This window comes from Streptomyces sp. NPDC005648 (assembly GCF_040605395.1).
Classification (GTDB): Bacteria; Actinomycetota; Actinomycetes; order Streptomycetales; family Streptomycetaceae; genus Streptomyces.
In genome coordinates this window covers 1-55,672 of record NZ_JBEXCS010000031.1, presented here as the reverse complement: position 1 = coordinate 55,672, position 55,672 = coordinate 1, and the positions used below count along the sequence as shown (strand labels likewise).

Genomic DNA, 55,672 nt, shown 5'->3' with positions numbered 1-55,672 from the left:
AGGTGGCGTACGCGCGGGTGGCGGTCGCCGACGGGGATGCCGAGCCGGTCGACGAGGGGCTGGTGCTGCGGGCGGTGGCCACTCCCGGGCACACCCCGCACCACACCTCGTACGTGCTGGAGGAGGACGGGCGGGCGGTGGCCGCCTTCACCGGGGGCTCACTGCTGATCGGCAGCGTCGGACGGCCCGATCTGGTGGAGCCCCGGCTGACCGAGCCGCTCGCCCGAGCGCAGCACGCCTCGGTCCACCGGCTCGCCGCCGAGCTGTCCGACGAGGTGACGGTCCTGCCCACGCACGGTTTCGGCAGCTTCTGCGCCTTGGCCGGGGCGGGTGGCGCGCACAGCACGATCGGCACCGAGAAGGCCTCGAATCCGGCGCTGCTGCGGGACGTGGACACGTTCGTGAAGGAACTGCTGGCCGGGCTCGACGACGTTCCCGCGTACTACGCGCACATGGGCCCCGCCAACGCAGGCGGCCCCGCCCCGGTGGACCTGAGCCCGCCCCGGCGTGCCGACGCGGACGAGATCCGGCGGCGGCTCGCGGCCGGTGAGTGGGTCGTGGATCTGCGCGGCCGGGTGGCGTTCGCCGCCGGGCATGTGGCGGGGGCGGTCAACTTCGAGGCCGACGGGCAGCCGGCCACTTATCTGGCGTGGCTGATCCCGTGGGGCAAGCCGGTGACGCTGCTCGCGGAGAGTACCGAGCAATTGGCCTATGCCCAGCGGGAGTTGACGCGGGTGGGCATCGACCGGCCGGCCGCGGCGGCCGTCGGCTCGCCGGCCGACTGGGTCACGGACGGGGCCCGGCCCGCTTCCTTCCCGCGTGCCACGTTCGCCGAGCTGGCCGCGGCGCGACGGCGGGGAGAGGAGTTCACGGTGCTCGATGTGCGCCGGGACACCGAGCGTGCGGGCGGCTGGATCGAGGGCAGTGTGCACATCCCGGTGCACCAGATCCACCGGCGTCTGTCCGAGGTACCCGGCGGCCCGCTGTGGGTGCACTGCGCGGGCGGGATGCGCGCGGCCATCGCCGCGTCCCTGCTCGACGCGGCCGGGCGGGACGTGGTCGCCGTCGACGACGGGTTCGCCGCGGCGGCCGAGGCCGGTCTCCCGCTCGTGTCCGCCATATGACCGCGTTCGTCCTGGCCCTCGCCGCCGGGGCCGTCGTCGGTCTCGCCCTGGGCGCGCTGGGGGCGGGCGGCAGCATCCTGACCGTCCCCGCGCTGATCTATCTGCTCGGCTTCGGTCCGGCCGCGGCGACCACCGCGGGGCTCGTCATCGTGATCGTCACGTCGCTCACCGCGCTTGTGGCGCATGCGCGCGCGGGCGCCGTGCGCTGGCGGGCCGGCGGGCTCTTCGCGGCGGCCGGGCTGCTGCCCGCGGCCGGGGCGGGGGCGCTGTCCGCGCAGATCCCCGAGGCCGTGCTCACTCTCGCGTTCGCGCTGCTGGCCGCGCTCGCCGCGGCGAAAATGCTGCTCCGCCGGATGCCGCACGCGAGCGGGAGGGTGTCCGGGGTCCGTGCCGCCACGGCAGGCGCCGGACTGGGCGCGGTGACCGGGTTCCTCGGGGTCGGCGGCGGTTTCCTCGCCGTACCGGCGCTGGTGACCGTGCTGGCCGTGCCGATGGGCGCGGCGGTGGGCACCAGCCTGCTGGTCATCGTCGCCAACGCGCTGGTGGCCCTCACGGCCCGCGCCTTCACCGCCGTGACCCTGGACTGGACGCTGATGACGCCGTTCCTGGCGACCGCCGTGCTCGGGGCGTGGGACGGCAAGCGGCTGGCCGCGAAGGTCTCGCCCGCGGTGCTGCAGCGGGTCTTCGGTGCCGTGCTGCTGGCGGTGGCCGTCGCCATGGGTGCGACAGCCCTGCTGTGAACCCGCCGCCCCTCAGGCCAGCGACAGGAACAGCTTCTCCAGCCGCGCCCGCATCTGGGTCGAGTCCCGGACCTCCGGGTCGTCGCTGGTCATGCACTGTTCGAGCCCGGTCGCGATGATCGAGAACCCGGCCCGGTCCAGCGCCCGCGACACGGCGGCGAGCTGGGTGACGACGTCCTCGCAGTCCCGGCCCTCCTCGATCATCCGGATCACGCCCGCCAGCTGACCCTGGGCGCGCCGCAGCCGGTTGAGCGCCGACTTGAGCTCCTCGGCCGACATGTCGAGTTGCACGCTTCCTCCTCCTACATACCCCCACGGGTATCGTACCCGCTGGGTGAACACCCCACCGAAAGGTTCTGTTCCGTGCCCACCCCCATCACCCTGACCACCGCCCAGGCCTTCGCCCGCCTCGGCGAACTCACCCTCGTCGACGTCCGGACCCCCGGCGAGTACGCGGGCGGCCATCTCCCCGGCGCCCACAACATCCCCCTGGACCGGCTCGACGAGGCCGCCGAGGTCCTCAGGGCGGTCCCGGGCCCGCTGCTGATCGTATGCCGGTCCGGGGCCCGCTCGGCCAAGGGCTGCGAGCGGCTGGCCGCGCTCGGCATCGAGGCGGCCACGCTGGACGGAGGCACCGGCGCCTGGGCGGCGGCCGGGCATCCGCTGGAACACCCGGCCGGGGCCCGCGCGCCCTGGCCGATGGACCGCCAGGTCCGTCTCGTCGCCGGTGCGCTGGTCCTGGCCGGTTTCACGGCGGGCCTCGCCCGGCCGCGGGCGCACTGGCTGTCGGGGCTGATCGGGGCGGGCCTGGCCTTCTCCGGCGCGACGAACACCTGCGGCATGGCGACCGTGCTGGGCAGGCTGCCGCACAACCGGCCGCCGAAGGACACGGCGTCCCTGGAGGAGACCCTGCTGCGGCTGACGGCCTGAACGGACGGCGGCCCCCGCACCCGGCGGGGGCCGCTCACGCCCGCTCAGCCGATCTCGACCAGCAGGTCACCGCCCTCCACCTGCTGGATGCGGTTGATGGCCAGCCGGCTGACGCGCCCGGCCTTGGCCGCGGTGATCGCGGCCTCCATCTTCATCGCCTCGATGGTGGCCACCGTCGCCCCCGCGTCCACCTCGTCGCCCTCGGCCACCGCGAGGGTCACCACACCGGCGAACGGCGCCGCGACATGACCGGAGTTGGAGCGGTCGGCCTTCTCCGTCACCGGGATGTCGGAGGCGGCGGCGGTGTCGCGGACCTGGATCGGCCGGAGCTGGCCGTTCAGGGTGGACATCACGGTCCGCATACCGCGCTCGTCGGCCTCACCGACCGCCTCCAGCTCGATCAGCAGCCGCACGCCGGGCTCCAGGTCGACGGCGTACTCCTTGCCCGGGCGCAGACCGTAGAAGAAGTCCTTGCTGTCCAGGACGCTGGTGTCGCCGTAGGCCGCGCGGTGGGTGTCGTACTCGCGCGTCGGGCCGGGGAAGAGCAGGCGGTTGAGGGTGGCGCGGGGCTCCTTGGCGAGGCCCTCGCGGTCCTCCGCCGTCAGCTCCTGCACCGGCCTGGGCTCCGCGCGGCCCTCCAGGGCCTTGCTGCGGAAGGGCTCCGGCCAGCCGCCGGGCGGGGTGCCGAGCTCGCCGCGCAGGAAGCCGATCACCGAGTCGGGGATGTCGAACCTGTTCGGCGCCGCCTCGAAGTCCTCCGGCGGTACACCGGCGCCGACGAGATGCAGGGCCAGGTCGCCGACCACCTTCGAGGACGGGGTGACCTTGACCAGCCGGCCGAGCATACGGTCGGCGGCCGCGTACAGGTCCTCGATCTCCTCGAAGCGGTCGCCGAGACCGAGGGCCACGGCCTGGGTGCGCAGGTTGGAGAGCTGGCCGCCGGGGATCTCGTGGTGGTAGACCCGCCCCGTGGGCGAGGCGAGGCCCGCCTCGAAGGGGGCGTAGATCTTGCGGACGCTCTCCCAGTACGGCTCCAGGTCGCCGACGGCCTGGAGATCCAGGCCGGTCGGCCGGTCCGAGTGGTCGGTCGCGGCGACGATCGCCGAGAGGGAGGGCTGGGAGGTCGTACCGGCCATCGACGCGACCGCGCCGTCCACCGCGTCCGCGCCCGCCTGGATCGCGGCCAGGTAGGTGGCCAGCTGACCGCCCGCCGTGTCGTGCGTGTGCAGGTGCACCGGCAGGTCGAACTCGCGGCGCAGCGCCGACACCAGCTTCGCGGCGGCCGGGGCGCGCAGCAGTCCCGCCATGTCCTTGACGGCCAGGACATGGGCGCCCGCGTCGACGATCTGCTCGGCGAGCCGCAGGTAGTAGTCGAGCGTGTACAGCCGCTCGTTCGGGTCGGACAGGTCCGAGGTGTAGCAGAGCGCCACCTCGGCGATCGCCGTGCCCGTCTCGCGTACGGCGTCGATGGCGGGCCGCATCTGGCCGACGTCGTTGAGGGCGTCGAAGATCCGGAAGATGTCGATGCCGGTGGCGGCGGCCTCCTGCACGAAGGCGTCGGTCACCTCGGTCGGGTACGGGGTGTAGCCAACGGTGTTGCGGCCGCGCAGCAGCATCTGGAGGCAGATGTTGGGGACCGCCTCGCGCAGTGCGGCCAGCCGCTCCCACGGGTCCTCGGCGAGGAAGCGCAGGGCGACGTCGTAGGTGGCGCCGCCCCAGCACTCCAGGGACAGCAGCTCGGGGAGCGTACGGGCGACCACCGGCGCGACGGCCAGCAGGTCCTTCGTCCGTACCCGGGTGGCCAGCAGTGACTGGTGGGCGTCGCGGAAGGTGGTGTCGGTGATGCCGATGGTCGGCGACTCGCGCAGCCGGCGGGCGAAGCCCTCGGGGCCGAGTTCGACCAGGCGCTGGCGAGAGCCGGGGGCGGGTTCGCCGGCGGGCAGCGGGGGCAGTTTGGTGGTGGGCTCGATCAGGTCGGGGCGCTCGCCGTGCGGCTTGTTGACCGTGACGTCGGCGAGGTAGGTCAGCAGCTTGGTGCCGCGGTCCGCCGAGGAGCGGGCGGTCAGCAGGTGCGGGCGCTCCTCGATGAACGAGGTCGTCACCCGCCCGGCCTGGAAGTCCGGATCGTCCAACACGGCTTGCAGGAACGGGATGTTGGTGGCCACACCACGGATGCGGAACTCGGCGACGGCACGCCGGGCCCGTCCGATCGCGGCCTTGAAGTCCCGTCCCCGGCAGGTCAGTTTGACCAGCATCGAGTCGAAGTGCGCGCTGATCTCCGTACCGGCGTGGGTGGTTCCGCCGTCGAGCCGGATGCCCGAACCGCCCGGCGAGCGGTAGGCGCTGATCCGGCCGGTGTCCGGGCGGAAGCCGTTGGCGGGGTCCTCGGTGGTGATACGGCACTGGAGGGCCGCGCCGTGCAGCTTCACGGTCTCCTGGGAGAGCCCGAGGTCGGCGAGGGTCTGGCCGGAGGCGATGCGCAACTGGGCCTGGACGAGGTCGACGTCGGTGACCTCCTCGGTGACCGTGTGCTCGACCTGGATGCGCGGGTTCATCTCGATGAAGACATGGTTGCCGTCGCGGTCGAGGAGGAACTCGACGGTGCCGGCGTTGCGGTAGCCGATCTCGCGGGCGAAGCGGACGGCGTCGGCGCAGATACGGTCGCGCAGGGCCGGGTCGAGGTTGGGCGCGGGCGCCATCTCGATGACCTTCTGGTGGCGGCGCTGGAGGGAACAGTCGCGCTCGAAGAGGTGGATGACGTTGCCCTCGCCGTCGGCGAGGATCTGCACCTCGATATGGCGGGGGTCCACGACGGCCTTCTCCAGGAAGACGGTCGAGTCGCCGAAGGCGGAGGCGGCCTCGCGGGAGGCGGCCTCGATCGACTCGCGCAGCGCGGCCGGGTTCTCGACGCGGCGCATTCCGCGCCCGCCGCCGCCGGCCACCGCCTTCACGAACACCGGGAAGCCGATCTCCTCGGCGGCGCGCACGAGTTCGTCGACATCGGTGGAGGGCTGGGAGGAGCCGAGCACCGGGACGCCGGCCGCGCGGGCGGCGGCCACGGCGCGCGCCTTGTTGCCGGTCAGCTCCAGAGTCTGCGCGCTGGGCCCGACGAAGGTGATGCCGGCTTCCTCGCAGGCCTTGGCCAGCTCGGGGTTCTCGGAGAGGAAGCCGTAGCCGGGGTAGACGGCGTCCGCGCCGGCCTGGCGTGCGGCGCGCACGATCTCCTCGACCGACAGATAGGCCCGCACCGGATGTCCGGGCTGGCCGATCTCATAGGCCTCGTCGGCCTTGAGCCGGTGCAGCGAGTTGCGGTCCTCGTGCGGGAAGACGGCGACCGTCCTCGCGCCCAGCTCGTAGCCGGCGCGAAATGCCCTGATCGCGATCTCACCACGGTTGGCGACCAGCACCTTGCGGAACATCGCCGCTCCCTTCAGCCTGCCGATGGACGTCCCCCATGGTGTCGGTGGCATGGGGTTCTGGCCATGTGAGCCGGGCCACTCAAGGAGTGATTTTCGCCGCTGCTTTGTTGATCGCCTCACGGATACGGGTGTACGTGCCGCACCGGCAGACGTTCTCGATGCGGTCGATGTCCGCGTCGCTCGGGTGGGGCGTCCTCTTCAGCAGGGCCGCCGCCGCCATGATCTGTCCGGGCTGGCAGAAGCCGCACTGGGCGACGTCGCAGTCCAGCCAGGCCTCCTGCACGGGGTGCAGGGTGTCGCCGTCGGCGAGTCCCTCGATGGTGGTGACCGTGCGGCCCGCGCAGTCCCTCACCTTTACGGTGCAGGGCTGGATCTCCTCCCCGTCGAGATGGCTGGTGCAGGCCCGGCAGACGCCGATACCGCAGCCGTACTTGGGGCCGGTGACATGCAGCAGGTCCCGCAGCACCCACAACAGCGGCATGTCGGTCGGGGCCTCGACGGTGACCTTCTCGCCGTTGAGGTCGAAGGAGTAGGACGGCATCGGCACCTTCTCGAAGAGGGTCGGACGGGGCAAGGGGGTCAGAAGTTGATCGGGAAGCGGCGGGGCCGGGTGCCGGTGGCCCGCGCGTAGGCGTTGGCCACGGCCCCGGACGCGGCGGGGACACCGAGCTCGCCCGCGCCTCCGGGCTCCCCCGTCGACGGCATGATGTGCGCCTCGAAGTGCAGCGGGGCATGCCGCTGCCTGGCCCAGTGGAAGTCGGAGAAGCTGCCCTCGCGCACGGCACCCCGGTCGATGTGCAGTCCGGCGCTCAGGATGGTGGAGATCCCGTCGACGGTCGCTCCCATCAGCTGGGCCTCCAGACCGCGCGGGTTGACGGCCGTGCCGACGTCGGCGGCCATCACCACCTTGGTGACCCGGGGGTTCTTCGGGTCCTCGGCGTCGATCTCGACGAGACAGGCCACGCAGGACCCGTACTCCTGGTGCACGGCGACCCCCTGCCCGTGCCCGGCGGGCAGCGTCCGCCCCCACTCCCCCGCCTCGGCGGCCTTGTCCAGTACGGCCCTCACCGCCTTGTCGCGCAGTGTCGTACGACGGAAGGCGACCGGGTCCTTTCCCAGGCCGCGGGCGACCTCGTCGACGACGATCTCCTCCGCGGCCCGCATCGTCCCGGAGTTCACGGACCGCCAGGCACCGAGCGGGATCGGCAGTTCGATGCCGCCCGAATCGCCGGAGATCCGGCCGAAGTCGTAGAGGCCGGAGTCGCTGGGCAGAGGAGCGGAGGCGGGCCGTACGGAGGCGGGCCGTACGAAGGAGGCCCGGGTGACGCTCGCTCCCTCGGACTCGCCGACCGAGGCCATCATGTGGCTGAAGGCCACCACCCGGCCGTCCTTGTGGCTGGCGCGGACGCGGTGATGGCTGGCCGGGCGCATCCGGCCGTGCCGGGTGTCGTCGTTGCGGCTCCACATCAGCTTGACCGGCCGTTTCGCCGCCTTGGAGACCAGGGCCGCCTCGATGGCGGCGTCGTAGTGGAGCCGCCGTCCGAAGGAGCCGCCGCCGCGCAGGACATGGACGGTGACCTCGGATGCGGGGAGTCCGAGCGCGGAGGCGATGGTGCCCCGGGCGTCCATCGGCGTCTGGGAGGAGAACCAGATCTCCGCCCGGTGGGCGCGGACGTCGGCGATCGCGGTGAGCACCTCCATCGGGGCGTGGCTGACGAAGGCGAACTCGAACTCGCCCTCGACCTGCGTCGATCCCCGCGGCGGGCTGCCCTGCGCCGGCACCGCGGCCCGCAGCCGGGAGCGGATCCCGGCGTCGGACAGGGACGCCATCGGCCCCGGTGCCCACTTGATCCTCAGGGCGTCCCGGGCGGTGAACGCGTGGTGGAAGGTCTCGGCCACGACGGCGACCCCGCCGGGGACCCGCACCACGGCATGCACACCCGGCAGGGCCCGGGCCGCGCGGTCGTCGACCGAGACGAGCTTTCCGCCGAGGGTGGGCGGTCTGGCCACCACGGTGGGCTTGGCGCCCGCCACGTTCAGGTCGCCGGTGTACCTGGCCTTGCCGGTGACGAGGTCCCGGGCGTCGATCCGGTTCGTGGGCTTCCCGATCAGCCGGTGCGCGGCGGCCGGTTTGGGTTCGGCGGACACGGCCGTACGACGGATCCTGGCGGCGCTCGCGCTGAGCGAGCCGAAGGTGGCGGTGCGGCCGTCCGGGGCGACGACCAGGGTGTCGCGGGTGCGCAGGCTCCGAGCGGGCAGGTGCCAGCGGCGCGCGGCGGCGGTGACGAGTCTGGCGCGCGCGGTGGCGGCGAGCTGCCGTGCGGGGCCGTAGAGGGAACTGACCGAGTTGGAGCCGCCGGTGGACTGGTTGCCCTTGGTGCGGGCGTCCGCGAGGGGGATGTCGACGTCGGCGAGACGGGCGTCCAGCTCCTCGGCGATCATGACGGCGACGGCGGTGGTGACGCCCTGGCCCAGCTCGACCCGGGGCAGTCGTACGACGACCCTGTTGGCCGGGGTGACCTCCAGGACCAGCATCTCCTCGTCCGTGCCGGTCACCACGGTGTCGGACGGGCCGCGGACCGGCTCCGAACCCTCGGCCGTCGAGGTGTCGCAGCCGAGCGGGGCGGCGACGGTGAGCGTCGCGGCCGACAGGGAGTAGACCATGAACTTCCGGCGGGACACCCCGGAGGTTTCGCTGTCGTCCACCACTCGCTCCTCGGGTCCGGGCACCATGCGTCAACCGGTATGAGGCACCGGGGGCCTTGTGGGTTCCCTGCGGCATGCCGGCGCGCCGACCGCTTCGGGTCCGGCCCGGACGGGTTGCCCCCATCTGCCCCGCGCCGTCCGTAGGCTCTGCGTGCGCAGGGGAACCGCGCGGTGGACGATCCGACCCCACCACCCGTTCCACCACCCGTTCCCACCACCCGCTCCCACCTCCTGTCCCCACCACACAACCTACGGAGAACCATGGCCGACGCCAGCCCCGAGGCCCGTGCCGTCACTCTGCTGGGCCGCCCCAGACTGTGGCTCGTGCCCACCGTCCTGACCGGACTGCTCGCGCTGTTGCTGGCCCTGCTGTACATGGGCGGCATCGTCAACCCCCAGCGCGATCTGCACCATCTCCCCATCGCCCTCGTCAACGGCGACACCGGCCGGCCGCCGGCCGGGCAGCAGGCGAACGCGGGCACCCAGATCGCCGCCGCGATCACCTCGGACAAGTCGAACGACAAGGCCTCCTGGCGCAGGCTGACCCTCGCCCAGGCCCAGGACCAGCTCGACTCCGGGAAGGTCTACGGCGCCCTCGTCATCCCCGCGGACTTCACCGACTCGATCACCGCGCTCACCACGACCGGCGCCACGCGGCGGCCGACGATGACCGTGCTCACCAACCCCGGCAAGGGCAGCCTCGGTTCGTCCCTCGCCAGTCAGATCACCACGGCTGCCGCGCACCAGTCCTCGCAGACCCTCGGCACACAGCTCACGGCGGCGGTCGGCGACCGCGCGAACTCCACCACCAAGCTGCTGCTGGCCGACCCGGTGAACGTCGTCACCCAGGTCGGCCACCCCATCGGCAGCCACAGCGGCCTCGGTCTCAGCGCCTTCTACTACACCCTGCTGCTGGTGCTGGCCGGCTTCATGGGCGGCAACGTCATCAGCAACGGCGTGGACACGGCCCTCGGTTACGCCGACAACGAGATCGGCCCCTGGCACACCCGCCGCCCCACGGTCCCCATCACCCGCACCCAGACCCTGCTGCTCAAGATGGCCATGACGGCGGGCATCACGGTCCTCAGCGTCTCCCTCGTCATGCTCGCCACCATCGCGATCCTGGGCATGGACGCGACCCACATCCCGCTGCTGTGGATCTACTCGTACTGCGCCGCGCTCGCCGTCGGCCTGGGCGTGCAGGCCATCAACGCGGCCTTCGGCGGGATCGGCCAGCTGGTGTCCATGTTCGTGTTCATCGTGCTCGGCCTGCCGTCGTCCGGCGCCACGGTCCCCCTCCAGGCGGTCCCCGGCTTCTACCGCTTCCTCTCCCACTTCGAGCCCATGCGCCAGCTCAGCGACGGCGTCCGCGCCATCCTCTACTTCGACGCCCGCGGCGACGCCGGCCTCACCCGGTCGTGGATCATGATTGCCATCGGCGCGGCCGCCGGCCTGCTCTTCGGCTTCGCCATGACCAGGTACTACGACCGCAGGGGCCACAAGCGCCTGACGCCGCAGCCCGCTTGAGGCAACGTCAGAGAAGGGGTACGACGTGTCCGTCCACGTTCGCCGACGAGCCGAAGGCGATCTCGGCATCTGTGTGGAGATCCTGGCCGAGGTGCACCGGCACAGCGGCTATCCCGTCAACTGGCCGGAGCGCCCCGGCGATTGGCTGACTCCCGAGTCACTGCTCGCGACCTGGGTGGCCGAACTGGACGGACACGTGGTCGGCCACATCGCCCTCTCGCGGGCCGACGGGGGCGATCTGGCGGCCGGCCTCTGGGCCGCCCGCACGGGCACCGGCATCGAACGGACCGCCGTCGTCGGCCGCCTGTTCGTCTCACCCACCGCCCACGGGCTCGGCCTGGGCGCCGCGCTGATGGAACAGGCCGTCGAGGAGGCGCGGACCCGCGGGCTGCACCCGGTCCTCGACGTCGTCACCGCCAACACCGCCGCGACGGCCCTGTACGAACGCCTGGGCTGGGAGCTGCTGGACGTCGTGCGGGAGCGCTGGCGACCCGACCAGGTGGTGACGCTCGGCTGTTACGCGGCACCGGCCGGCACCAGGTGCGGCGCAACCCTCTCGCAACCTTGCGCGTGCTGCCCTGGGACACATGTATGAGGAGACCCCGCGTGTCGAACTCACCCCCGCGGCCGCCGAGCTGCTGCGCACCCTGCGTGCCGCGCACGGGCCGCTGATGTTCCACCAGTCCGGCGGCTGCTGCGACGGCAGCGCGCCCATGTGCTACCCGGAGGGCGAGTTCCGCACCGGTGGCTCGGACGTGCTGCTCGCGGAGCTGGCGGTGGAGGGGGTGCCGGAGCCGGTGACGTTCTGGATGTCGCGCAGTCAGTACGAGGTGTGGAGCCACACACGGCTGATCGTGGACGTGGTGGCGGGACGCGGCAGCGGTTTCTCGCTGGAAGCACCCGAGGGGGTGCGTTTTCTCACCCGTTCTCGTGTAGTCGACGCCTAGACGCCGCGTCGGCCATCGCCGTCTGGTGCACTTCCCCTGAGTCCTGGGACAGTTGACGAGACCTCGGGGGGTTCTGTGACGCGCCGTCAGAAGCGTTCAGCGGCAAGGAGATCCGGGAGAACAGCACTCGCGTTCGTGACGACACTCGGCGCGCTGGCCGGTGGGGCCCTGGCGGGGGCGGCACCGGCCAGTGGTTCGCCCGCCGCCACCCCGGTCGCGCCGGGTGTCACCTACCGTCAGTTCGACATCCAGGGGAGCAAGGGGCCGACCCACGCCCATCTGCTCACCGTCGACCTGCGCGACACCCACGTGCGGCTGGACCTTCTCCACCCGGGGGCGGTGGCCGCCCGGGCTCCCGTGTCCGAGCTCGCCGACGCCCAGGGCGCGGTGGCGGGCATCAACGGCGACTTCTTCAACATCAGCGAGACCCAGCACCCGGGCGTCGAGGCCACCGGCTCGACCGACGGGCCGGCCATCGCCGACCGGCACGTCCTGAAGGCGGCGGTGCCCGACGGCCAGCGCTTCGGCCCGGCGCTGCCTCCCGGCACGACCACGAGGGACGTGCTGGGCGTGGGCGTCGACCGCAGGGCCCGGCTGGACGATCTGACGCTGCGGGGGTCGGTCGGGACGCCCTTCGGGCGGCTGTCGCTCGCCGGGCTCAACCAGTTCGCGCTGCCCGAGAACTCGATCGGCGCCTTCACCTCGGACTGGGGCAGTGTCTCCCGGCTCCGCGCCGTCTGCGGCACGGACACCGACCGGGCCGCCGCCTGCAGTTCGGACACCTACGAGGTGGTGGTCCGTCAGGGCCGGGTGGTCTCGGTGGCCAGGACCCCCGGCAGGGGCGCCATCCCCGCGGGCACCACGGTGCTGGTCGGCCGGGAGGCGGGCGCGCACTGGCTGCGGAGGCTGGTCCCGGGCGAGCGGGTGCGGGTGACGCACCGGCTGGTGGCCGCCCGCTCACAGGTGCCGTTCCGCTTCGCGCTCGGCGGCTATCCGGTGCTGCGGGGCGGTCAGCCGCTGGCCGGCCTGGACAACGGCACCGCGGCCACCCGCACCGCCGTCGGCATCGCGGACGGCGGGAAGCGGCTGCTGCTGTTCGCGCTGGACGGCGCGAAGCCGTACCGCACCGGTCTGACGATCGCCGAGGTGGCCGCCGAGATGCGGTCGTTGGGCTCGGTCGACGCGTTCAGTCTGGACGGCGGCGGCTCGACCACGCTGGTGGCCCGTGAGCCGGGCGCGTCCGCGGTCACCGTACGCAACCATCCGTCCGGTGACGCGGAGCGCCCGGTGCCCGACGGCATCGGCGTGTTCACGTCCTGACCGGGAGCGGCCTCATGGATGCAGGCTGCTGACGATGTCGGCGGTCGCGGTGAGGCCGCTGTGGATCGTCGGCGCCATGCTGGTGCCGGCGAGGAAGAACCCGAGCAGCGCGCAGACCAGGGCGTGGGAGACCTTCAGCCCGCCGTTGCGCATGAAGATCACCGCCAGGATCAGGAACAACAGCACCACAGAGATGGAAATCGCCATCGTCAACCTCCTCCGCCACGCCCGTTTCGCGGCGTTCGGCCGCAAGTGTGGCGTAGCGGAGGGCCGATCGGGGCAGCTGACCTGTCCGCCGAACGTGTGGTTCTACGCCGCCCGGTGGGCATCCAGGAAGCGTTCGAGCCCGGCGAGGTCGTCGGTGTTGAAGTAGTCGACGCCGGCGTCGAGGAGTTCGGTCCACAGCGCGTCCCGGGCGGGACCGGCCAGATCCGGCGTGTTCCAGAAGCGCACCTTCTGTCCGGCGGCGTGGGCCTGTCCGATGATGCTCCGCAGCCTCTGCCGCTCGGCGTCCGGGAAGGCGCCCTCGCCCAGCCAGGTGAAGTTCAGCTGCCAGTTGTCGCTGATGAGCGGGATGAAGGAGGCGGGCGCCGGGGTGCCGAGGTCGGTGAGCCGCCCGTCGTAGAAGGCGCGGCGCACGGACTGCGCCTCCATGGGCGTACGGGCGGCGCGGTCGCCGGAGATGACGTTGGTGACCGCGCCGGGCAGGACGCGGCCGTGGGCGTACGTCGTGAACAGGTGCGGGTAGCGCCGGAGATGGCGGTCGAGTTCGAGGTACGTCGAGGAGCCCTCGGTCTTGATGTCGATCAGCAGCTGCAGCGGCCGGCGCCAACCCCGGTACACGGAGCCGTGGTTGGCCCTGACGATCGCGGCGAGCGGGTCGAGGTAGAGGGACTCCAGCGTGCGGGTCGGGTCGAGGTCGTCCACGGTGTGGCCGATGAGGAGCTGGTCGCCGACGAGGAAGATGTCGGCCTCGACGCTGCCGAAGCGGTGGTCGAGGGCGTCGTGGAGGGGGCGGGGGTGTTCGTAGTCGTTGTGGGCGTGGGCGCGCCACAACGGCGGGCGGCGGTGCGCCCGTTCGTCGGCGAACGCACTGCCGGCGGGTGGGGCGAGCACGGCCGCGAGTGTGGCGCCGAACGCGGTGAGGGCTCTGCGGCGGGTGACGAGGGCCATCTTCTGCCTCCCTGTGGGGCGGGTCCGAACCACAGGGAGTATGGGGCGGATCGATGGCCGATGAACCTGTACATGCCAGGAGTTGGCCGGACCGCCGCTGCTTGTTCACTCCTTCGGCGAGGGCGCACGAAAAAGCCCGCCCCAGGTGGGGCGGGCTTCACCGGGTGACGCTCAGGGGGCCGGCAGGTCGATGAGTTCGGCCACCGCGGCACGGTGGCCGCCCGCCGTGCCGTAGGCGATCGAGTCGGCCTTGGCCCGCTTGAGGTAGAGGTGGACCGGGTGCTCCCAGGTCATGCCGATACCGGCGTGCAACTGCAGCGCCTCCTCGGCGGCGTGGACCGCGACGGGCGCCGCGTACGCCTGGGCGACGGCCACGGCGAGTTCGACGTCCTCGCCGGTCGTCAGGGCGTCGGCCGCGTTGCGGGCGGCGGCGCGCAGGCCCGCGACCTCCAGCCACAGCTGGGCGAGCCGGTGCTTGAGCGCCTGGAAGCCGCCGACGGGACGGTTGAACTGCTTGCGCTCCTTGAGGTAGCGCACGGTCTCGGTCAACGTCCAGTCGGCCACGCCGAGTTGCTCGGAGGCGAGGAGTCCGGCGGCGCTGCGCAGGGCCCGGCGGACGGCGGGTTCCGCGTCGCCGAGCAGCCGGCCGGGTGCGCCGTCCAGCCGGACGGTCGCCAGCGGGCGGGTCAGGTCCAGTGAGGGCTGCGCGGTGACGGTGACCGCCTCCGCCTCCACCGCGTACAGCCCGCCGTCGTCGGCCGGAACCAGCAGCACATCGGCCACCGACGCGTCCGCGACCCCGGTCAACTCCCCGTGCAGGGCGCCGCCTTCATGGCGTACGACCTTGTAGGCGCCGCCCGCGGCCACGCTCAGGGAGACGGCGAGGGCACCGATTTTCCGGCCGGACGCCAGCTCGGCGAGGAGGTCGTCGGCGTCCGAGGCGAGCAGCGCCTCGGTGGCGACGACGGCGCTGGTGAGGTACGGCACGGGCGCCACCGCGCGCCCCAGCTCCTCCAGGACCACGGCCACTTCGCGGTGGGTGGCGCCCTGGCCGCCCTTGTCCTCGGGCACCAGCAGACCCGCGAGGCCCATGCCGTCGGCGAGGGCCTTCCAGGCCGCGAGGTCGTGCGGGGTGCCGGACTCGATGCGGGCGATGACGCCGGGGGCGTCGCAGTGGTCGGCGAGCAGGTCCCGTACGGCGGACCGAAGCGCCTCTTGCTCCTCGGAGTACAGCAGGTCGGGCTGTGTGCGCCGCATTGTCATCGGGTCAGGTCCTTCCATGCGACGTCCTTGTCGGTGCGCGGCTCGGACGGCAGCCCGAGGACCCGCTCGGCGACGATGTTCAGCAGGACCTCGCTGGTCCCGCCCTCGATGCTGTTCCCCTTGGAGCGCAGGTAGCGGTAGCCGGCGTCCCGGCCGACGAAGTCCACCAGCTCGGGTCGGCGCATGGTCCAGTCGTCGTACAACAGGCCTTCCTCGCCCCGGAGTTCGACCTCCAGGCCGCTGATCTCCTGGTTGAGGCGGGCGAAGGCGAGCTTCATGCCGGCGCCCTCGGGGCCGGGCTGACCGGCGACGAGCTGCTGGCGGAGGCGTTCGGCGGTGAGCCGGGCGACCTCGGACTCCACCCAGAGCTTCAGCAACCGCTGGTGAAGGTCGTGGGTGCGCAGTTCGGGGCGCTCGCGCCAGGTCCTGGCGGCCGGGGCGATCATGCCGCCCTCGCGGGGCAGCCGCATACCGCCGATGGCGACGCGCTCGTTGTTGAGCGTGGTCTGCGCCACGCGCCAGCCGTCGCCGATCTCGCCGAGGCGGCGGGAGTCGGGGATACGGACACCGGTGAGGAAGACCTCGTTGAACTCGGCCTCGCCGGTTATCTGGCGCAGCGGCCGGACCTCGACGCCCGGGTCGGTCATGTCGCACAGGAAGTAGGTGATGCCCGCGTGCTTGGGCACGTCCGGGTCGGTGCGGGCGATGAGGATGGCCCAGCGGGCGACATGGGCGCTGGAGGTCCACACCTTCTGCCCGTCGACCACCCACTCTCCCCCACTGTCACGGACGGCACGGGTGCCGAGCGCGGCCAGGTCGGACCCGGCGCCGGGTTCGCTGAAGAGCTGGCACCAGACCTCCTCGCCGGTCCACAGGGGCCGCAGATAGCGCTGCTTCTGCTCCTCGGTGCCGTACTTGAGGATGGTCGGCGCGGCCATGCCGAGGCCGATGCCGATGCGGCGGGGGTCGTTGTCGGGGGCGCCGGCGGCCTCCAGCTCGGCGTCCACAACGACCTGGAGGGAGCGCGGCGCGCCCAGGCCGCCGAGGCCCTCGGGGTAGTGCACCCAGGCCAGTCCCGCGTCGAAGCGGGCCCGCAGGAAGTCCAGGCGGTCGGTGGTGGTGGGCGGGTGCTCGGCCAGCAACCGAGCGGCGCGGCGCTTGAGTTCGGCTGCGTCGGTCATACGGCGGCTCCGTTGTCCAGCGAGGGAAGGACCGTGACCCGGCCGGTGGTGACGCCGTCGGCGACGCGCTGCACGGCGGCGGCCGCCTCACCGAGCGGGACGCGCTCGCTCACCAGCGGCCTGACGGCGCCCCGGGCGGCGAGTTCGGTGAGCTGCTCGTGGCAGTGCAGGACCAGCTTCGGGTTCTTGGTGTTGTACAGGCCCCAGTGCAGACCGAGGATCGTGTAGTTCTTGACCAGGGCGTGGTTCAGCCCGGGGCTGGGGATGGTCCCGCTCGCGAAGCCGACGACCACGATCCGCCCCTCGAAGGCGACGACCTTCGTCGACTGGGTGTAGGCGTCACCGCCGACCGGGTCGTAGATCACGTCGGCGCCCCGGCCGCCGGTGGCCTCCTTGACGGCCGCGACGACGTCCTCACGCGTACGGTCGACGACGACGTCGCAGCCCGCCTCCCGGGCGACAACGGCCTTCTCGGCGCCGCCGACGACACCGATGACGGTCGCGCCGGCCGCCTTGCCGAGCTGCACGGCCGCGGTGCCGACCCCTCCCGCGGCGGCGTGCACGAGCAGCGTCTCGCCGGCCTCCAGCCGGGCTCGGCGGTGCAGGCCGAACCAGCCCGTCTGGTAGCCGATGTGCAGCGCGGCCGCCTCGGCGTCGTCCAGCGAGTCCGGGGCGGGCAGCAGAGCGGCGGCGTCCGCGAGGGCGTACTCGGCGAATCCGCCGTACGGCAGCGCGGGGTTGGCGATGACCCGGCGGCCGTCCTCGGTCTCGCCGCAGATCTCCACCCCGGGCGTGAACGGCAGCGGGGGGCGCACCTGGTAGTGGCCGCGGACCATCAGCACGTCCGGGAAGTTGATGTTGGCGGCACGCACTTTCAGCAGGACCTGGCCGTCGCCCGGGGTGGGAGTCGCCACCTCCGTCTGCCGCATCACCTCGCTCGGCTCGCCGAGCTCGTGCACTTGCCATGCCTGCATGCGGTGCCTCCACGGGACTGCGTCGTCGGTCCACCGCATACTAAGCGGTCGCTTGCCTCCGAGGGAACAGCCCTGCCGGGAACGTCACACCCGGACCACCGGAAGGGCCCTAGGCGCAGGGCGGGATGCCCTTCCCGCTCTCCTGCACCCTGGCCACGGCCGCCGCCAGCTGCTGCCGTACCGCCTCGGGCAGCGGGCCCCCGTCGACGGTGCCCACCAGCTCCCGGGCGAGGTGGTGCAACTTGGTGTTGGTGTTCTGGGAGGCCGAGACGAGCACGGTCCACGCATCCTCGGGGCTCAGCCCGAAGGAGGCCATCAGAATGCCGCGGGCCACGTCGATGGCCGGCCGGGTCCGCATCGCCCGGCGCAGCTGGTCGACCTCCGTGCGCAGCTCCCGGTCGACGTTGCCACGCGGGGCCCGTCCGTCCAGAACCCCTCCTTCGAGGACGTCGGCGGGTCCGGAGTCCGGGTCGCCGGGGTCGGGCGACACGAACAGCTCATGGGTGCCGGTCAGATCCAGCAGCCGTCCGACCCCCGGGCTGCAGTCCAGGACGGCGACGGTCTTGCTCTCGGCGAGGGCCCGCTTGCGCAGCTCGAGCAGGACGTTCAGACCGCCGCAGTCGCAGAATCCGACCCCGGCGAGATCCAGGTCGACTCCGGTGGCCGAGCGGTCGAGGGCGTCGTTGAGCGCGGACCGGAGATGCCCGGCACCGATGTCGAGCTCGCCGCGCACCGCGACGACCACGCGGTCGCCGTCGGCCGCCGAGCGGATCGTGGCCAGACAGGGCACGCCCACGTCCGACATGACCCCTCTCCCCTCGCATGCTCGTCTGCGTCCTGCCAACAGATTCACCCGATCCACCCACACACGTCAACCAATACATGAAATCTAGTTCGTGTTTTTGAATGCGCGAATGTCCGGTCGCTAGAATCGGGCCATGGATGGAGTACCCGAGCCTCACACCGGATGGACGTTTCTCACCAACCACGCCCGCGTACTGGCCGTGATCGCCGACAACCCCAGCGCGCGGATCCGCGACATCGCCGCCCACTGCAGACTGACCGAACGCGCCGTCCAGAAGATCATCTCCGACCTGGAACAGGACGGCTACCTCTCCCACGTCCGGGAAGGGCGCACGAACACCTACCGCATCGAGCCCGGCAAGGTGCTGCGCCATCCCGCCGAGGCCGGACTCAGCGTGGCCTCGCTCCTCTCCCTGCTGGCCCGGGCCGAGGCCGACCGCTCACGGCCCGACAACCGTCCGCACGCCCCGGCCTGATCCGGTCTCCGCCTCGGCGGCTCACGCCTGCTTCGGCCGCGCCCGTACGTGCATCCGCTCGCCCTGCGGCCCGAACAGACTGAGGAACTCGACCGGCCCGTCCCCCGCGGACCCGAACCAGTGCGGCACCCGGGTGTCGAACTCGGCGGCCTCGCCCGGCCCGAGCACCACGTCGTGCTCGCCCAGCACGACCCGCAGCCGCCCGGACAGCACGTACATCCACTCATAGCCCTCATGGGTCCGCGGATCGGGCTCCTCGGTGCCCGACGGCACCAGCACCTTGAAGGCCTGGAGGCCGCCCGGCTGCCGGGTGAGCGGCCAGTAGGTGCGGCCGTGGCGCACCAGGGGCTTGCCGCGCACGCGCGGGTCCCCCGCCGGGGGCGCCCCCACCAGTTCGTCCAACGGCACCTGGTGGGCCCGTGCGATCGGCAGCAGCAGCTCCAGGCTGGGCTTGCGCAGCCCGGACTCCAGCCGCGACAGCGTGCTGACCGAGATCCCGGTCGCCTCCGACAGCCCGGCGAGCGTGGCACCCCGCTCCTTGCGGATGCGGCGCAGCCGGGGCCCGACCTCCGCGAGCACCTCATCAGTGGTCATGGTCGTATTGCAGAATCGGCAAAGACATTTGTCAATCCCGCGCCCTCGGCGTGACGGTGGCCGCATGACCGAGACAGCAGGCATGACCGAGACCTACGAAGTGATCGTGATCGGCGGTGGCGCGGCGGGCCTGTCCGCGGCACTCGTCCTGGGCCGCGCCCGGCGCCGCACCCTGGTCGTCGACGCCGGCGAGCCCCGCAACGCCCCCGCCGCCCATATGCAGGGCTTCCTGACCCGCGACGGCACACCCCCGGCCGAGTTCCTGGCGATCGGCCGGGCGGAGATCGCCCGCTACGGCGTCGACCTCGTCCGGGACCGGGCGGTGGACGCCTCGAAGGGGGACGGTTTCGCGGTGACCCTCGCGAGCGGCCGGCGGGTGCGCGGCAGGGCCCTGGTCGTCGCCACCGGCCTCAGGGACGAGCTGCCGCCGGTCCGCCAAGTCGCCGAGCGCTTCGGCCGGGATGTGCTGCACTGCCCGTACTGCCACGGCTGGGAGGTCCGCGACCGGGCGTTCGGGGTGCTCGCCACGACCCCGATGAGCGTGCACCAGGCGCTGATGGTCTCCCAGTGGTCGAAGGACGTGACGCTCTTCCTGCACACCGTCGCCGAATCCGACCTGTCGGACGAGGACCTGCGCAGACTCGCGGCGGCGGGAGTGAAGGTGGTGCCGGGCGAGGTCGCGGGGCTGGTGATCGAGGACGACCGGCTGACGGGCGTCCGCCTCGCCGACGACACGGTCCACGACCGCGAGGTGCTGTTCGTGGCACCGCGGGCGCTGCCGCGCACGGACCTGCTGGAGCGGCTCGGGGCCGAACTGCGGGAGACGCCGTTCGGTGCGTATCCCGTGGTGGACGAGACGGGCCTGACGACCGTGCCCGACGTCTGGGCGGCGGGCAATGTGATGGGCTTCTCGGAACAGGTCGTGAACGCGGCGGCGGCCGGGTACCGGGCGGGCGCGGTCATCAACGGCGTACTCCTCATGGCCGACCTGGACGCGCACCTCTGAGAGGCGCGGGGAACCGCCCGCGGCCGTCACACGACCGGTCCGTCCGGGTGTAACCCGGCGGAGCGCGTTGCACCATGGCTGCATGCTGCTTGCCCGGCTGGCCCACGTGTCCCAGGAAGTCGCCGCCACCTCGGCCCGGTCCCGGAAGATCGCTCTGCTCGCCGAGCTCTTCCGGGACGCGGAGGCGGACGACGTGCCCCTCGTGATCCCGTATCTGGCGGGACGTCTGCCGCAGGGGCGGCTCGGCGTCGGCTGGAAGGTGCTCAGCCGCCCGGTCGCACCCTCCGCCGGGCCCAGCCTCACGGTGCGCGAGGTCGACGCCCTCCTCACCGAGCTCGGCGAGGTGTCGGGCACCGGTTCGCAGGCCGAGCGGGCGAGGCTGGTGGGAGAGCTGATGGGCGCCGCCACCGAGGAGGAACAGCGGTTCCTGCTCGGGCTGCTCACCGGTGAGGTGCGGCAGGGCGCGCTGGACGCGGTGGCCGTGGAGGGACTGGCGCAGGCCACCGAGGCGCCCGCCGCCGACGTACGGCGGGCCGTGATGCTCGCGGGTTCCCTGCAGACCGTCGCCCAGGCCCTGCTCGCCGACGGCCCGCCCGCGCTCGACCGCTTCCGCCTCACCGTGGGCCGTCCGGTCCTGCCGATGCTCGCGCACACCGCGTCCTCGGTCACCGAGGCGGTCGAGAAGCTCGGCGCCTGCGCGGTCGAGGAGAAGCTGGACGGCATCCGCGTCCAGGTCCACCGCGAGGGCGACTCCGTACGGATCTACACGCGCACACTCGACGACATCACCGACCGGCTGCCCGAGGTCACGGGTGCCGCCCTGCGGCTGAGGGGCGAGCGGTTCATCCTGGACGGTGAGGTCATCTCCTTCGGCGAGGACGGCCGCCCCCGCTCCTTCCAGGAGACGGCCGGGCGGGTGGGTTCGCGGGTGGACGTGGCCACGGCCGCCAAGTCGGTGCCCGTCTCCCCCGTCTTCTTCGACGCGCTGTCGGTCGGCGACCGCGACCTGCTCGACCTCCCGTTCGACGAACGGCACGCCGAACTGGCCCGGTTGGTGCCCGAGCCCATGCGGGTACGGCGGACGGTGGTCTCCGGCCCCGAGGACGCGGGCGAGGCCGAGGGATTCCTCGCCCGGACCCTGGAACGCGGCCACGAGGGCGTGGTGGTGAAGGGGCTGGACGCCGCCTACAGCGCGGGCCGGCGGGGCGCCTCCTGGCTGAAGGTGAAGCCGGTGCACACCCTCGACCTCGTCGTCCTGGCCGCCGAGTGGGGCCACGGCCGGCGCACCGGCAAGCTCTCCAACCTCCACCTCGGCGCCCGCACGGCCGACGGCGGTTTCGCCATGCTCGGCAAGACCTTCAAGGGCATGACCGACGCCATGCTGAGCTGGCAGACCGAACGGCTGCAGGAGCTCGCCACCGGCGCCGACGGCCATGTGGTGACCGTACGCCCCGACCTGGTCGTCGAGATCGCCTACGACGGTCTGCAGCGGTCCACCCGCTACCCGGCCGGTGTCACCCTCCGCTTCGCCCGGGTGGTCCGCTACCGCGAGGACAAGCGCCCCGAGGAGGCGGACACCGTCGAGACCCTGCTCGCCGCCCATCCGGAAGTGCGGCCGTGACCGCCCGATGGAGCGCGGGACTGCTGTTGTACCGGCACACGTCCCAGGGTCTGGAGGTGTTGCTCGGGCATATGGGCGGCCCGTTCTTCGCCAGGCGGGACGCCGGGGCGTGGTCCGTGCCGAAGGGTGAGTACGAGCCCGGCGAGGAGTCCGCCTGGGACGCGGCCCGGCGCGAGTTCCAGGAGGAGCTGGGGCTGCCGGCGCCCGACGGGGAGGCGACCGGACTGGGCCAGGTCCGGCAGACCAACGGCAAGACGGTCACGGCCTGGGCGATCGAGGCCGACCTCGACCCGGCGACCGTCGTGCCCGGCACCTTCCGGATGGAGTGGCCGCCGAAGTCCGGGCGGTTCCAGGAGTTCCCCGAGCTGGACCGGGTGGCCTGGTTCGGGATCGACCGTGCCAGGGATGTGATCGTGAAGGCCCAGTCCACGTTTCTCGACCGGCTGACCGAGCACTCGCCCTGAGCAGACGCACATGCGTTGCGGTCCCCCGCGCCGCGCGGGAAGGTCGTAACAAAGCCCGCTCCAGGAGGTCGGCCATGCCCATCGCGACGGTGAACCCGGCGAACGGCGAGACGCTCAAGACGTACGAGGCCATGGGCGAGGAGGAGCTGGAGCGCCGGCTCCAGCTCGCCGAGGCCACGTTCCGCACCTACCGCACGACGTCCTTCGCGGAGCGGGCGCGGCTCATGAACCGGGCCGCCGGTCTGCTCGACGACGTCCAGCGGGACATCGCCAAGGTCATGACCACCGAGATGGGCAAGCCGGTCAAGCAGGCCCGTGCGGAGGCCGCCAAGTGCGCCAAGGCGATGCGCTGGTACGCCGACCACGCCGAGGAGCTCCTCGCCGACGAGGAGCCGTCCGACTCCGACGTCAAGGACTCCGGGGCGTCACGGGTGCGGGTGCGGTACCGGCCGCTCGGGCCCGTGCTCGCCGTGATGCCGTGGAACTTCCCGCTGTGGCAGGTCGTCCGCTTCGCGGCCCCGGCGCTGATGGCGGGCAACGTGGGCCTGCTCAAGCACGCGTCCAACGTGCCGCAGACGGCCCTGTTCCTGGAGGACCTGTTCCACCGGGCCGGGTACCCGGAGGGCTGCTTCCAGACCCTGCTCATCGGCTCGGGCGCGGTCGACGACATCCTGCGCGACGATCGCGTCAAGGCGGCCACACTGACCGGCAGTGAGCCAGCCGGGCGGGCGGTCGCCGCCACCTCCGGCGAGATGATCAAGAAGACGGTGCTGGAGCTGGGCGGCAGCGACCCGTACGTCGTGATGCCGTCCGCAGACATCGACCGTGCGGCCCAGGTCGCGGTCACCGCGCGGGTGCAGAACAACGGGCAGTCGTGCATCGCCGCGAAGCGGTTCATCGTGCACACCGATGTCTACGACGCCTTCGCCGAGCGGTTCGTGGCGGGCATGAAGGCGCTGAAGGTCGGCGACCCGATGGAGGAGGACACCGAGGTCGGACCGGTCGCCAGCGAGCAGGGGCGGGACGATCTGGAGGAGCTGGTGGAGGACGCGCGGCGGAGCGGGGCCGAGGTGCTGTGCGGCGGCCATCGGCTGCGGCGGCCCGAACTGCCCGGGTGGTACTACCCGCCGACCGTGCTCGCGGGGATCACCCGTGAGATGCGGATCCACCGTGAGGAGGCGTTCGGTCCGGTCGCCACGCTCTACCGGGCGGCGGACCTTGACGAGGCGGTGCTCATCGCCAACGACTCGCCGTTCGGGCTGAGTTCGAACGTATGGACCCGGGACGAGGCGGAGACGGACCGTTTCGTACGGGACCTGGAGGCCGGCGGGGTGTTCTTCAACGGCATGACCGCCTCCCATCCGGCGTTCCCGTTCGGCGGGGTCAAGCGGTCCGGGTACGGGCGTGAGCTGTCCGGGCACGGAATCCGGGAGTTCTGCAACATCACGACGGTTTGGCACGGGGCGTGAGTGTTGCGGGGCTAACATCCCGGTTGTGAACCGCGAAGTGACTCTGCCTCTGATCGTCGACGACCGCGGGACCTTGCAGGTGGCTGCCGCCGATGTCAGCAAGCTGCTCCGCACGGTCGGCGGACGGTGGCTGCACCTTGTGGAGGCCGGGGAGGGGGGGCTGGACGAGGACACGGTGGCCGCGCTGACCATCGAGCTCGCCAAGCTCGCCGACCGCATCGACGTGGCGTGCATCGCCCACAGCAGCGGCGGCTCCTAGGGCTCTAGGCGAGCCGCGTGACCGTCGCCCAGAACATCGCCTCGTAGCTCTGCAGCAGGCGGCCGTACCCGTGTGCCGCCTCCTCGTCCAGGAGCCCTGTCTCCAGGCCCGCCCGCACCGCCTCCGTCGCCCGGCGGTCGAGTTCCGGGGCGGGTGCCGCGAAGAAGTCGAAGAAGGCGCAGTCCTCGGACCTGAAGCCGTAGTGGACCCGCAGGGCCTCGGCGATCGTCGCGCAATAGCCTCCCCACGCCGAGAAGTTGGCCGTGATCGCCAGGACCGCGTCGGTCGGGGAGGCGTTCAGGGCGAGCCACGCCACATAGGACGGGTAGGCCTGGCAGCCCGGCAGCGGCTCGTAGGACCGCATCCTGGCCTCGTCGATGCCGCAGGCCCGAGCGAACGGCTCCAGGTGGTCCTGAGCCAGCGTCTCCCCCTCGGCCAGCAGCGCGAAGTACGCCGCCGCGTCCGGCTCCTCGCTCGCCCGCCGGGCGAGGTGCAGGAACGCCGTACGGTCGGCGGGGATCACCCGGTACTGCTCCAGGGCCAGGGTGGCGAGGGTGTCGCGGGAGGCCTCGCCCGAGGCGATCAGCGGGACGAGGGGGTTGGCCCGCGGGTCGGGGGCCAACTGGGCGGTGGCCGTGCGCAGCAGGTCCGTGGCCGTGCGGTCCATCGCGTCCTCCGTGATCGGATGGGGAACTCCTGCTCCGACCTTCGCACGGGCTCCCCGAGACGGAGCGGCCAGGCGCGAGGTCATCGCTCCGAAGAGTGACCGCGCGCTCCTGGGGTCCCCCGGTGACGGCGGGCGCGATGGACCGCACGGCCACGGCTGTTCCCACGACACGCAGCAGGAGCCGGACCGGCACCATCGTGCCCGCCACGGCCAGGGCCGCGGTCACACCCGCAGAGTGATCGCTCCCCGTGGCGGCGGGCGCGGAAGTCGGACCCGCGGGCACCGCTGTTCTCACCGCCCCGTGCCGACGGCCTCACTCCCGGGCGCCGATGGCCTCGACCGGTCGGACGCGCAGCAGGATCCGGACCGGCACCATCGTGCCCGCGACGGCCAGGGCCGCGGTCACACCCGCGATGGCCGCGTAGCCCGCCGCGGGTACCGCGGGCCACGGCGGGCCGCCCAGTGCGAGGGCGACCAGGATCAGCGGGAACGCGGAGAGCAGTGTGCCGAGCCCGACCCCGGACAGGACGACGACGGCGCTCTCCCGGCGCATCATGCCGGCCACCTGGCGGCGGGCGGTGCCGGACAGCCGTAGCAGGGCGAACTCGCGGCGGCGGGCCGCGGTGGTCATCGCGAGGGAGTTGACGACGGTGATCGCGGTGTAGGCGATGATCACGCCCACCACGAGGTAGTTGACCCAGGCGTTCGCGCGCTGCCGCGCCACCTGGTCGTCGGTGGCGAGGCCGTCGCGCAGGACGGTGCCGGGGTAGGCGGCGGCGACCCGGGAGAGCACCCGGGTGGTGTCCTGGGCGCCGGGGGCGGAGCGGACGAGGACCGAGGCGTCGGTCTTCCGGGTGGTGTGGGCAAGCAGGAGGTCGTGGTCCAGGGTGATGTCGGCGAAGCCGAGTCCTCGGGTGTAGACCGCGATCACCTTGCCGTGGAAGGGAGTTCCGTCGCCGAGGTGGAGGCGGGCGGTGTCGCCGACGCCGAGGCCGAGCCAGGAGGCCGCGGTGGTGCTGAGGGCGAGGGTGGCGGGTGACAGTCTCCTCAGGTCGCCGTCGCGGGCATGCAGATCGAGGGTGGTCCCGAGTGCGGTGGGGTCCACGCCCTGGGCGCCGAGCGTGACGGCGTCCTGGGCGCCCATCATCTCGCCCACGGCGACGACCTTGGACTCGACCAGTCCGGTCGCCGCTTCGACCTGCCTCAACTCCCGCACCTTCGCGGCCAGATCGGGTGAGAGCCCGTCCGGCGCGGTGAGCACGTGGTCGGCGACCAGGCCCGCGCGCACCTGGTCGGCCGACTCGCGCAGGGCGGTGGTCTGGGTGAAGACGACGGTCGACGCGAAGGAGACGGCGAGCACGAGCGGGGTGATCGCCCCGGCCAGCCGGCCCGCGTTGGCACGGGTGTTGGCCGCCGCGAGGTAGCCGGTGACACCGGTGCGGGTGAGCGGCGGGGCGAGGAGGCGTACGGCCGTGCGGGCGAGCAGCGGGCCGAGGACGGCGGTGGCGATCACCAGGAGCAGGACCAGGGAGTTGGCGAGACCGACCAGGGTGAAGAAGTCGGCCTGCCGGCCCAGGCCGGTGACGAAGGCTCCGGCCGCGACGGCCAGCAGGGCCAGGCCGGTGATCCTGCGCCCCCGGCTCAGGCCGGAGGGCTCGACGGCGGCCTCGCCGAGGGCCTCCGTCGGCCGGACACGGGTAGCCCGCAGGGCGGAGATCAGGCTGGCGACCAGTGCGGTCAGGGTGGTCACCAGGACCGCCCCGAGGAACGGCAGCGGGCTGAGTGCCAGGGCGAAGTCGGGCGGCACGATGCCGTGTCCGGCGAACCGGTCGCGCAGCCAGTGGACCAGGACCAGTCCGAGCGGGCACCCCAGCACCCCGGCGACCAGGCCGGTGGCGGCCGCCTCCGCCGCCAGCATGCGGCGCAGTTGGGCGGGCGTGGTGCCGATCGCCCGCAGCAGGGCGATCTCCCGGCGGCGGTGCCGGATGGACAGGGAGGTGGTGGCGTAGAGCACGAAGACGGCGATGAGCAGGACGTTTCCGCCGACGGCGGCAGCGAGGACCACCAGGTCGGATCCGCTGACGACGACATCGAGGAACTCGGCCCGGCCGCGTCCGTCGCCGGTGTGGACGGCGAGGCGGTCGTCGTCGAGGGCGGCGCGGAGCGTGTCGGCCAGCTGTCCGGGCGAGGTGCCCGCGGTGGCGAGGACGCCGAACGCGTAGGTGGAGGGCGCGAGTCGACGCAGACCGGGGTCGGTGAGGAACAGCACCGAGCGGCGGGGGGCCCGGCCGTCCTTCAGGGCGACGAGGCCGGTGACGGTGTAGGTGCGGGGCGTGGAGGTGCTCATCAGACGGATTCCGTCGCCGGGGCCGATGGCGGCGCGGGCGGCGAGTGCGGTGTCCAGGACGACGTCGTGGACCGTGCGGGGCGCGTGGCCCGCGGTCAGACGGAAGTCGCCGAGGGGCAGGGTCGACCAGCCGTGCGCCTCGGGTGGGATGCCGTCGTGGCCCGGTACGGGGCGGCCGTCGATGGTCGCCGGGCGTACCGTCGCGGCGTCGTCCTCGATCACCGTGCGGACGCCGTCGGCCCGTCGGACGCGGTCGGCCGGCGAGGCCTGGAGCGGGACGCGTTCGGGCAGCGGCTGGGACTCCTTCATGGTGGAGCCGTCCAGGTCCTTCAGGGTGAGCGTGGTCTCCTGGCGGCCGGTGATCACGGCGTCGGCCGCCGCGTACCGCTCGGCCGGGGAGCCCGCGCGGATGCCGGACTCCAGGAGGATGCCGCAGGCGCTGAGCACGGCGGCGCCGAGCAGCAGGGCGACGAAGGTGCCGGCGAAGCCGCCCTTGCGGGCCTTGAGCGTCCTGAGCGCGAGGGCGGACATCACACGCGTCACACCGCCCTCCGCAGCCCGGACATGACCTCGGCGACCCGGTCCGCTCGGGGGTCGACCATGCCGTCGACGACACGGCCGCCGCTGAGGAAGAGCACCTGGTCGGTGTGGGCGGCGGCGATCGGGTCGTGGGTGACCATCACCACCGTCTGGTGGAGGTCGGTGACGGCCTGCCGCAGCAGGACCAGGATGTCCCGGGCGGTCTCCGGGTCGAGGGCGCCGGTCGGCTCGTCGGCGAAGACGACCTCGGGGCGGGTGACCAGGGCGCGGGCGATCGCCACACGCTGCTGCTGGCCGCCGGAGAGCTGGGCGGGGTGGCGGGTGAGGCGGTCGCCCAGGTCCATGACGGTGACGATGTGCCGCAGCCAGGCCTCCTCGGGCCGCCGGCCGGCCAGGCGCAGCGGCAGGGTGATGTTCTGCTCGACGGTCAGCGAGGGGAGCAGGTTGAAGGCCTGGAAGACGAAGCCGACGCGGGTGCGCCGCAGCTCCGTGAGGCGCCGTTCACGCAGGCCCGAGAGGTCCTGGCCACCGAGGCGCACCTCGCCGGCCGTGGGCCGGTCCAGGCCGGCGGCGCAGTGCAGGAAGGTGCTCTTGCCGGAGCCCGAGGGGCCCATCACCGCCGTGAAGGTACCGGACTCGATGCCCGCGCCGACCTGGTCGAGGGCGAGGACGGCGTTCGGTCCGTCCCCGTACCGCTTTGTCACGTCCGTGAGTTGGACCGCGTACCGGCTTGTGTGCACCGTGGCTCCTCGGGGGACCGTCTGTGGGTGATGCCTCAAGTCCACCGGCGCCGCGGCGGTTCGGCCTCTGCCGTGCAGTCGAACCGGCGGCTCCGCCGGTCGGGCGAGCGCCCCGGGCGTCTCCCCCTTGAGGAGGAGACGTCAAGGCGGAGGTCGGTCCGCGACTCTCAACCCGGAGTGAGATCCGGGGCGTTGGCGATCCGGATAACGTGACGGCATGGACCGGATGGAGTCGTTCGCGGGGCGCCGCATTCCGCGCGCCGTCACCGACACGGCCCTCGCCCTGCTGCTCACCGCCGGGTGCGTGGCCCTGCCGCTGGCGATGCCGCCGAACGGCCCCGCGCTGCGCGCACCGGACGCGCCGTGGGTCGTACTCGTGCTGCTGACCACGCTTCCGATCGCCCTGCACCGCCTGGCTCCGCTGCCCGCGCTGCTGGTGGTGGCGTCGGCCACGGGCGCGATCCAGGCCTTGCGCTATGTGCCGGAGCTGTCCGGGCCCGAGGGCACGTCCATCGGGCCGACGTACATGAGCCTCGCCGCGGCCGTCTTCCTGACCGCCCACCGCGGTTCGCCCAGGGTCTCGGGTCTGGTCGCGACGGTGATCGTGCCGGCCGTGGCCGTCACCGAGGCGGTGTGGGCCCCGGACGGGTACCGCGTCGCCACCCTGCTCACCGAGTCGGTGATCCTCGTCGCCGCGTGGGCGCTGGGGCGGCTCGCCCGGGCCCGTGCGGCCATCCGCGACCAGGCGTTGGAGCGGGCCGCCGCGCTGGAGCGGGAGCAGGCCGCCGACGCGCGGGCGGCGGTCATGGCCGAACGGGCGCGGATCGCCCGCGAGTTGCACGACATCGTCGCGCACAACGTCAGCCTGATGGTCGTGCAGACCATCGCCGCCGACCGGGTGCAGGACCGGGACGCGGACAAGGCCCATGAACTGCACGGCGCCATCGAGGAGACCGGGCGAGCCACCGTCACCGAGCTGCGCCGGCTGCTCGACGTGCTGCGCACCGAGGAGGACGCCGGGGGCGACCCCAGCAAGGAGCCTCCGCAGCCGACCGTCGACGCGCTGCCCGCGCTGGTGGACTCGGTGCGCGCGGCCGGGCTCCAAGTCGACCTCGACATCAGCGGTACGCCCGCCGAACTGCCCGCCGGGTCACATCTGACCGTCTACCGGGTGGTGCAGGAGGCCCTCACCAACACCCTCAAGCACGCGGGCCGCACCCGGACCGCGCTCACCGTCGCCTGGGAGCCGGAGCGCGAGCGGCTCACCGTACGGCTGTGCGACGACGGTCCGCCGGCCGAGGGCGAGCCGGTACGGCCGCCGGTCGCGGCGGACGGCACCGGGCACGGTCTGCTCGGCATGCGCGAGCGGGTCGGGGCGGTGGGCGGTTCGCTGCACACCGGCGCCCGGCCCGGCGGGGGCTACTGCGTGCACGCCGTCATCCCGCTCCCGGCATCCGAAACCCCGCACGAAGGGCACACCCCGTATGCAGGTCATCCGCGTCCTGCTGGTCGATGACCAGCCCATGATCCGGACGGGCTTCCGGCTCATCCTCGAAGCGGAGCCGGACATCGCCGTCGTGGGCGAGGCGGCGGACGGCGAGGAGGCCGTCGAGCGCGTGGGGGAACTGCGCCCGGACGTCGTGCTGATGGACATCCGGATGCCGCGCGTGGACGGCGTGGAGGCCACCCGGCGCATCGTGGACTCGGGGTCGCCCAGCCGGATCGTCATCCTGACGACCTTCGACCTGGACGCCCATGTGGTGGACGCCCTGCGCGCCGGGGCCAGCGGGTTCCTGGTGAAGGACGGACCCGCCGACTCCCTGGTGGGCGCGCTCCGCACGGTCGCCGACGGGGACGCGGTGCTGTCGCCGCGTATCACCCACCGGCTGCTGGACCGCTTCGCGCACCTGGGCGCTCCGGCCCAGGCGCCGGTGCCGGCACGGCTGGAGGCCCTCACCGGCCGCGAACTCGATGTGCTCAGGGCGCTCACCCGCGGTCTGTCGAACGCGGAGATAGCCCTGGAACTCGGCGTGGGCGAGGCGACGGTGAAGACGCATGTCGCCCACATCCTGGAGAAGTACGGCCTCCGCGACCGGGTCCAGGCGGTGATCCTGGCGTACGACAGCGGGCTGGTCGTCCCGCGCGGAGGCCGCTGATCCGGCTCGCGGCGCCGCGTTCGCGCGCCGCGCCCGGCCGGTGGGTCACCGGATCGGCATGCCCGACAGGGTGCGGGCGATCACCAGGCGCTGGATCTCGCTCGTGCCCTCGAAGATGGTGTAGATCGCGGCGTCGCGGTGCATGCGCTCCACCGGGTACTCCCGGGTGTAGCCGTTGCCGCCCAGTATCTGGACCGCCTGCGCGGTGACCTTCTTCGCGGTCTCGCTGGCGAACAGCTTGGACATGGAGCCCTCGGCCGCCGTGAACTGCTTGCCGTTGACCGCCATCCAGGAAGCGCGCCAGACCAGCAGCCGGGCCGCGTCGATGGAGGTGCGCATGTCCGCGAGCTGGAAGGCGACGCCCTGGTTGTCGATGATCGGGCGGCCGAACTGCGAGCGCGTCTTCGCGTAGTCGAGGGCGACCTCGTACGCGGCGCGGGCGGTGCCGACGGCCATCGCGCCGACGGCCGGGCGGGACGCCTCGAACGTGGCCATCGCCGCGTTCTTCACCCGCTCGCCGCCGGACCTGGCCCGCTCCCGGGCCCGGGCGAGCCGCTGGTCGAGCTTCTCCTTGCCGCCCAGGAGGCAGGAGCCGGGGACCCGCACGTTGTCGAGGACGACCTCGGCGGTGTGCGAGGCGCGGATGCCGTGCTTCTTGAACTTCTGGCCCTGGGACAGGCCCGGGGTGTTCGGCGGGACGATGAAGGACGCGTGGCCCTTGGAGCCGATCTCCGGGTCGACGACGGCGACGACCACATGGACGTTGGCGATACCGCCGTTGGTCGCCCAGGTCTTGGTGCCGTTGAGCACCCACTCGTCCTTGGCCTCGTCGTAGACGGCACGGGTGCGCATGGAGGCCACGTCGGAGCCGGCGTCGGGCTCGGAGGAGCAGAAGGCGGCCACCTTTACGTCATTGGCGTCGCCGTACATCTGCGGGATCCAGGTGCCGATCTGTTCCTCGGTTCCGTTGGCAAGAACGCCCACGGCGGCCAGACCCGTGCCTACGATCGACAGGGCGATGCCCGCGTCGCCCCAGAACAGCTCCTCCATGGCCATCGGGATGCCGAGGCCGGTGGGGTCGAAATACTGCTGGGCGTAGAAGTCGAGGGAGTAGATGCCAACCTTCGCGGCCTCCTGGATGACCGGCCAGGGAGTCTCCTCACGCTCGTCCCATTCGGCTGCCGCGGGACGGATGACGTCGGCGGCGAAGCCGTGCAACCAGTCCCGGACCTCCTTCTGTTCGTCGTTGAGTTCCATGGTGAACTCGGCCATGACCCCTCCAGCGGCGGCATACTTATATGTTACTAGCGGTAACCCTAGTTTGTTACCGACCAGTAGGAAAAGTCAACTCCTGACGCCGTCCGGCAACCTGTTCGATGACCTGGTCGGATCGGGTGTTAGTTTGCGCAGGCATTACCGATTCAGCACGGGTGGGGAGAGTTCATGGACACCACACAGCGGACCGAGCAGCAGCGGGCCGCCGACCGACGTCGGCGCGAGTTGCTGGAGGCCGCGGACCGAGTGGTGCTGCGCGACGGTCCACAGGCCTCGATGAACGCCATCGCGGCGGAGGCGGGCATCACCAAGCCGATCCTGTACCGGCACTTCGGTGACAAGAGCGGACTCTACGCCGCCCTGGCCAAACGGCACACCGACGCCCTGTTGAACTCGCTGCGCGCCGCTCTGGACGCGCCCGCCGACCGACGGGACCGGGTCGAGGCCACGCTGGACACCTACCTCGCGGCGATCGAGGCGCGGCCCCAGGTGTACCGCTTCCTGATGCATCCGGCGGACGGCGGCCCCTCGGCCGACCAGGGCTTCGACGTCGGCAAGCACTCGGCGCCGCTGCTGCGCCGGATGGGCGAGGAACTGGCCCAGGTCATCGAGGACCGTCTCGACCTCGGCCCGGAGAGCCAGCGGCTGGCCCGGGTCTGGGGACACGGGATCGTCGGCATGATGCACGCGGCCGGCGACTGGTGGCTCGGCGAACGCCCCTGCTCACGGGCGGAGTTGGTGCGCAGCCTCGCCGATCTGCTGTGGGGGAGGCTGGCGGCGGCGGGCGACAGGATAGGCGGGCCGGGTTTCTAACCCCGACCGCTCCAGGAGGCCTTGGCCGCCTGGCGGAGCACCTTCCGTCTCCGCCATCCGGTGAGGTTCTCCACATAGACGCGGCCTTCGAGATGGTCGCACTCGTGCTGAAGGCACCGTGCGAAGAACCCCGTTCCGTGCACGGTGACCGGCTGTCCGGTCACCGTGAACCCCTCCACCACCGCGTGGTCGTGGCGCTCCGTCCCCGCCTCCAGACCCGGCAGGGACAGGCAGCCCTCGGGGCCCCGCAGCACGAGCCCGTCCGCCTCGACCAGACGAGGGTTGACGACATGCCCCAGATGGCGGACCTCCTCGTCGTCGGGGCAGTCGTAGACGAAGACCCGCAGGGACTCCCCCACCTGGTTCGCGGCGAGGCCCACACCCCGTGCCGCGTACATCGTCGCGAACAAGTCCTCCACCAGCGTCGCGAGTTCGGGGCCGAAGTCGGTGACCTCCGCGCACGGGGTGTGCAGGGCCGGGTTCCCGAGCAGGGTGAGAGGCCGGACACGCCCGTGGGCGCCCGGGATGGAGCCGTTTCGCATGGCCGCAAGCGTACGGTCGCGCAGGTCTTGGCAGTGCCGTGGTTCGGGAGTGTGAGTGGATCTCGATAGGCTGAGGTCCACACCACGTTGCCGTCAGGCTGAGGCGCGGCGCGTACGCAAGGAGGATCGAGAACTGATGTCAGGCAACTCGGACCCGCTCACGCCGCGGGCCAAGCTGGCCGTGACCGCGGGCAAGGCGGTCGCAGCGGCCTCGCGAGCCGCCGGGCGCGGCAGCGGTTCGGTGATCGGTGGCCGGGTGGCGCTCAAGCTCGACCCCGACCTCCTTGCACGGCTCGCCCAGAACCTGGACGTGACCCTGGTCTCCGCGACCAACGGCAAGACCACCACCACCCGGCTCATCGCCGAGGCGCTGCGCGCCGCCGGACCCGTCGTCTCCAACGCCCTGGGCGCCAACATGCCGGCCGGCATCACCTCGGCGCTCGCCGGCAGCTCGGACGCCAAGTACGGCGTCATCGAGGTGGACGAGAAGTACCTCGCGGGCGTGGCCCGGGACACCGACCCGAAGTGCATCGCCCTGCTCAACCTCTCCCGCGACCAGCTCGACCGCGCCGCCGAGACCCGCATGCTCGCGGAGAACTGGCGCGAGGGGCTGGCGGGCAGCAAGGCCGTCATCGTCGCCAACGCCGACGACCCGCTGGTCGTCTGGGCCGCCTCCTCGTCCCCGAACGTCATCTGGGTCGCCGCCGGCCAGATGTGGAAGGACGACGCCTGGTCCTGCCCGTCCTGCGGTGGTGTGATGCAGAGGCCGGGCGACGACTGGTTCTGCGGCGAGTGCGGGTTCCGGCGGCCGACGCCGAGCTGGGCCCTCTCCGGTGACCATGTGCTCGACCCGCACGGCTCCGCCTGGCCCATCCATCTGCAGCTGCCCGGCCGCGCCAACAAGGCCAACGCGGCGTCCTCCGCCGCCGTCGCCGCCGTCTTCGGAGTGCCGCCGCAGGTGGCCCTGGAGCGCATGTGGCAGGTGCAGGCCGTCGCCGGGCGGTACGACGTCGTCCAGTTCCAGCAGCGCGACCTGCGGCTGCTGCTCGCGAAGAACCCGGCGGGCTGGCTCGAAACGTTCAGCCTGATCGATCCTCCACCCACCCCGGTGATCCTCTCGGTGAACGCGCGCAGCGCCGACGGCACCGACACCTCCTGGCTGTGGGACGTCGACTACACCCGTCTGTCCGGCCACCCGATCTGTGTGATCGGCGACCGCAAGCTCGACCTCGCGGTGCGTCTGGAGGTCGCCAACCAGAACTTCCAGGTGTGCGAGAACCTCGACCAGGCCGTGCAGATGAGCCCGCCCGGCCGGATCGAGGTCATCGCCAACTACACCGCCTTCCAGGACCTGCGCCGCCGCGTCGGCAACTGACACAGGGGATCTTTGTGAGCGACAACCAACTGCGGGTCGTCTGGATCTACCCCGACCTGCTCTCCACCTACGGCGACCAGGGCAATGTCCTCGTCGTGGAGCGCCGGGCCCGGCAGCGCGGCCTCGACGTGGCCCGGCTGGACGTGCGCAGCGACCAGCCCATCCCGACCTCGGGTGACATCTACCTCATCGGCGGGGGCGAGGACCGTCCGCAGCGGCTGGCGGCCGAGCGGCTGCGCCGGGACGGCGGACTGCACCGGGCCGTGGAGAACGGCGCGATCGTCTTCTCCGTGTGCGCCGGCTACCAGATCCTGGGCCATGAGTTCATCAACGACCTCGGCCAGCGCGAGCCGGGTCTCGGGCTGCTCGACGTGGTCTCGGTGCGCGGTGAGGGCGCCCGCTGCGTCGGCGACGTCCTCGCCGACATCGACCCGCGGCTCGGCCTGCCCCCGCTGACCGGCTTCGAGAACCACCAGGGCGTGACCCACCTCGGCCCGACCGCCCGCCCCCTCGCCCAGGTCAAGCTGGGCAATGGCAACGGCACGGGGGACGGCACGGAGGGCGCGTACAACGACACGGTCTTCGGTACGTACATGCACGGCCCGGTGCTGGCCAGGAACCCGCTCATCGCGGACCTGCTGCTCAAGCTGGCCCTCGACGTCAACGCGCTGCCGCCGACCGACGACCGCTGGTACGAGGCGCTCCGCGGCGAGCGCATCGCGGCGGCCCAGCAGCCCGCGTAGCACCGGTGCCGCGGCACCTCGCGCCACCTGCGTGTACATCTCCGCTCAAGCCGGACTTCACCAGCCCGTCTGACGATGAGTCCGCACAGGTGAGCGGGGTCGTCCAGCAGTCGGACGCACGGTGCGGCCCCGCCCCCCTCTGCCGCTAGGGTGGCGGGGTTCGAGCCGGACAGCGTGGTCCGGACCCGCCCCACGATTCATGGGTGAGAAGGTTTTTCGGGCTATGCGCATTGGTGTCCTCACGTCCGGCGGCGACTGCCCCGGCCTGAACGCCGTCATCCGGTCCGTCGTGCACCGTGCCGTCGTCGACCACGGCGACGAGGTCATCGGCTTCCGGGACGGCTGGAAGGGCCTCCTGGAGTGCGACTACCTCAAGCTCGACCTCGACGCGGTGGGCGGCATCCTCGCCCGCGGCGGCACCATCCTCGGCTCCTCCAGGGTCCAGCCCTCCCATCTGCGGGACGGGGTGGAGCGGGCCAAGGGCCATGTCGAGGAGCTGGGTCTGGACGCGATCATCCCGATCGGCGGCGAGGGCACGCTGAAGGCGGCCCGGCTGATGTACGACAACGGCCTGCCGATCGTCGGCGTCCCCAAGACCATCGACAACGACATCGCCGTCACGGACGTCACCTTCGGTTTCGACACGGCCGTGGGCGTCGCGACCGAGGCGCTGGACCGGCTCAAGACCACCGCCGAGTCCCACCAGCGTGTGCTGGTCGTGGAGGTCATGGGCCGCCACACCGGCTGGATCGCCCTGCACTCGGGCATGGCGGCCGGCGCCCACGCCATCGTCGTACCGGAACGGCCCTTCGACATCGAGGAGCTGGCCCGCAAGGTCGGCGAGCGCTTCGAGGCGGGCAAGCGGTTCGCGATCGTCGTCGCGGCCGAGGGCGCCAAGCCGAAGGCCGGATCGATGGAGTTCGACGAGGGCGGCAAGGACGTCTACGGCCACGAGCGCTTCGCCGGGATCGCCCGCCAGCTCTCCGTCGAGCTGGAGGAGCGGCTGGGGAAGGAAGCCCGGCCCGTCATCCTCGGGCACGTCCAGCGGGGCGGTACACCGACCGCGTACGACCGGGTGCTCGCGACCCGCTTCGGCTGGCACGCGGTGGAGGCCGTGCACCGGGGTGAGTTCGGCAGGATGACGGCGCTGCGCGGGACCGACATCGTGATGGTCTCCCTCGCGGAGGCCGTCGAGACGCTCAAGACCGTGCCGTCGGAGCGCTACGACGAAGCGGAGTGCGTGCTCTAGGCATGGACCGGGAACTCGCGATCGCGACCGAACTCGCCGGGTGGGCCTCGGAGCGCATCCGCCGGCCGCGCGCCACGGACGAGGTGCGGGAGAAGGCCTCCCCGGCCGACATCGTGACCGACACGGACGAGGCGGTGGAGTCGCACGTCCGGGCCGTCCTCGCCCGCGAGTTCCCGGAGTACGGCATCGAGGGCGAGGAGTACGGCGTCCACGAGGGCACCCCCGGCGCCCCGCACTGGGTGATCGACCCCGTCGACGGTACGACGAACTACGCGCACGGCATCGGCTGGTGCTCCTTCTCCCTGGGCCTGGCCACCGAGCGGGGCGAACCGCTGCTCGGTGTGGTGGCCGACCCCTGGCGCGGGGAGATCTTCTCGGCACTCAAGGGCGGTGGCGCCCGTCTCGACGGCCGCCCGATCCACGCGGCCGCCCATGACACCCTGACGGGCCACGCCTTCCTCACCGAGTGGGCGGCCCACGCCCACTGGCCCGGCATGGACGACCTGCTGCGCGAGCTGTCCGCCCGTCACTGCACGGTGCGGGTCATGGGCTCGACGGCCCTGTCCCTGGTCCAGGTCGCCGCCGGCCGTGCCGTCGCGGCGGCCATCGGCGAGTTCCACCCGGTGGACGCCCTGCCACCGCTGCTGATCGCGACGGAGGCGGGCGCGGTGGCGGTGCCCGAACTGCCCGCCTACGACACACCCCTGCTGCTCGTGGCCCCGGAGGCGGCGCGGGAGGCGACGGCCCTGTGGGAGAAGACGGTCCTGAGCCGGGGCGAGTGAAGCCCGGCCCCGGTCGCGGGCGCGGCCGGGAGCGGTTCTAGTCTGGGTGCGGACAGACTTGCACAACCCCCACGAATCAGGAGCCGTTGGATGGATCACAGCGGGCACGGCATGACCATGGATCTGCCGCCGTTCACGCTGGGACGGGGTCTTCAGTGGTCGGCGGACCCGTTCTTCCTCGTGGCCTGCCTGCTGGGGCTCGCTCTCTACGCCTACGGTGTCGTACGGCTGCGGCGGCGCGGTGACAAGTGGTCGCCGGCGCGGACCGTCTCGTTCGTCCTCGGTGTGCTGACCATCGGGCTCGTGATGTGCACCCGGCTCAACGACTACGGCATGGTCATGTTCAGCGTGCACATGGTGCAGCACATGGTCATCAGCATGCTGTCGCCGATCCTGATCCTGCTCGGCGCCCCCGTCACCCTCGCCCTGCGCGCCCTGCCGACCGCCGGCAAGGGCCGCAAGGGGCCGCGCGAACTGCTGCTGATGCTGCTGCACAGCCGGTACATGCGGATCATCACCCACCCGGCGTTCACCATCCCGCTGTTCATCGCGAGCCTGTACGGGCTGTACTTCACCCCGCTGTTCGACTTCCTGATGGGGTCGAAGACGGGGCACATCGCGATGATGGTGCACTTCCTCGCGGTCGGCATGGTGTTCTTCTGGCCGATCATCGGCGTGGACCCGGGCCCGCAGCGGCCCGGCTATCTGATGCGGATGCTGGAGCTGTTCGCCGGCATGCCGTTCCACGCGTTCTTCGGCATCGCCCTGATGATGGCGTCGAGCCCGATGGTCGAGACGTTCAGGAACCCGCCCGCCTCCCTCGGCATCGACGCGCTCTCCGACCAGACGGCGGCCGGCGGTATCGCCTGGGCGTTCAGCGAGGTCCCGTCCGTACTGGTGCTCCTCGCCCTGCTGTTCCAGTGGTACGGCTCGGAACAGCGGCAGGCCAGGCGCAAGGACCGGGCAGCCGATCGCGACGGCGACAAGGAACTCGAGGCATACAACGCCTATTTGGCCTCATTGAACGCACGCGGGCGTTGAAGGCTTCGCCATTCGACGGCTTTCAGTAGCATGAAGCGCAAGGGGGAAACCGCAGGGGGGAGCGGTGATGACACTTCGCGCATTTATGCAAAGGGCCGGGAAATCGGTGATGCGCAGGATCGCCGTCCTGCTCGTCCTGGTGCTCGCGGTGGGCGCATGCGGCCGCAGCACGCCGCTCACGCTCGTGAAGGCGGTGGCCGCGGGGGTTCCGTCCCTCGCGCCGTTCTTCGACGAGAAGAGCGGAATCGGCCATGACCAGGCGGTTCGCACCCAGGCCGTGCACGGCAGCCTGCAGCAGGGGGACACACCCGGGCTCTACGGCGGCACACGCCGGCCGACCGTCTGTGACGTCAGGAAACTCAAGGCATTCCTCACCGATCCCAGGAATCACCGGAAAGCGCAGGCGTGGGCGACCGCGCTGAATCTCACCACCGATCAGATTCCGGGATATCTGGACCGGCTGACTCCTGTTCTCCTGCGCCACGACACTCTCGTACAGAATCATGACTACAAGAAGGGAAAGGCTGTTCCCTTCGACTCCCTGCTGCAGGCCGGAATCGCGATTCTCGTCGATGAACAGGGACTTCCGGCTGTGAAGTGTTCGTGCGGAAATCCGCTGCGGCCCTTCGCCGGTGACACGAACCGGATTTCGGTCAAGTTCGAGCACGGTAATCGGCAGTGGAAGGGATTCGAGCGTTCCTCCGTGGTGGCCGTACGGCCGGCGCCCCGGACGCTGCGACGCCTCGCCCTCGTCGACGTCGACGACTCCCGGCGGGGCATCGACCGGCCGGTCGGCACGACGGGCACGCACGACACGACATTCAACGCGGCGAGGCCCCTGGTGGTGCCCGATCTGACCGGGGCCACCTTCGCCCGGGCGAGCCGGCTGCTGACCGACAAGGGGCTGGCCGCCGGGTACGCGGGCAAGGCCCTGCCGCCCGACGACGCACGGGTCACGGCGTCGGATCCGGATGCCGGGACCGAGCTGCGGTTCGGGCAGTACGTGACCCTGAGCACGGCCGGGGGCACGAGCGCGGGTACTACGGGCGGGGGCACGTCGGGCGGTCCGTCCGGGGGGACCATCGCTCCTCCGGCGTCCTCGTCGTCCTCGTCGTCCTCCGGCACGTCGAAGGCGCCCCCGTCGTCCTCGGCACCGTCGTCCGTGTCGCCGTCCACACCTTCCTCCGGTACGAGCAGCGGGTCCGGGCCGTCCTCATCCGGGCCGTCCTCATCCGGGCCCTCCACGGCCGGGCCCTCCACAGCCGGGCCGTCGTCCGGTGGACCGTCGTCCTCCGCGCACTCGTCGAGCGCCCCGCCACCCAGCTCGGCGAAACCGCCGTCGAGTGCGGCGCCCCCGACGACCGTCGCACCGCCGACCAGTCATCCGGCGACGAGCAGCGCCGCGCCGCCTCCGTCGAGCGCCCCGGTGACCACCAGCGCGCCACCGCCGCCCAGCGCCCCGGTCACCAGGAGCGCTCCCCCGCCCGAGACCACCAGCGCCCCCGCCTCGGGCGAGCCCGCGTCCTCGGGGCCCGCGTCGAGCGCGTTCATGTAGCGCCCCCGCAGAACCCGGGAGTCACCGGATGCATTCAGGATCACCGACGTCGGGAGTGGGCCGGGTCATCGCCGGCCGTTATCTGCTGCTGAACCGGCTCGGCAGCGGCGGCATGGGCCATGTGTGGCTCGCCCACGACCAGAGACTCGCCTGCGAGGTCACACTCAAGGAGATCGTGTTCCGGGATCCCGAACCGACGGGCGAGGAGCGGGAGGCCAGGGTCGCCCGGGCGCGCGCGGAGGCCCGGCACGCGGCGGGCCTGCGCGGTCACCCTCATGTGGTGACCGTGCACGACGTGCTGGAGCACGAGGGGCTGCCGTGGATCGTGATGGAGTACGTGGCGGGCGCGACCGATCTGCGTGACCTCGTCGAACAGCGCGGTCCGCTCGCGCCCGCGGAGTGCGCCCGCATCGGGCTCGCCGTCCTGGACGCGCTGACCGCCGGCCACGAGCGGGGGGTGATGCACCGGGACGTGAAACCGGCGAACATCCTCCTGGCGCCGGACCGCTCGGGGGCGCCGTACGGGCGCGTCCTGCTCACCGACTACGGCATCTCGGTGCAACCGGACGCCGGCGAGACCCGCTACACGCTGGCGTCCGTGCTGGTGGGAACGTCCGGCTATCTGGCGCCGGAGCGGGCCACGGGCGGGCCGCCGACCCCGGCCGCCGACCTGTTCTCGCTGGGCTGCACGCTGTACTACGGCGTCGAGGGCCGGGGCCCCTTCGAGCGGGAGTCGAACCTCGCCGAGGTGACGGCCGTGGTGATGGAGGAGCCCCGCCCGACGGTGCGTGCCGGGGCGCTGGGCCCCGTACTGCGCCATCTGCTGGAGAAGGACCCGGGGCTGCGGCTCTCCGCGACGGAGGCGGAGGCGGCGCTGTCGCGGATCGTGACACCGCAGGCCGAGCCGTACGTCAGGACCCAGACCGACCTCGGCTCCCAGCCCCCGTGGTCCGGGACCGCCCCTCTCCCGCCGGGCACCGGGCGACCCCACTGGGCGGAGGCGTCGGCTCCCCCGCCGGCGGCACCCGGCGCGCGGCGATGGCCGGGGCCCGGCTCGGCTCCGTCCGGGTCGGTCCAGCCGTATGGGACCGGGGCCGCCGGCCCGGACGGTTTCGGGGCTGTTCTCATGCCCGGGCCCGTTCCCGTCTCCGCGCCCGGCCGTCATCGCCGGGAGCTCCCCCGCGCCCTGCGTGCCGTGATCGCCTGCTTCCTCGGCCTGCTGCTGGCCCTGGGCGGGGTCTGGTACGCCATGGCCCACCAGACGAAGGGCGGTGACGGCGGTACGAAGGCGGCGCCGTACGGGACGGCCGTGGGGCTGGCCGAGCCGCTCCGGGACGGCGACTGCGTGGCCGCCGACTGGCCGGACTCGGCGCGTTTCCAGGGGACGCCCCGGCTCACGCTGGTCTCTCCCTGCCAGGGCAAGGCGCCCGACGGGCAGGTGATGGCGTTCGTGAAGGCCGCCTCGGCGGACGAGGCGCGCAGGAGCGGGCCGGCGCGGTGCGAGGAGCGGACGCAGGAGGTCCGGGAGCGGCTGGCGGACGCGCGGACGGTCGCGATCGTGCCGACCGACGACGGCTTCGAGAGCGCGGGAGGGCGGACCGCCTGTCTGGTGCTGGGCGCGCACGGATCCACGTACGGGCCGCTCGGTGCCCACCGCAAGCCGGGTTCCGCCTTCGTCGACACGTCGAACATGCAGCGCCGGGACTGTCTGGAGACCCGCACCAACCGGGACGCCCGGCTGGTCCCCTGCTCCGGGCCGCACGACGAGCAGGTGCTCGGCTTCACCCGGCTGGGCGAGGACGTCACGCTCGCCGAGGCGCGTACGGAGTCCGACTCGGCCTGCGCGAAGGCCGTGCCGCCACGTGACTACGGCTTCGACCCGTCGGTCTACACCGCCGGGTCCTGGACCAGTCAGGGACCGTGGAAGTCCGGCACGCATTTCGTCGTGTGCACCGTCCGGAAGCAGAACGGAGGCACCATGGAGGGGGACGAATCCTGAGGAGGGTGTCGCGATGCCCGGTTCCACGGACGGCTCTACGAAGGCGATGGGGGTGCTCACCGTCGGCGGTCTCGTCGTGGTGACCGCCTACACGGTGGCACTCGGCTCCAACGGCTGGCTGTGGTTCGGCTGGGTGGTGCTGGGGCTGCTGACCCTCGGGATGATCGCGACCCGCAGCGCTCCCTGAGGCTCAGTCCCCGGAGTACTCCTGGGCGATCCGCCCGGCGGAGTGCACGCCCGGCTGGTATTTCGGCAGCCGGGCGGACACCTTCATGCCCGCGCCGACGGCCGTCTCGATGACGAGCCCGTGGTCGTCGCCGTAGACCTGCCGGAGCCGGTCGTCGACGTTGGACAGGCCGATGCCGCCGGACGGGCTGACCTCGCCCGCGAGGATACGGCGGAGCAGGACCGGGTCCATGCCGACCCCGTCGTCCTCGATGACGACCAGGGCCTCGGCGCCGGCGTCCTGCGCGGTGATGGTGATGTGGCACTTGCCGCCGGCGTTGGCGGTCTTGCCCTCCAGTCCGTGCTTGACGGCGTTCTCGACGAGCGGCTGGAGGCAGAGGAAGGGCAGGGCGACCGGGAGTACCTCGGGGGCGATCTGCAGAGTGACGGAGAGCCGGTCGCCGAAGCGGGCCCGGACCAGTGCCAAGTAGTGGTCGATGGCGTGGAGTTCGTCGGCAAGGGTGGTGAAATCGCCATGCCTGCGGAACGAGTAGCGGGTGAAGTCCGCGAATTCCAGGAGGAGTTCGCGGGCGCGCTCGGGGTCGGTGCGGACGAAGCTCGCGATGACGGCGAGCGAGTTGAAGATGAAGTGCGGCGAGATCTGGGCCCGAAGTGCCCTGATCTCGGCCTCGATCAGCCGGGTGCGGGACTGGTCGAGATCGGCCAGCTCCAGCTGGACGTTCACCCATCGGGCGACCTCGCCCGCGGCCCTCACCAGCACGGCGGACTCGCGCGGGGCGCAGGCGACCAGGGCGCCGTGCACACGGTCGTCGACGGTGAGGGGAGCGACCACGGCCCAGCGGACCGGGCAGTCCGGGTGGTCGCACTTCAGCCGGAAGGCCTCACCGCGGCCGGTCTCCAGCACTCCGGCGAGGCGTTCCATGATCTCCGTACGGTGATGGCCGCCGACGCCGTCCCAGACCAGTACCTCCTCGCGGTCCGTCAGACACAGCGCGTCCGTGCCGAGCAGCGAGCGCAGCCGGCGGGCCGACTTGCGGGCGGTCTCCTCCGTCAGCCCCGCCCGGAGCGGGGGCGCGGCCAGGGAGGCGGTGTGCAGCGTCTGGAACGTGGCGTGCTCGACGGGGGTGCCCAGTCCGCCGAGGGTCTCGGGGCGGGCCGTACGCCGGCCCAGCCAGAACCCGGCGGCGAGCAGCGGGAGTACAGCCACGCACAGGCCGGCGAGGAATCCGCTCACGCCTTCACCTCCGCCCTGAGCTCCTCCGGCAGATGGAACCTGGCGAGGATCGCCTCCGTTCCCGGCGGCACCCGTCCCGGGGTCGCCAGTGACACCAGCACCATGGTGAGGAAGCCCAGCGGAACCGACCAGAGGGCGGGCCAGGCCAGTAAGGCGTGGAGGGGCCCGCCGGCCGGGAGGCCCGCCATCGTGGCCGCCACCGCCACGAACGCCGAGCCGCCCCCGACCAGCATCCCGGCCGCCGCCCCCGGCGGGGTCAGCCGCCGCCACCAGATGCCGAGGACGAGGAGCGGGCAGAAGGACGACGCGGACACGGCGAAGGCCAGTCCGACCGCGTCGGCCACCGGAAGCCCGCCCACCAGCACACTCGCCGCCAGCGGCACGGCCATCGCCAGTACCGTCCCGAGCCGGAAGTGCCGTACGCCGCGCGTCGGCAGGACGTCCTGGGTGAGGACACCGGCGACGGCCATGGTCAGTCCGGACGCGGTGGAGAGGAACGCGGCGAAGGCCCCGCCCGCCACCAGCGCGCCGAGCAGATCGCCGCCGACGCCCCCGATCATCCGGTCCGGCAGCAGCAGGACGGACGCGTCCGCGTCGCCGGTGAGGGCGAGTTCGGGGGTGTAGAGGCGGCCGAGGGCGCCGTAGAGGGGCGGCAGCAGGTAGAACGCGCCGATCAGGCCGAGGACGGCGACCGTGGTGCGGCGGGCGGCGACACCGTGGGGGCTGGTGTAGAAGCGGACGACGACATGGGGCAGGCCCATGGTGCCGAGGAAGGTGGCGAGGATCAGCCCGTACGTGGCGTACAGCGGGCGTTCCTCGCGGCCCGCGGCGAGGGAGGTCGACATGCCGCCGTCGGTGCCCCGGTCGGCGTCGGGGACGGGGGTGCCCTCGGCGAAGGTCAGCCGGGTGCCCCGGGCGATGTGGTGGGTGCCGGTGGGGAGCCGGACGCGTTGGTCGTCGTGCCGTCGGCCGTCGACCGTGCCGGTCACGGTGACGGTGAGGGGCCTGGCGAGTTCCAGGTCGAGGCTGTCGTCGACGCGGACGACACGCTGATCGCGGAAGGTCGCGGGTTCCTCGAAGGCGTGCCGGGGCGCTCCGTCGCTCTGCCAGGCGAGCACCAGGAAGAGCGCGGGGACGAGGAGCGCGGTGAGCTTGAGCCAGTACTGGAAGGCCTGTACGAAGGTGATGCTGCGCATACCGCCGGCGGCGACGGTGGCGACCACGACGACGGCCACGATCAGCCCGCCGAGGGAGTCCGGCGCGCCGGTCAGCACGGTCAGCGTCAGCCCCGCGCCCTGGAGTTGCGGCAGCAGGTAGAGCCAGCCGACGCCCACGACGAAGGCTCCGGCCAGCCGGCGCACGCCGTACGAGGCGAGCCGTGCCTCGGCGAAGTCGGGGAGCGTGTAGGCGCCGGAGCGGCGCAGTGGAGCGGCGACGAAGAGGAGCAGGACGAGGTAGCCGGCGGTGTAGCCGACCGGGTACCAGAGCATGTCCGGGCCCTGGATCAGGACCAGGCCCGCGATGCCCAGGAAGGACGCGGCGGAGAGGTACTCGCCGCTGATGGCGGCCGCGTTGAGGCGGGGGCCGACGGTGCGGGAGGCGACGTAGAAGTCGGAGGTGGTGCGGGATATGCGCAGACCGAAGGCGCCCACGAGGACCGTCGCGACGACGACGAGGGCGACCGCCGGTACGGCGTACGTGGAGTTCATCGGTCCTCGACGAGCCGCACGAAGTCCCGTTCGTTGCGTTCGGCGCGGCGGACGTACCAGAGGGCGAGCAGGACGAGCGGGGCGTAGAGACAGAAGCCGAGGACGGCCCATTCGAGGCGGCGGGCGTCGGGCATGGCGGCGAAGACGAGGGGCAGCGGGCCGATGAGGAGGCCGAGGACCGCGAACACCGCGAGAGCGGCGCGCAGTTGGGTGCGCATCAGGGAGCGGACGTAGGTGTGGCCGAGGGTGGTCTGCTCGTCGATCTCGGTGCGGGGGCGGTAGTAGCCGGAGGCATGGGGGTACCGCCCGCGCGAGCGAAGCCGAGCGTGGGGGAGGGTGCGGCGGGGCGGGCCGGTGACGACGACCCGGCGCTCGGCGGGGTCCTGGTGGGGCACGGTCAGGGCCTCCTCATCAGCAAATCCCGCAGTTCGCGCGCGTGCCGCCGGCTGACCTGGAGCTCCTCGCCCCCGACCATGACGCTCACCGTGCCCGCGTCCAGGCGGAGTTCGCCGACATGGCGCAGGGCGACCAGGTGGCGGCGGTGGATGCGGACGAAGCCGCGCAGGCGCCAGCGGTCCTCCAGGGTGGACAGCGGGATGCGGACGAGGTGGCTGCCCCTTTCGGTGTGCAGACGGGCGTAGTCGCCCTGGGCCTCGACATGGGTGATGTCGTCGACCGCCACGAAGCGGGTCACTCCGCCGAGTTCCACGGGTATGTGGTCGGGGTCGGGCTCGTGGACGGGGATGCGCGGGGTGTTGCCGGTGAGTTCGGCGGCGCGGCGGACGGCCTCGGCGAGGCGTTCCTTGCGGACGGGCTTGAGGACGTAGTCGACCGCCTTGAGGTCGAAGGCCTGTACGGCGAAGTCCTCGTGGGCGGTGACGAACACGACGAGCGGGGGCTCGGCGAACCCGGTCAGCAGTCGGGCCAGGTCCAGTCCGTCGAGACCGGGCATCTGGATGTCGAGGAAGACGACGTCGATCGCCTCGGCGCCGCCCGGCCCGGACTGCAGCGCCCGGTTGATGCGGCGCAGCGCCTCGGTCGCGTCGCCCGCGCCCTCCGCGCTGCCTATCCGTGGATCGGCGTTCAGCAGATAGAGCAGTTCCTCCAGCGAGGGGCGTTCGTCGTCGACGGCGAGGGCGCGCAGCATGAACCCGGAGTGTAGGTGTAATCCGAACGCCTGGACATGTACCGGGGCGTGGACGTCCGTGCTGGATACAGTGCCCCCATGAACAGCAGGCCCGCCCCTTTCGACGAGCTGGACCGGAAGATCGTCACCGCCCTGATGGCGAACGCGCGCACCAGCTTCGCCGAGATCGGCGCGGCCGTCGGGCTGTCGTCGACGGCGGTCAAGCGGCGCGTGGACCGGCTGCGCGAGACGGGTGTGATCACCGGGTTCACGGCGACGGTGGAGCCGTCGGCGCTGGGCTGGCGCACGGAGGCGTACGTCGAGGTGTACTGCGAGGGCGCGGCGCCGCCCCGGCGGCTGGCGGAGGTCGTCCGCAACCATCCGGAGATCACCGCGGCGATGACCGTGACGGGCGGCGCGGACGCGCTGCTGCATGTGCGGGCGCGGGATGTGGAGCACTTCGAGGAGGTGCTGGAGCGGATCCGTGTCGAGCCGTTCATCCGCAAGACGATCAGCGTGATGGTGCTGTCCCATCTGCTGCCGGAGAGCCCGGAGGCGGGCGCCACCCAGCCCGCTCCCGAATAAACGCGCGAAAACGCAGCACATCTGCGTTCCACCGGTCAAAGACGCAGCATTCCTGCGCGGACACGCAATTCCCGTTGCTTGTCGCCCCTCTCCGTCACTTCCTACCTTGGTGTCAACCCCAGTCGACACTCCAGGAAGCGGAGGAACCCCTCTGTGACCGACTCCCGTGTGCCGCGCCGGCGGCGGTACCTCGTCTGCGAACCCAGACACTTCGCCGTGCAGTACGCGATCAATCCCTGGATGCAACCCGATGTCCGCGTCGACGTGGACCTGGCCCGGGAGCAGTGGCAGGCCCTGATCGGCGCCTACCGCAGCCACGGCCACACCGTCGACAGCCTGGAGCCGGCCCCCGGTCTCCCGGACATGGTCTTCGCCGCGAACTCGGCGGTCGTCGTGGACGGCCGCGTCTTCGGCTCCTTCTTCCACGCCCCCGAGCGGCGCCCCGAGTCCACGCACTACGACACCTGGTTCAAGTCGGCCGGCTTCGACGTGCACCGGCCCGAGTCGGTCTGCGAGGGCGAGGGCGACCTGGTCTGGACGGGGCGCTACGTCCTGGCCGGCACCGGGTTCCGTACGACCCGTGAGGCGCATCGCGAGGTGCAGGAGTTCTTCGGGCACCCGGTGATCAGCCTGACCCTGGTGGACCCGCGCTTCTACCACCTGGACACGGCGCTGTTCGTGCTGGACGACTCCGCCGACGGCAACAACATCGCGTACTACCCGGAGGCGTTCTCGCCGGGCAGCCGCGAGGTGCTGGCGCGGCTGTATCCGGACGCGGTGCCGGCCACGCTGGACGACGCGCTGGCCTTCGGCCTCAACGCCGTGTCCGACGGCCGGAACGTGTTCATCGCGCCCCAGGCCGAGTCCCTCGCCGCTTCCGTCGCCGACCGTGGCTATGTCCCCGTGCCCGTCGACCTGTCCGAGTTCCGCAAGGCAGGCGGCGGCATCAAGTGCTGCACCCAGGAGATCCGTTCATGACCGCTCCCGTGACCACGCGCACCTCCGCCGACCTGATCCGCGCCGAGGAGCCGGTCCTCGCGCACAACTACCATCCGCTGCCCGTGGTCGTCGCCCGCGCCGAGGGCAGCTGGGTGGAGGACGTCGAGGGCCGCCGCCACCTGGACATGCTGGCGGGTTACTCGGCCCTCAACTTCGGCCACCGGCACCCGGCGTTGATCCGCGCGGCCCACGACCAGCTGGACCGCCTCACCCTCACCTCCCGCGCCTTCCACAACGACCGCCTGGCCGAATTCGCCGAGCGGCTGGCCGGGTTGACCGGCCTCGACATGGTCCTGCCGATGAACACCGGGGCGGAGGCGGTCGAGTCGGGCATCAAGGTGGCCCGCAAATGGGCGTACGAGGTGAAGGGCGTACCGGCCGACCGGGCGACCGTCGTGGTCGCCGCGGACAACTTCCACGGCCGTACGACGACGATCGTGTCGTTCTCCACGGACGAGACGGCGCGCCGGGGCTTCGGCCCCTTCACGCCGGGCTTCCGGATCGTGCCGTACAACGACCTGGCGGCCCTGGAGGCGGCTGTCGACGAGACGACGGCGGCCGTGCTGATCGAGCCCATTCAAGGCGAGGCGGGCGTGATCATCCCGGACGACGGCTATCTGACCGGCGTACGGGAGCTGACCCGACGCGCGGGCTGTCTGTTCATCGCGGACGAGATCCAGTCCGGGCTCGGCCGCACCGGTCGCACGCTCGCCGTCGAACACGAGTCGGTCGTCCCCGATCTCCTCCTCCTCGGAAAGGCGCTGGGCGGCGGCATCGTCCCGGTGTCGGCGGTGGTCGGCCGCCGTGATGTGCTGGGCGTGCTGCGGCCGGGCGAGCACGGCTCGACCTTCGGCGGCAACCCGCTGGCCGCGGCCGTCGGCACCGCCGTGATCGAGCTGCTGGAGACGGGCGAGTTCCAGCGGCGGGCCGCCGAGCTGGGTGTGGTGCTGCGCGGCGGACTCACCGACCTGGTCGGCAAGGGTGTCCTCGGCTTCCGCTCCCGCGGCCTGTGGGCGGGCGTCGACATCGACCCGGCCCTCGGCACCGGCCGCGAGGTCAGCGCCCGCCTCATGGAGGAGGGTGTCCTGGTCAAGGACACCCATGGCTCGACCATCCGCCTGGCCCCGCCGCTGACGATCACCTCCGAGGAGCTGACGGGAGCGCTCGGCGCCCTGGAGAAGGTGCTGACCCAGGGCTCCTGACCCACAGTGGAGCGGTGGGGACGATCGGTGTGCGGCACCGCACCGGTGGTCCCCGTGGCCCCATCTGTGCCCGAAGGGTGAAGACTGGGTCAAGAGGTGGTAGACCACTCTCAGCGACAGAGAGGTCGGCCGTGGGCACTCATGAGGAGCAGGACGTCGCCCGGCAGCGGTTCGACGTGGCCGATGCCGCGCCCCTGCTGCTCGACACGCAGGGCGTGGTGCGGAGCTGGACACGGGACGCCCAGCGGCTGCTGGCATACGCGCCGGCCGAGGTCTTGGGCACTCCGGTCTCCGGTCTGCTGGCCGCGGAGGACGCCGCGCGCATGCCCGAACTGGTCGCGCGCTGCCGCAGGGACGGCGGCTGGGCCGGCCTCCTGACCGCACGGCACAGGGACGGGCGGCCGGTCCGTGTCATGGTGCGCATCACCCCGGCGATGGAGCCCGGCGAGGCGCCCCGCTGGCTGGTGCTGCTCTCCGACGTGGCGGCCGGGGCACGCGGCTGGGACATGAGCCGTACGGTCCTGGAGCAGATGGTCACCGGCTCCCCCGTGGGCATAGCGATCGTGGACGCGGACCTGCGCTGTGTGTGGTCCAACGCGGCCCTGGAGCGGTTCGGCGGCGGCTCCGCGGCGGAGCGTCTCGGGCGGAGGCTCGGGGAGATCCAGCCGGGCATCGACTTCGACGGCATCGAGACCCAGATGCGGCGGGTGCTGGAGACGGGCCTGCCGGTCGTGGGATACGAGCATGTCGGCCAGGTGCGTTCCGCGCCGCACCGGGAGACGGCGCACATGATGTCGTTCACCCGGCTGGAGGACGACCGCGGCCATCCGATGGGCGTCTACTACACCGTCGTCGACATCACCGAGAAGCACCGCGCGCGGCAGCGGCTCGCCCTGCTCGACCGGGCCGGCGAGTCCATCGGCCGCACCCTGGACATCACCCGGACCGCGCAGGAACTGGCCGACGTGGCCGTGCCGGGGTTCGCCGACTACGTCTGTGTGGATCTGCTGGAGTCGGTGCTGCGGGGCGCCGAGCCGACAGCCGGGCCGCCCGCCGACCCGGACCGGGTGCCGCTGCGCCGGGCGGGGCAGCAGTCGGTGAACAGCGGTGTCCCGGAGTCCGTCGTGGAGATCGGCGAGGTGGCGACCTATCTGGCCGGCTCGCCGCCGGTCCGCTCCCTCGTCACCGGCCGGTCCTGGCGCGAGGGGCGCCTGGACCCGCTGGCCAAGGAGTGGGCGACCGACATACCCGGCGGCCGGACGGCCACGTTCATGGAGCTCGGGCTGCACAGCGTGGTGATCGTGCCGATCCGCGCGCGGGGCGTGACGCTGGGCGTCACCACCTTCTTCCGGCGCGGCCGCCAGGAGCCGTTCGACGAGGACGACCTGCTGCTGGCCGAGGACCTGGTGTCACGGGCCGCCGTCTGCGTGGACAACGCCCGCCGCTACACCCGCGAGCGCGACGCGGCCCTGGTGCTCCAGCGCAGTCTGCTGCCGCGCCGGCTGCCCGAGCAGGACGCGGTGGAGGTGGCCGCCCACTACCGCCCCGCCGACGAGCTGACCGGCCTGGGCGGCGACTGGTACGACCTCATCCCGCTCTCCGGCGCCCGGGTCGCCCTGGTCGTGGGCGAGGTGCCCGGGCACGGCATCGACGCCGCCGCGGCGATGGGCCGGCTCCGGACCGCCGTACGCACCCTCGCGGCGCTCGACCTGCCGCCCGACGAGGTGCTGGCCCATCTCGACGACCTGGCCTGCCGGACGGCCCTGGAGGAGGGCGTCGACCCGGACGCGCCGCAGGTCGCCGGGTCCGGCTGTGTGTACGTCGTCTACGACCCCGTCGACGGTCAGTGCACCATGGCCGCGGCGGGCCATCCCGCCCCGGCCGTCATCCTGCCCGACGGCACCGTCGGCTTCGTCGACCTGCCGCCGGCCTCGACGCTCGGCTCGGGCGGCCCGCCCTTCGAGTCCGTAGAGCTGGCCCTGGCCGAGGGCAGCACCCTCGCCCTGCACACCGACGGGCTGCTGGCCCGCGAGGACCAGGACGGGGCCGTGGACGCGGACCGCGACCGGCTGCGCCGGGCCCTGGAACGGGCCTCCGCATCGCTCGAGCTGCGCTGCCGGACCGTCGTGGACGCGCTGACCCCGGCCCGGCCGCACGACGACGTGGCCCTGCTGATGGCCCGCACCCGTCTGCTCGGCGCCGACCAGGTCGCCGACTGGGACCTGCCCGCCGACCCGGCCGTGGTCGCCGACGCCCGCAAGGAGGCGACCCGGCAGCTGACCGAGTGGGGCCTTCAGGAGCTGGCCTTCACCACGGAACTGGTGGTCAGCGAGCTGGTCACCAACGCCATCCGGCACGCGGAGGGCCCCATCCGGCTCCGGCTGATCAGGGAACGCGCCCTGATCTGCGAGGTCTCCGACGGCGGCGCCACCGCACCGCATCTGCGCCATCCCCGCACCACCGACGAGGGCGGCCGCGGGCTGCTGCTGGTCTCGCAGTTCACCCAGCGCTGGGGCACCCGGTTCGTGCCCGAGGGGAAGGTGATCTGGGCCGAGCAGTCGCTGACCGAGCCGCCGGCCTGACATACGGGGTCCGCACATGTGCTATGTCACATGACACATGAAAATGGTATGAACCCGGCGGTGAGGCGGAGCCATGAACGATGCGGCCATCGACTATGCGGCGGTGTTCCAGTGTCTGCCGGGGATGGTGGCACTGCTGACGCCCGACCTGGTGTACGCGGACGCCAACGAGGAGTTCCTGCGGATGTCCGGGCGCACACGCGAGCAGGTGGTCGGGCGCTATCTCTTCGACGTCTTCCCGGACAACCCGAAGGACGACGGCGCGTCCGGCATGCGCAATCTCGCCGCCTCGCTGCAGCGGGTCCTGCAGACCGGGGAACGCGACGCGATGGCTCTGCAGCGCTACGACGTGGAGGTCCCCGGCCGCCCCGGGGAGTGGGAGGAGCGTTACTGGAGCCCGATCAACGCCCCGGTGCTCGGCCCGGAGGGCAAGGTCCTGCTGCTGGTCCACCGTGTCGAGGAGGTCACCGAGCTGATCAAGGCGCGCGGCGGGCCCACCGGCAGCCGCTCGCGGGTCCTGGAGGCCGAGCTGTACACCCGGGCGCGGGAACTGCAGGAGCTCAACGAACGGCTGCGCGCGGCCCACGCCCGTGAGCGCGAGGTCGCCCTCGCCCTCCAGGAGGCCATGCTCCCCGCCCGCCGGCAGGTCGGCCACCACCGGGCCGCCGTCCGCTACCGGCCCGCGGTCGGCGCGCTGAACGTCTGCGGGGACTGGTACGACCTCGTCGACCTGGTCGGCGGCAACCGCGTCGGCGTGGCCGTGGGCGACGTGGTCGGGCACGGGCTGGCGGCCGCCGGGGTGATGGGCCAGCTGCGCAGCGCGCTCAGCGCCGCGTCCCGGGTCGCGGCGGGCCCCGCCGAGGCGCTGAACGTCCTGGGCCGGTACGCGAACGTGGTCGACGGCGCCGAGTCGGCCACGGTCGTCACCACGTTCATCGACTACGACGACCACAGCATCACCTACAGCAGCGCCGGTCATCCGCCGCCGGTGCTGGTCCACGCCGACGGCCGGGTGGAGTTCCTCGACAAGGCCACCGACCCGCCGCTGGACGCCCGCCCCGACCCGTTTCCGAGACCTCAGGCTTGGACGAGCTACACGGCGGGCGCCACCCTCGCCCTCTACACCGACGGACTGATCGAACGCCGCCACGAGGACATCGACACTGGTCTGACCCGCCTCGCCGAATCCCTCGCCCGCCACCGCGCACTGGACCCCGAACGCCTGGCGGACGCCGTCCTGCTGGAACTTTTGCCGCCGGGGGGTGCGACGGACGACACGGCGCTGGTGATCGTGCGGCTGTGAGCGGCGGGGGTGCGGGTCCACCCGCGGACCGGGTGTCGTCGTGCGGACCCGCGGGCGGGGGTGTCGTCATGTACACCCGTGGGCGGGGGCACAGGGCCATGGTCCGGGGCCGGCGGGGTTCGTAGCGTCGTCGGCATGAACTCACTCACGGGCGGCGTCGGCGCCGCGGGCGGCACAGGCAGTTCGGCACGTCTCTCCCGGCGACGGGTGCTCGGCCGGCTGGCGGCGGCATCCGGGGGCGCGGCCCTCGCGCTCGGCACCGGCGCGGGCACCGCTCGGGCCCACGGGGGCGTGCGGACGTACGTCCTGGTGCACGGCACGCACAGCGCGGGATCGTTCTGGACGGCGATCGGCAGGGAGCTGGCGCTGCGCGGGCACCGGGTCGTCACGGTGGACCAACCCCTGCACGGCACCGAGAAGTTCGTGCCCAAGGCCTACCAGGCGCAGGACCTGCGGGCGCTGGCGACCGAGCCCTCGCCGGTGGCCGCGCTCACCCTGGACGACTACGAGCGGCGGGTGACCGGGGCGGTACGGCGGGCCGCGCGGCTCGGTGGGCCGGTGGTGCTGGTCGGCCACAGCATGGGCGGTGTCTCGGTCAGCCGGGTCGCCGACGCGGTGCCCCAACTCCTGGCCCACATCTGCTACATGGCCGCGTTCTGCCCGAGCCGCAGCATGCCCTCGCTCAACGACTGCGCGGGCTCCCCGGAAGGACGGCAGGCGATCACGCCGCTCGACCAACTCATCGGCGATCCCGCGACGTTGGGCGTGCTGCGCCTCAACTGGCGTACCGCCGAACGGCGTGACCTCGCGGTGTTCCGCGAGATGATCTGCGCCGACTACTCGGACGAGGGGTTCCTGCGCGTCCTGGAGGGCATGCAGACCGACGAGTCGATGACGGCGTACGGCGACCGGGCCGTGGGGCGGGCCGGGACCTGGGGGCGGATTCCGCGGACGTATCTGCGGATGGGCCGGGACAGGACCGTCGCCACGGCGCTTCAGGACCGCATGATCGCGGAGGCCGACGAGCTCACCCCGGACAACCGCTTCAGGGTGCACGACTTCCCCGGGGCGTGCCATCTGGGCCCCGAGGATCCCACCCGGGTCGTCGACGTCCTGCACCGCCTGCCCGGGTAGGGGGCGGGGTCAGCCCGCGGGCTTCTCCCAGACCGAGACATGCCGGGGGCTGTCCGCGGTGAAGGGCTTGCCCGTCCAGTCCTCCCAGCGGTCGCGCGGCCGCATTCCGGCCAGCCGGGCCATCAGGTCCAGCTCGGCCGGCCAGACGTAGCGGAACGGGACGGACCACCGCTCGGCGCGTCCGTCGCGGAGGGTGACGTAGTTCGAGCTCATCTCCTGGGTGGCGACGTCGTACAGGTCGAAGGCCCACTTGGTCGCGCTGATGTGGAACGGGACCGCGTTCTGCCCGTGCGGGAGCTTGCGCAGTTCGGGCACCATGACCTCGACCACGAAACGGCCGCCGGGCCGCAGATGGCGGGCGGCGTTGCGGAAGCACTCCACCTGGGCGTCCTGGGTGGTCAGGTTCATGATCGTGTTGAAGACCAGGTAGGCGACGGAGAACTCGCCCTCCGCCTCGGCGGTCGCGAAGTCGCCGATCGTCACCCCGACGTCCTCGCCGCCCGGCTTGGCGCGCAGCCGGGCCACCATGGCGCGGGACAGGTCGACGCCGTGCACCGGGATGCCGCGGCGGGCCAGCGGGAGGGCGATGCGGCCGGTGCCGACACCGAACTCCAGGGCCCGGCCGTCTCCGGCCAGTTCGGCCAGCAGGTCCACCGCCGGATCCACCGCCTCGGGGCGGAACATGTCGGCCGACGAGTCGTCGTAGCCGGCCGCGATGTCTTCTCCGAAATAGCCGTCTTCATCGAGCATCCGGGGACCGTACCGCCGTGGAGCCGGTCGGCGCGCGGGGTTTTTCACAGGGTGCGCGGGGCTGTCCACACGGCCGATCGCGTGGACATCGCGCCAAACTGGGCGATCAACTTGATCTGTACCGGTCAGTAACAGGAGGCTGGTCACGCAGTTGTCCCCATGCCCTCGACGCGGCGTCCGCCGTGTTCCGGCGAACTGCGCCTGCACATACACTGGCAGCCCCACAGCACGCCGGTTGACCTGCTGGAACGCGGCGGCCCAGGCGATCCGCCGGAGTGAGGAGCGACCCCTTTGTTCTATTACGTGCTCAAATACGTGTTGCTGGGACCTCTGCTGAGACTGGTCTTCAGGCCTCGGATCGAAGGCCTCGAACACGTTCCGGACGAGGGCCCGGCCATCGTCGCCGGCAACCATCTCTCCTTCTCGGACCACTTCCTGATGCCGGCGATCCTCAAGCGCCGGATCACCTTCCTGGCGAAGAAGGAGTACTTCACCGGCCCCGGTATCAAGGGGCGGCTCACCGCGACCTTCTTCCGTAGCGCGGGGCAGATCCCGGTCGACCGCACCGGCAAGGAGGCGGGCCAGGCCGCCATCCGCGAGGGCCTCGGGGTACTGCGCAAGGACGAGCTGCTCGGCATCTACCCCGAGGGCACCCGCTCCCACGACGGCCGTCTCTACAAGGGCAAGGTGGGCGTCGCCGTCATGGCGCTCAAGGCCCAGGTCCCGGTCATCCCCTGCGCGATGATCGGCACCTTCGAGGCACAGCCGCCCGGCAAGGTCATCCCGAACCTCCATCCCGTCGTCATCCGCTTCGGCAAGCCCCTCGACTTCTCCCGCTACGCCGGCATGGAGAACGAGAAGGCGATCCTGCGGGCCATCACCGACGAGATCATGTACGCCATCCTCAAGCTCTCCGAGCAGGAGTACGTCGACGAGTACGCCGCCGTCGTCAAGGCCCAGCAGGCCGAGGCGGCCGGGATCGCCGAAGGCGACCAGGGTGCGTCCGCCGCCGGCCAGAGCGTGCAGCAGTCGCGTCTGGGC

At 72.2% G+C, this 55,672-nt stretch carries 52 protein-coding genes (1 of these 52 cut by a window edge); 31 read left to right on the top strand and 21 right to left on the bottom strand.

All coding sequences use genetic code 11. The features are described from left to right. A protein-coding gene (locus tag ABZT17_RS19705; RefSeq protein WP_356350574.1) for an MBL fold metallo-hydrolase crosses the window boundary here: on the top strand, nt 1-1,124 show its 3' portion. It extends 244 nt beyond the left edge of the window; 1,124 of the gene's 1,368 nt are visible here — the last part of the coding sequence; its start codon lies beyond the left edge, outside the window; its stop codon occupies nt 1,122-1,124. Further along, nucleotides 1,121-1,864 carry a sulfite exporter TauE/SafE family protein gene (locus ABZT17_RS19700; protein WP_356350573.1) on the top strand — a complete coding sequence of 248 codons (744 nt, stop codon included), beginning with the start codon at nt 1,121-1,123 and terminating at the stop codon, nt 1,862-1,864. Before ABZT17_RS19705 ends, ABZT17_RS19700 begins: the two co-directional genes overlap by 4 nt. A 12-nt stretch (nt 1,865-1,876) precedes the next feature. On the opposite strand, the gene ABZT17_RS19695 is transcribed toward ABZT17_RS19700, so the two are convergent. Then, on the bottom strand, nt 1,877-2,155 hold the full coding sequence (locus tag ABZT17_RS19695; protein WP_356350572.1) for a metal-sensitive transcriptional regulator: 279 nt from the start codon (nt 2,153-2,155) through the stop codon (nt 1,877-1,879). 72 nt (nt 2,156-2,227) lie between these two features. Between ABZT17_RS19695 and ABZT17_RS19690 the strand changes: the two genes are divergently transcribed. Further along, on the top strand, nt 2,228-2,794 hold the full coding sequence (locus ABZT17_RS19690; protein WP_356350571.1) for a rhodanese-like domain-containing protein: 567 nt from the start codon (nt 2,228-2,230) through the stop codon (nt 2,792-2,794). 44 nt (nt 2,795-2,838) lie between these two features. On the opposite strand, the gene ABZT17_RS19685 is transcribed toward ABZT17_RS19690, so the two are convergent. From ABZT17_RS19685 to ABZT17_RS19675, 3 genes are all read right to left on the bottom strand, one after another. Continuing rightward, the gene (locus ABZT17_RS19685; RefSeq protein WP_356350569.1) at nt 2,839-6,213 is read right to left on the bottom strand and encodes a pyruvate carboxylase; all 3,375 of its coding nucleotides are present in this window, start codon (nt 6,211-6,213) and stop codon (nt 2,839-2,841) included. A gap of 79 nt (nt 6,214-6,292) precedes the next feature. Next, nucleotides 6,293-6,754 carry a (2Fe-2S)-binding protein gene (locus tag ABZT17_RS19680; RefSeq protein WP_356350604.1) on the bottom strand — a complete coding sequence of 154 codons (462 nt, stop codon included), beginning with the start codon at nt 6,752-6,754 and terminating at the stop codon, nt 6,293-6,295. Between the two features lie 38 nt (nt 6,755-6,792). Further along, nucleotides 6,793-8,877, bottom strand: coding sequence for a molybdopterin cofactor-binding domain-containing protein (locus ABZT17_RS19675; RefSeq protein ID WP_356350603.1), 2,085 nt, complete (start codon nt 8,875-8,877; stop codon nt 6,793-6,795). Between the two features lie 303 nt (nt 8,878-9,180). Between ABZT17_RS19675 and ABZT17_RS19670 the strand changes: the two genes are divergently transcribed. From ABZT17_RS19670 to ABZT17_RS19655, 4 genes are all read left to right on the top strand, one after another. Then, a complete protein-coding gene (locus ABZT17_RS19670; RefSeq protein WP_356350568.1) occupies nt 9,181-10,446 on the top strand; it encodes a DUF3533 domain-containing protein in 1,266 nt (421 codons plus the stop codon). A gap of 25 nt (nt 10,447-10,471) precedes the next feature. After that, entirely contained in the window at nt 10,472-11,041 is a 570-nt protein-coding gene (locus ABZT17_RS19665; RefSeq protein WP_356350567.1) for a GNAT family N-acetyltransferase, read from the top strand. Then, nucleotides 11,034-11,393, top strand: coding sequence for a DUF779 domain-containing protein (locus ABZT17_RS19660; RefSeq protein WP_356350566.1), 360 nt, complete (start codon nt 11,034-11,036; stop codon nt 11,391-11,393). The genes ABZT17_RS19665 and ABZT17_RS19660 overlap by 8 nt, the downstream gene beginning before the upstream one ends. Before the next feature lie 135 nt (nt 11,394-11,528). Continuing rightward, nucleotides 11,529-12,713: a phosphodiester glycosidase family protein gene (locus ABZT17_RS19655; RefSeq protein ID WP_356350565.1), complete on the top strand. Its 1,185-nt coding sequence runs from the start codon at nt 11,529-11,531 to the stop codon at nt 12,711-12,713. A 12-nt stretch (nt 12,714-12,725) separates the two neighbouring features. Here the strand turns inward: ABZT17_RS19655 and ABZT17_RS19650 are convergent, their stop codons facing one another. From ABZT17_RS19650 to ABZT17_RS19625, 6 genes are all read right to left on the bottom strand, one after another. Further along, nucleotides 12,726-12,920, bottom strand: coding sequence for a hypothetical protein (locus ABZT17_RS19650; protein ID WP_356350563.1), 195 nt, complete (start codon nt 12,918-12,920; stop codon nt 12,726-12,728). Nucleotides 12,921-13,022: 102 nt separating this feature from the next. After that, the gene (locus tag ABZT17_RS19645) at nt 13,023-13,886 is read right to left on the bottom strand and encodes a phosphatidylinositol-specific phospholipase C/glycerophosphodiester phosphodiesterase family protein (RefSeq protein ID WP_356350562.1); all 864 of its coding nucleotides are present in this window, start codon (nt 13,884-13,886) and stop codon (nt 13,023-13,025) included. 171 nt (nt 13,887-14,057) lie between these two features. Further along, a complete protein-coding gene (locus ABZT17_RS19640) occupies nt 14,058-15,149 on the bottom strand; it encodes an acyl-CoA dehydrogenase family protein (RefSeq protein ID WP_356350561.1) in 1,092 nt (363 codons plus the stop codon). After that, nucleotides 15,146-16,330, bottom strand: coding sequence for an acyl-CoA dehydrogenase family protein (locus ABZT17_RS19635; RefSeq protein WP_356350560.1), 1,185 nt, complete (start codon nt 16,328-16,330; stop codon nt 15,146-15,148). The genes ABZT17_RS19640 and ABZT17_RS19635 overlap by 4 nt, the downstream gene beginning before the upstream one ends. Beyond that, the gene (locus tag ABZT17_RS19630; protein ID WP_356350558.1) at nt 16,327-17,304 is read right to left on the bottom strand and encodes an NADPH:quinone oxidoreductase family protein; all 978 of its coding nucleotides are present in this window, start codon (nt 17,302-17,304) and stop codon (nt 16,327-16,329) included. The genes ABZT17_RS19635 and ABZT17_RS19630 overlap by 4 nt, the downstream gene beginning before the upstream one ends. A 109-nt stretch (nt 17,305-17,413) precedes the next feature. Then, the gene (locus ABZT17_RS19625; protein ID WP_356350557.1) at nt 17,414-18,109 is read right to left on the bottom strand and encodes an ANTAR domain-containing protein; all 696 of its coding nucleotides are present in this window, start codon (nt 18,107-18,109) and stop codon (nt 17,414-17,416) included. 133 nt (nt 18,110-18,242) lie between these two features. Here ABZT17_RS19625 and ABZT17_RS19620 point away from each other — a divergent pair, with 133 nt between their 5' ends. Then, nucleotides 18,243-18,584, top strand: coding sequence for a helix-turn-helix domain-containing protein (locus ABZT17_RS19620; RefSeq protein ID WP_356350556.1), 342 nt, complete (start codon nt 18,243-18,245; stop codon nt 18,582-18,584). 21 nt (nt 18,585-18,605) lie between these two features. Here the strand turns inward: ABZT17_RS19620 and ABZT17_RS19615 are convergent, their stop codons facing one another. After that, nucleotides 18,606-19,178, bottom strand: coding sequence for an XRE family transcriptional regulator (locus tag ABZT17_RS19615; protein ID WP_356350554.1), 573 nt, complete (start codon nt 19,176-19,178; stop codon nt 18,606-18,608). Nucleotides 19,179-19,260: 82 nt separating this feature from the next. On the opposite strand from ABZT17_RS19615, the gene ABZT17_RS19610 reads away from it, so the two are divergent. The 5 genes from ABZT17_RS19610 (at nt 19,261) to ABZT17_RS19590 (ending at nt 23,997) form a co-directional block, all read left to right on the top strand. Next, the gene (locus ABZT17_RS19610; RefSeq protein ID WP_356350601.1) at nt 19,261-20,184 is read left to right on the top strand and encodes an NAD(P)/FAD-dependent oxidoreductase; all 924 of its coding nucleotides are present in this window, start codon (nt 19,261-19,263) and stop codon (nt 20,182-20,184) included. An 82-nt stretch (nt 20,185-20,266) separates the two neighbouring features. Beyond that, complete coding sequence (locus tag ABZT17_RS19605) at nt 20,267-21,805, top strand: ATP-dependent DNA ligase (protein ID WP_356350553.1); 1,539 nt, start codon at nt 20,267-20,269, stop codon at nt 21,803-21,805. Further along, nucleotides 21,802-22,269: an NUDIX domain-containing protein gene (locus tag ABZT17_RS19600; protein WP_356350551.1), complete on the top strand. Its 468-nt coding sequence runs from the start codon at nt 21,802-21,804 to the stop codon at nt 22,267-22,269. Before ABZT17_RS19605 ends, ABZT17_RS19600 begins: the two co-directional genes overlap by 4 nt. Nucleotides 22,270-22,343: 74 nt before the next feature. Continuing rightward, a complete protein-coding gene (locus tag ABZT17_RS19595) occupies nt 22,344-23,738 on the top strand; it encodes an NADP-dependent succinic semialdehyde dehydrogenase (RefSeq protein WP_356350550.1) in 1,395 nt (464 codons plus the stop codon). 25 nt (nt 23,739-23,763) lie between these two features. Next, nucleotides 23,764-23,997 carry a DUF6213 family protein gene (locus tag ABZT17_RS19590; protein ID WP_356350549.1) on the top strand — a complete coding sequence of 78 codons (234 nt, stop codon included), beginning with the start codon at nt 23,764-23,766 and terminating at the stop codon, nt 23,995-23,997. Nucleotides 23,998-24,001: 4 nt separating this feature from the next. On the opposite strand, the gene ABZT17_RS19585 is transcribed toward ABZT17_RS19590, so the two are convergent. The 3 genes from ABZT17_RS19585 to ABZT17_RS19575 all read right to left on the bottom strand — a co-directional run bounded on the left by ABZT17_RS19585 (nt 24,002) and on the right by ABZT17_RS19575 (nt 28,291). After that, nucleotides 24,002-24,664, bottom strand: a complete 663-nt coding sequence (locus tag ABZT17_RS19585; RefSeq protein WP_356350547.1) for a transcriptional regulator — start codon at nt 24,662-24,664, stop codon at nt 24,002-24,004. A gap of 313 nt (nt 24,665-24,977) precedes the next feature. Next, on the bottom strand, nt 24,978-27,554 hold the full coding sequence (locus ABZT17_RS19580; protein ID WP_356350546.1) for an FtsX-like permease family protein: 2,577 nt from the start codon (nt 27,552-27,554) through the stop codon (nt 24,978-24,980). Next, nucleotides 27,551-28,291, bottom strand: a complete 741-nt coding sequence (locus ABZT17_RS19575) for an ABC transporter ATP-binding protein (RefSeq protein ID WP_356350545.1) — start codon at nt 28,289-28,291, stop codon at nt 27,551-27,553. Before ABZT17_RS19575 ends, ABZT17_RS19580 begins: the two co-directional genes overlap by 4 nt. Before the next feature lie 217 nt (nt 28,292-28,508). Between ABZT17_RS19575 and ABZT17_RS19570 the strand changes: the two genes are divergently transcribed. Further along, complete coding sequence (locus tag ABZT17_RS19570; protein WP_356350544.1) at nt 28,509-29,807, top strand: sensor histidine kinase; 1,299 nt, start codon at nt 28,509-28,511, stop codon at nt 29,805-29,807. Next, nucleotides 29,776-30,447, top strand: coding sequence for a response regulator transcription factor (locus ABZT17_RS19565; RefSeq protein WP_356350543.1), 672 nt, complete (start codon nt 29,776-29,778; stop codon nt 30,445-30,447). Before ABZT17_RS19570 ends, ABZT17_RS19565 begins: the two co-directional genes overlap by 32 nt. Nucleotides 30,448-30,492: 45 nt before the next feature. Here ABZT17_RS19565 and ABZT17_RS19560 read toward each other — a convergent pair whose 3' ends face one another. Further along, nucleotides 30,493-31,719 carry an acyl-CoA dehydrogenase family protein gene (locus ABZT17_RS19560; protein WP_356350541.1) on the bottom strand — a complete coding sequence of 409 codons (1,227 nt, stop codon included), beginning with the start codon at nt 31,717-31,719 and terminating at the stop codon, nt 30,493-30,495. Between the two features lie 171 nt (nt 31,720-31,890). Between ABZT17_RS19560 and ABZT17_RS19555 the strand changes: the two genes are divergently transcribed. Next, entirely contained in the window at nt 31,891-32,535 is a 645-nt protein-coding gene (locus tag ABZT17_RS19555; RefSeq protein WP_356350540.1) for a TetR family transcriptional regulator, read from the top strand. Here the strand turns inward: ABZT17_RS19555 and def are convergent. Beyond that, on the bottom strand, nt 32,532-33,077 hold the full coding sequence (gene def / locus ABZT17_RS19550; protein WP_356350539.1) for a peptide deformylase: 546 nt from the start codon (nt 33,075-33,077) through the stop codon (nt 32,532-32,534). The genes ABZT17_RS19555 and def overlap by 4 nt on opposite strands. Nucleotides 33,078-33,213: 136 nt before the next feature. On the opposite strand from def, the gene ABZT17_RS19545 reads away from it, so the two are divergent. The 8 genes from ABZT17_RS19545 to ABZT17_RS19510 all read left to right on the top strand — a co-directional run bounded on the left by ABZT17_RS19545 (nt 33,214) and on the right by ABZT17_RS19510 (nt 42,008). Beyond that, entirely contained in the window at nt 33,214-34,452 is a 1,239-nt protein-coding gene (locus ABZT17_RS19545; protein ID WP_356350537.1) for a MurT ligase domain-containing protein, read from the top strand. A gap of 14 nt (nt 34,453-34,466) precedes the next feature. Further along, nucleotides 34,467-35,195 carry a glutamine amidotransferase gene (locus tag ABZT17_RS19540; protein WP_356350536.1) on the top strand — a complete coding sequence of 243 codons (729 nt, stop codon included), beginning with the start codon at nt 34,467-34,469 and terminating at the stop codon, nt 35,193-35,195. Between the two features lie 223 nt (nt 35,196-35,418). Next, nucleotides 35,419-36,444: a 6-phosphofructokinase gene (locus ABZT17_RS19535; RefSeq protein WP_356350535.1), complete on the top strand. Its 1,026-nt coding sequence runs from the start codon at nt 35,419-35,421 to the stop codon at nt 36,442-36,444. A gap of 2 nt (nt 36,445-36,446) precedes the next feature. After that, entirely contained in the window at nt 36,447-37,226 is a 780-nt protein-coding gene (locus ABZT17_RS19530; protein WP_356350534.1) for an inositol monophosphatase family protein, read from the top strand. 90 nt (nt 37,227-37,316) lie between these two features. After that, the gene (locus ABZT17_RS19525; protein WP_356350533.1) at nt 37,317-38,267 is read left to right on the top strand and encodes a cytochrome c oxidase assembly protein; all 951 of its coding nucleotides are present in this window, start codon (nt 37,317-37,319) and stop codon (nt 38,265-38,267) included. 109 nt (nt 38,268-38,376) lie between these two features. Continuing rightward, nucleotides 38,377-39,822: a PASTA domain-containing protein gene (locus ABZT17_RS19520; RefSeq protein WP_356350532.1), complete on the top strand. Its 1,446-nt coding sequence runs from the start codon at nt 38,377-38,379 to the stop codon at nt 39,820-39,822. Between the two features lie 28 nt (nt 39,823-39,850). Beyond that, the gene (locus ABZT17_RS19515) at nt 39,851-41,821 is read left to right on the top strand and encodes a protein kinase (RefSeq protein ID WP_356350531.1); all 1,971 of its coding nucleotides are present in this window, start codon (nt 39,851-39,853) and stop codon (nt 41,819-41,821) included. A gap of 13 nt (nt 41,822-41,834) precedes the next feature. After that, complete coding sequence (locus tag ABZT17_RS19510; RefSeq protein WP_356350529.1) at nt 41,835-42,008, top strand: hypothetical protein; 174 nt, start codon at nt 41,835-41,837, stop codon at nt 42,006-42,008. A 3-nt stretch (nt 42,009-42,011) separates the two neighbouring features. On the opposite strand, the gene ABZT17_RS19505 is transcribed toward ABZT17_RS19510, so the two are convergent. The 4 genes from ABZT17_RS19505 to ABZT17_RS19490 are packed head-to-tail and all read right to left on the bottom strand — an operon-like array spanning nt 42,012 to nt 46,097. Beyond that, nucleotides 42,012-43,241, bottom strand: a complete 1,230-nt coding sequence (locus ABZT17_RS19505) for a histidine kinase (protein WP_356350528.1) — start codon at nt 43,239-43,241, stop codon at nt 42,012-42,014. Further along, nucleotides 43,238-44,950 (bottom strand): cation acetate symporter, encoded by a 1,713-nt coding sequence (locus tag ABZT17_RS19500; protein ID WP_356350527.1) that lies wholly within the window; start codon nt 44,948-44,950, stop codon nt 43,238-43,240. Before ABZT17_RS19500 ends, ABZT17_RS19505 begins: the two co-directional genes overlap by 4 nt. After that, a complete protein-coding gene (locus ABZT17_RS19495) occupies nt 44,947-45,345 on the bottom strand; it encodes a hypothetical protein (RefSeq protein ID WP_356350525.1) in 399 nt (132 codons plus the stop codon). The genes ABZT17_RS19500 and ABZT17_RS19495 overlap by 4 nt, the downstream gene beginning before the upstream one ends. Nucleotides 45,346-45,347: 2 nt before the next feature. Continuing rightward, nucleotides 45,348-46,097, bottom strand: coding sequence for a LytTR family DNA-binding domain-containing protein (locus ABZT17_RS19490; RefSeq protein WP_356350523.1), 750 nt, complete (start codon nt 46,095-46,097; stop codon nt 45,348-45,350). Between the two features lie 78 nt (nt 46,098-46,175). Here ABZT17_RS19490 and ABZT17_RS19485 point away from each other — a divergent pair, with 78 nt between their 5' ends. The 6 genes from ABZT17_RS19485 to ABZT17_RS19460 all read left to right on the top strand — a co-directional run bounded on the left by ABZT17_RS19485 (nt 46,176) and on the right by ABZT17_RS19460 (nt 53,881). Further along, nucleotides 46,176-46,661, top strand: coding sequence for an Lrp/AsnC family transcriptional regulator (locus ABZT17_RS19485; protein ID WP_356350521.1), 486 nt, complete (start codon nt 46,176-46,178; stop codon nt 46,659-46,661). 78 nt (nt 46,662-46,739) lie between these two features. Then, on the top strand, nt 46,740-47,639 hold the full coding sequence (gene ddaH, locus ABZT17_RS19480; RefSeq protein ID WP_356350519.1) for a dimethylargininase: 900 nt from the start codon (nt 46,740-46,742) through the stop codon (nt 47,637-47,639). Continuing rightward, nucleotides 47,636-48,862 (top strand): ornithine--oxo-acid transaminase, encoded by a 1,227-nt coding sequence (rocD, locus tag ABZT17_RS19475; protein ID WP_356350517.1) that lies wholly within the window; start codon nt 47,636-47,638, stop codon nt 48,860-48,862. Before ddaH ends, rocD begins: the two co-directional genes overlap by 4 nt. Nucleotides 48,863-48,993: 131 nt before the next feature. Next, nucleotides 48,994-51,444 (top strand): SpoIIE family protein phosphatase, encoded by a 2,451-nt coding sequence (locus tag ABZT17_RS19470; RefSeq protein WP_356350516.1) that lies wholly within the window; start codon nt 48,994-48,996, stop codon nt 51,442-51,444. 73 nt (nt 51,445-51,517) lie between these two features. Then, the gene (locus ABZT17_RS19465) at nt 51,518-52,747 is read left to right on the top strand and encodes a SpoIIE family protein phosphatase (protein ID WP_356350514.1); all 1,230 of its coding nucleotides are present in this window, start codon (nt 51,518-51,520) and stop codon (nt 52,745-52,747) included. Nucleotides 52,748-52,882: 135 nt separating this feature from the next. Beyond that, nucleotides 52,883-53,881: an alpha/beta fold hydrolase gene (locus ABZT17_RS19460; protein ID WP_356350513.1), complete on the top strand. Its 999-nt coding sequence runs from the start codon at nt 52,883-52,885 to the stop codon at nt 53,879-53,881. 9 nt (nt 53,882-53,890) lie between these two features. Here ABZT17_RS19460 and ABZT17_RS19455 read toward each other — a convergent pair whose 3' ends face one another. Then, nucleotides 53,891-54,631, bottom strand: a complete 741-nt coding sequence (locus ABZT17_RS19455; RefSeq protein WP_356350512.1) for a class I SAM-dependent methyltransferase — start codon at nt 54,629-54,631, stop codon at nt 53,891-53,893. A 291-nt stretch (nt 54,632-54,922) separates the two neighbouring features. Here ABZT17_RS19455 and ABZT17_RS19450 point away from each other — a divergent pair. After that, on the top strand, nt 54,923-55,672 hold a 750-nt coding region (locus ABZT17_RS19450; protein WP_356350510.1), incomplete at its 3' end, for a lysophospholipid acyltransferase family protein.

Bases quoted from the DNA above. Each gene is read 5' to 3' on its own strand.
- ABZT17_RS19700 (WP_356350573.1), top strand. From the start codon at position 1,121: ATGACCGCGTTCGTCCTGGCCCTCGCCGCCGGGGCCGTCGTCGGTCTC.
- ABZT17_RS19685 (WP_356350569.1), bottom strand. From the start codon at position 6,213: ATGTTCCGCAAGGTGCTGGTCGCCAACCGTGGTGAGATCGCGATCAGG.
- ABZT17_RS19680 (WP_356350604.1), bottom strand. From the start codon at position 6,754: ATGCCGTCCTACTCCTTCGACCTCAACGGCGAGAAGGTCACCGTCGAG.
- ABZT17_RS19675 (WP_356350603.1), bottom strand. From the start codon at position 8,877: ATGGTCTACTCCCTGTCGGCCGCGACGCTCACCGTCGCCGCCCCGCTC.
- ABZT17_RS19670 (WP_356350568.1), top strand. From the start codon at position 9,181: ATGGCCGACGCCAGCCCCGAGGCCCGTGCCGTCACTCTGCTGGGCCGC.
- ABZT17_RS19660 (WP_356350566.1), top strand. From the start codon at position 11,034: ATGTATGAGGAGACCCCGCGTGTCGAACTCACCCCCGCGGCCGCCGAG.
- ABZT17_RS19650 (WP_356350563.1), bottom strand. From the start codon at position 12,920: ATGGCGATTTCCATCTCTGTGGTGCTGTTGTTCCTGATCCTGGCGGTG.
- ABZT17_RS19645 (WP_356350562.1), bottom strand. From the start codon at position 13,886: ATGGCCCTCGTCACCCGCCGCAGAGCCCTCACCGCGTTCGGCGCCACA.
- ABZT17_RS19640 (WP_356350561.1), bottom strand. From the start codon at position 15,149: ATGACAATGCGGCGCACACAGCCCGACCTGCTGTACTCCGAGGAGCAA.
- ABZT17_RS19635 (WP_356350560.1), bottom strand. From the start codon at position 16,330: ATGACCGACGCAGCCGAACTCAAGCGCCGCGCCGCTCGGTTGCTGGCC.
- ABZT17_RS19630 (WP_356350558.1), bottom strand. From the start codon at position 17,304: ATGCAGGCATGGCAAGTGCACGAGCTCGGCGAGCCGAGCGAGGTGATG.
- ABZT17_RS19625 (WP_356350557.1), bottom strand. From the start codon at position 18,109: ATGTCGGACGTGGGCGTGCCCTGTCTGGCCACGATCCGCTCGGCGGCC.
- ABZT17_RS19620 (WP_356350556.1), top strand. From the start codon at position 18,243: ATGGATGGAGTACCCGAGCCTCACACCGGATGGACGTTTCTCACCAAC.
- ABZT17_RS19615 (WP_356350554.1), bottom strand. From the start codon at position 19,178: ATGACCACTGATGAGGTGCTCGCGGAGGTCGGGCCCCGGCTGCGCCGC.
- ABZT17_RS19610 (WP_356350601.1), top strand. From the start codon at position 19,261: ATGACCGAGACCTACGAAGTGATCGTGATCGGCGGTGGCGCGGCGGGC.
- ABZT17_RS19605 (WP_356350553.1), top strand. From the start codon at position 20,267: ATGCTGCTTGCCCGGCTGGCCCACGTGTCCCAGGAAGTCGCCGCCACC.
- ABZT17_RS19595 (WP_356350550.1), top strand. From the start codon at position 22,344: ATGCCCATCGCGACGGTGAACCCGGCGAACGGCGAGACGCTCAAGACG.
- ABZT17_RS19585 (WP_356350547.1), bottom strand. From the start codon at position 24,664: ATGGACCGCACGGCCACGGACCTGCTGCGCACGGCCACCGCCCAGTTG.
- ABZT17_RS19570 (WP_356350544.1), top strand. From the start codon at position 28,509: ATGGACCGGATGGAGTCGTTCGCGGGGCGCCGCATTCCGCGCGCCGTC.
- ABZT17_RS19565 (WP_356350543.1), top strand. From the start codon at position 29,776: ATGCAGGTCATCCGCGTCCTGCTGGTCGATGACCAGCCCATGATCCGG.
- ABZT17_RS19560 (WP_356350541.1), bottom strand. From the start codon at position 31,719: ATGGCCGAGTTCACCATGGAACTCAACGACGAACAGAAGGAGGTCCGG.
- ABZT17_RS19555 (WP_356350540.1), top strand. From the start codon at position 31,891: ATGGACACCACACAGCGGACCGAGCAGCAGCGGGCCGCCGACCGACGT.
- def (WP_356350539.1), bottom strand. From the start codon at position 33,077: ATGCGAAACGGCTCCATCCCGGGCGCCCACGGGCGTGTCCGGCCTCTC.
- ABZT17_RS19545 (WP_356350537.1), top strand. From the start codon at position 33,214: ATGTCAGGCAACTCGGACCCGCTCACGCCGCGGGCCAAGCTGGCCGTG.
- ABZT17_RS19535 (WP_356350535.1), top strand. From the start codon at position 35,419: ATGCGCATTGGTGTCCTCACGTCCGGCGGCGACTGCCCCGGCCTGAAC.
- ABZT17_RS19530 (WP_356350534.1), top strand. From the start codon at position 36,447: ATGGACCGGGAACTCGCGATCGCGACCGAACTCGCCGGGTGGGCCTCG.
- ABZT17_RS19525 (WP_356350533.1), top strand. From the start codon at position 37,317: ATGGATCACAGCGGGCACGGCATGACCATGGATCTGCCGCCGTTCACG.
- ABZT17_RS19520 (WP_356350532.1), top strand. From the start codon at position 38,377: ATGCGCAGGATCGCCGTCCTGCTCGTCCTGGTGCTCGCGGTGGGCGCA.
- ABZT17_RS19515 (WP_356350531.1), top strand. From the start codon at position 39,851: ATGCATTCAGGATCACCGACGTCGGGAGTGGGCCGGGTCATCGCCGGC.
- ABZT17_RS19510 (WP_356350529.1), top strand. From the start codon at position 41,835: ATGCCCGGTTCCACGGACGGCTCTACGAAGGCGATGGGGGTGCTCACC.
- ABZT17_RS19500 (WP_356350527.1), bottom strand. From the start codon at position 44,950: ATGAACTCCACGTACGCCGTACCGGCGGTCGCCCTCGTCGTCGTCGCG.
- ABZT17_RS19490 (WP_356350523.1), bottom strand. From the start codon at position 46,097: ATGCTGCGCGCCCTCGCCGTCGACGACGAACGCCCCTCGCTGGAGGAA.
- ABZT17_RS19485 (WP_356350521.1), top strand. From the start codon at position 46,176: ATGAACAGCAGGCCCGCCCCTTTCGACGAGCTGGACCGGAAGATCGTC.
- rocD (WP_356350517.1), top strand. From the start codon at position 47,636: ATGACCGCTCCCGTGACCACGCGCACCTCCGCCGACCTGATCCGCGCC.
- ABZT17_RS19465 (WP_356350514.1), top strand. From the start codon at position 51,518: ATGAACGATGCGGCCATCGACTATGCGGCGGTGTTCCAGTGTCTGCCG.
- ABZT17_RS19460 (WP_356350513.1), top strand. From the start codon at position 52,883: ATGAACTCACTCACGGGCGGCGTCGGCGCCGCGGGCGGCACAGGCAGT.
- ABZT17_RS19455 (WP_356350512.1), bottom strand. From the start codon at position 54,631: ATGCTCGATGAAGACGGCTATTTCGGAGAAGACATCGCGGCCGGCTAC.